This is a genomic window from Candidatus Caldatribacterium saccharofermentans (genome assembly GCF_050267035.1).
In the GTDB taxonomy this organism is placed as follows: Bacteria; Atribacterota; Atribacteria; order Atribacterales; family Caldatribacteriaceae; genus Caldatribacterium; species Caldatribacterium saccharofermentans.
In genome coordinates this window covers 1,748,035-1,803,343 of record NZ_CP187957.1, presented here as the reverse complement: position 1 = coordinate 1,803,343, position 55,309 = coordinate 1,748,035, and the positions used below count along the sequence as shown (strand labels likewise).

Annotated in this window: 55 protein-coding genes and 8 tRNA genes (2 of these 63 running past the window's edge); 9 read left to right on the top strand and 54 right to left on the bottom strand. The window is 57.3% G+C overall.

What is annotated here, in order from left to right; translation table 11 throughout:
• The 9 genes from ACPT9Q_RS09220 to ACPT9Q_RS09180 form a co-directional block, all read right to left on the bottom strand.
• A protein-coding gene (locus ACPT9Q_RS09220) for an FAD-dependent oxidoreductase (RefSeq protein ID WP_427365643.1) crosses the window boundary here: on the bottom strand, positions 1-2,733 show its 5' portion. 1,725 nt of this gene lie to the left of the window's left edge; the window shows 2,733 of its 4,458 coding nt (coding positions 1-2,733); the start codon lies at positions 2,731-2,733; its stop codon lies off the left edge, out of view.
• Positions 2,717-3,187, bottom strand: coding sequence for a 4Fe-4S dicluster domain-containing protein (locus tag ACPT9Q_RS09215; RefSeq protein WP_427365642.1), 471 nt, complete (start codon positions 3,185-3,187; stop codon positions 2,717-2,719). The genes ACPT9Q_RS09220 and ACPT9Q_RS09215 overlap by 17 nt, the downstream gene beginning before the upstream one ends.
• On the bottom strand, positions 3,171-4,097 hold the full coding sequence (locus ACPT9Q_RS09210) for a methylenetetrahydrofolate reductase (RefSeq protein WP_017873388.1): 927 nt from the start codon (positions 4,095-4,097) through the stop codon (positions 3,171-3,173). The genes ACPT9Q_RS09215 and ACPT9Q_RS09210 overlap by 17 nt, the downstream gene beginning before the upstream one ends.
• Complete coding sequence (locus ACPT9Q_RS09205; RefSeq protein WP_427365641.1) at positions 4,094-4,744, bottom strand: methylenetetrahydrofolate reductase C-terminal domain-containing protein; 651 nt, start codon at positions 4,742-4,744, stop codon at positions 4,094-4,096. Before ACPT9Q_RS09205 ends, ACPT9Q_RS09210 begins: the two co-directional genes overlap by 4 nt.
• Positions 4,741-5,088 carry a hydrogenase iron-sulfur subunit gene (locus tag ACPT9Q_RS09200; protein WP_427365640.1) on the bottom strand — a complete coding sequence of 116 codons (348 nt, stop codon included), beginning with the start codon at positions 5,086-5,088 and terminating at the stop codon, positions 4,741-4,743. Before ACPT9Q_RS09200 ends, ACPT9Q_RS09205 begins: the two co-directional genes overlap by 4 nt.
• Positions 5,063-6,400 (bottom strand): 4Fe-4S binding protein, encoded by a 1,338-nt coding sequence (locus tag ACPT9Q_RS09195; protein WP_427365639.1) that lies wholly within the window; start codon positions 6,398-6,400, stop codon positions 5,063-5,065. Before ACPT9Q_RS09195 ends, ACPT9Q_RS09200 begins: the two co-directional genes overlap by 26 nt.
• 5 nt (positions 6,401-6,405) lie before the next feature.
• A complete protein-coding gene (locus ACPT9Q_RS09190) occupies positions 6,406-7,374 on the bottom strand; it encodes an FAD-dependent oxidoreductase (RefSeq protein WP_427365638.1) in 969 nt (322 codons plus the stop codon).
• Positions 7,374-9,068 (bottom strand): formate--tetrahydrofolate ligase, encoded by a 1,695-nt coding sequence (locus ACPT9Q_RS09185; RefSeq protein WP_427365637.1) that lies wholly within the window; start codon positions 9,066-9,068, stop codon positions 7,374-7,376. The genes ACPT9Q_RS09190 and ACPT9Q_RS09185 overlap by 1 nt, the downstream gene beginning before the upstream one ends.
• Positions 9,069-9,169: 101 nt before the next feature.
• Positions 9,170-9,811, bottom strand: coding sequence for a corrinoid protein (locus ACPT9Q_RS09180; RefSeq protein ID WP_427365636.1), 642 nt, complete (start codon positions 9,809-9,811; stop codon positions 9,170-9,172).
• A gap of 140 nt (positions 9,812-9,951) precedes the next feature.
• Here ACPT9Q_RS09180 and ACPT9Q_RS09175 point away from each other — a divergent pair, with 140 nt between their 5' ends.
• Positions 9,952-10,686, top strand: a complete 735-nt coding sequence (locus ACPT9Q_RS09175) for a formate/nitrite transporter family protein (protein WP_017873381.1) — start codon at positions 9,952-9,954, stop codon at positions 10,684-10,686.
• On the opposite strand, the gene ACPT9Q_RS09170 is transcribed toward ACPT9Q_RS09175, so the two are convergent.
• The 4 genes from ACPT9Q_RS09170 to ACPT9Q_RS09155 are packed head-to-tail and all read right to left on the bottom strand — an operon-like array spanning position 10,683 to position 13,976.
• Complete coding sequence (locus ACPT9Q_RS09170) at positions 10,683-10,904, bottom strand: NifU family protein (RefSeq protein ID WP_427365635.1); 222 nt, start codon at positions 10,902-10,904, stop codon at positions 10,683-10,685. The genes ACPT9Q_RS09175 and ACPT9Q_RS09170 overlap by 4 nt on opposite strands.
• A 50-nt stretch (positions 10,905-10,954) precedes the next feature.
• A complete protein-coding gene (gene glyA, locus ACPT9Q_RS09165; RefSeq protein WP_427365634.1) occupies positions 10,955-12,205 on the bottom strand; it encodes a serine hydroxymethyltransferase in 1,251 nt (416 codons plus the stop codon).
• A gap of 8 nt (positions 12,206-12,213) precedes the next feature.
• The gene (locus tag ACPT9Q_RS09160) at positions 12,214-12,714 is read right to left on the bottom strand and encodes a 3-isopropylmalate dehydratase (protein WP_026137313.1); all 501 of its coding nucleotides are present in this window, start codon (positions 12,712-12,714) and stop codon (positions 12,214-12,216) included.
• 5 nt (positions 12,715-12,719) lie between these two features.
• On the bottom strand, positions 12,720-13,976 hold the full coding sequence (locus ACPT9Q_RS09155) for a 3-isopropylmalate dehydratase large subunit (protein ID WP_427365633.1): 1,257 nt from the start codon (positions 13,974-13,976) through the stop codon (positions 12,720-12,722).
• An 84-nt stretch (positions 13,977-14,060) separates the two neighbouring features.
• On the opposite strand from ACPT9Q_RS09155, the gene nadE reads away from it, so the two are divergent.
• Positions 14,061-14,813 (top strand): NAD(+) synthase, encoded by a 753-nt coding sequence (gene nadE / locus ACPT9Q_RS09150; protein ID WP_427365632.1) that lies wholly within the window; start codon positions 14,061-14,063, stop codon positions 14,811-14,813.
• Here the strand turns inward: nadE and polX are convergent.
• Complete coding sequence (gene polX, locus ACPT9Q_RS09145) at positions 14,763-16,508, bottom strand: DNA polymerase/3'-5' exonuclease PolX (protein WP_427365631.1); 1,746 nt, start codon at positions 16,506-16,508, stop codon at positions 14,763-14,765. The two genes, nadE and polX, sit on opposite strands and share 51 nt — an antisense overlap.
• A 51-nt stretch (positions 16,509-16,559) precedes the next feature.
• On the opposite strand from polX, the gene ACPT9Q_RS09140 reads away from it, so the two are divergent.
• Positions 16,560-18,557 carry a transglycosylase SLT domain-containing protein gene (locus tag ACPT9Q_RS09140; protein ID WP_427365630.1) on the top strand — a complete coding sequence of 666 codons (1,998 nt, stop codon included), beginning with the start codon at positions 16,560-16,562 and terminating at the stop codon, positions 18,555-18,557.
• Here ACPT9Q_RS09140 and ACPT9Q_RS09135 read toward each other — a convergent pair.
• From ACPT9Q_RS09135 to ACPT9Q_RS09125, 3 genes are read right to left on the bottom strand one after another with little or no spacing between them, the layout of a single operon-like run.
• The gene (locus ACPT9Q_RS09135; RefSeq protein ID WP_427365629.1) at positions 18,532-19,626 is read right to left on the bottom strand and encodes an aldose 1-epimerase family protein; all 1,095 of its coding nucleotides are present in this window, start codon (positions 19,624-19,626) and stop codon (positions 18,532-18,534) included. The two genes, ACPT9Q_RS09140 and ACPT9Q_RS09135, sit on opposite strands and share 26 nt — an antisense overlap.
• Positions 19,627-19,629: 3 nt before the next feature.
• The gene (gene ftsZ / locus ACPT9Q_RS09130) at positions 19,630-20,934 is read right to left on the bottom strand and encodes a cell division protein FtsZ (protein WP_017873148.1); all 1,305 of its coding nucleotides are present in this window, start codon (positions 20,932-20,934) and stop codon (positions 19,630-19,632) included.
• Positions 20,891-21,697, bottom strand: coding sequence for an AAA family ATPase (locus tag ACPT9Q_RS09125; RefSeq protein WP_017873147.1), 807 nt, complete (start codon positions 21,695-21,697; stop codon positions 20,891-20,893). The genes ftsZ and ACPT9Q_RS09125 overlap by 44 nt, the downstream gene beginning before the upstream one ends.
• A gap of 144 nt (positions 21,698-21,841) precedes the next feature.
• Between ACPT9Q_RS09125 and ACPT9Q_RS09120 the strand changes: the two genes are divergently transcribed.
• Complete coding sequence (locus tag ACPT9Q_RS09120) at positions 21,842-22,834, top strand: TGS domain-containing protein (protein ID WP_017873146.1); 993 nt, start codon at positions 21,842-21,844, stop codon at positions 22,832-22,834.
• Here ACPT9Q_RS09120 and ACPT9Q_RS09115 read toward each other — a convergent pair.
• From ACPT9Q_RS09115 to ACPT9Q_RS09105, 3 genes are read right to left on the bottom strand one after another with little or no spacing between them, the layout of a single operon-like run.
• Entirely contained in the window at positions 22,798-23,820 is a 1,023-nt protein-coding gene (locus ACPT9Q_RS09115) for a radical SAM protein (RefSeq protein ID WP_427365628.1), read from the bottom strand. The two genes, ACPT9Q_RS09120 and ACPT9Q_RS09115, sit on opposite strands and share 37 nt — an antisense overlap.
• Before the next feature lie 6 nt (positions 23,821-23,826).
• Positions 23,827-24,846 carry an alcohol dehydrogenase catalytic domain-containing protein gene (locus ACPT9Q_RS09110; RefSeq protein ID WP_017873144.1) on the bottom strand — a complete coding sequence of 340 codons (1,020 nt, stop codon included), beginning with the start codon at positions 24,844-24,846 and terminating at the stop codon, positions 23,827-23,829.
• Entirely contained in the window at positions 24,827-26,260 is a 1,434-nt protein-coding gene (locus ACPT9Q_RS09105; RefSeq protein ID WP_017873143.1) for a sodium:solute symporter family transporter, read from the bottom strand. The genes ACPT9Q_RS09110 and ACPT9Q_RS09105 overlap by 20 nt, the downstream gene beginning before the upstream one ends.
• Before the next feature lie 35 nt (positions 26,261-26,295).
• On the opposite strand from ACPT9Q_RS09105, the gene ACPT9Q_RS09100 reads away from it, so the two are divergent.
• Positions 26,296-26,943 (top strand): endonuclease III domain-containing protein, encoded by a 648-nt coding sequence (locus ACPT9Q_RS09100; RefSeq protein ID WP_427365627.1) that lies wholly within the window; start codon positions 26,296-26,298, stop codon positions 26,941-26,943.
• Here the strand turns inward: ACPT9Q_RS09100 and ACPT9Q_RS09095 are convergent.
• Positions 26,927-27,262 (bottom strand): hypothetical protein, encoded by a 336-nt coding sequence (locus ACPT9Q_RS09095; protein WP_017873141.1) that lies wholly within the window; start codon positions 27,260-27,262, stop codon positions 26,927-26,929. The genes ACPT9Q_RS09100 and ACPT9Q_RS09095 overlap by 17 nt on opposite strands.
• Positions 27,262-27,564, bottom strand: coding sequence for a hypothetical protein (locus tag ACPT9Q_RS09090; RefSeq protein WP_017873140.1), 303 nt, complete (start codon positions 27,562-27,564; stop codon positions 27,262-27,264). The genes ACPT9Q_RS09095 and ACPT9Q_RS09090 overlap by 1 nt, the downstream gene beginning before the upstream one ends.
• A gap of 123 nt (positions 27,565-27,687) precedes the next feature.
• Here ACPT9Q_RS09090 and ACPT9Q_RS09085 point away from each other — a divergent pair.
• A tRNA-Val gene (locus ACPT9Q_RS09085) sits at positions 27,688-27,762 on the top strand.
• A gap of 3 nt (positions 27,763-27,765) precedes the next feature.
• On the opposite strand, the gene ACPT9Q_RS09080 is transcribed toward ACPT9Q_RS09085, so the two are convergent.
• From ACPT9Q_RS09080 to ACPT9Q_RS09005, 16 genes are all read right to left on the bottom strand, one after another.
• Positions 27,766-27,972: a hypothetical protein gene (locus tag ACPT9Q_RS09080; RefSeq protein WP_017873139.1), complete on the bottom strand. Its 207-nt coding sequence runs from the start codon at positions 27,970-27,972 to the stop codon at positions 27,766-27,768.
• Positions 27,969-28,394, bottom strand: coding sequence for a hypothetical protein (locus ACPT9Q_RS09075; protein WP_017873138.1), 426 nt, complete (start codon positions 28,392-28,394; stop codon positions 27,969-27,971). The genes ACPT9Q_RS09080 and ACPT9Q_RS09075 overlap by 4 nt, the downstream gene beginning before the upstream one ends.
• Before the next feature lie 15 nt (positions 28,395-28,409).
• Positions 28,410-29,213, bottom strand: a complete 804-nt coding sequence (locus tag ACPT9Q_RS09070; protein ID WP_427365626.1) for a 50S ribosomal protein L11 methyltransferase — start codon at positions 29,211-29,213, stop codon at positions 28,410-28,412.
• A complete protein-coding gene (locus ACPT9Q_RS09065; protein WP_427365625.1) occupies positions 29,197-30,084 on the bottom strand; it encodes a class I SAM-dependent methyltransferase in 888 nt (295 codons plus the stop codon). Before ACPT9Q_RS09065 ends, ACPT9Q_RS09070 begins: the two co-directional genes overlap by 17 nt.
• A gap of 7 nt (positions 30,085-30,091) precedes the next feature.
• Positions 30,092-31,921 carry a threonine--tRNA ligase gene (gene thrS, locus ACPT9Q_RS09060; protein WP_427365624.1) on the bottom strand — a complete coding sequence of 610 codons (1,830 nt, stop codon included), beginning with the start codon at positions 31,919-31,921 and terminating at the stop codon, positions 30,092-30,094.
• A gap of 63 nt (positions 31,922-31,984) precedes the next feature.
• Positions 31,985-32,059, bottom strand: a tRNA-Val gene (locus ACPT9Q_RS09055).
• A 14-nt stretch (positions 32,060-32,073) separates the two neighbouring features.
• Positions 32,074-32,149: transfer RNA gene (locus ACPT9Q_RS09050), tRNA-Cys, on the bottom strand.
• A gap of 10 nt (positions 32,150-32,159) precedes the next feature.
• A tRNA-Gly gene (locus tag ACPT9Q_RS09045) sits at positions 32,160-32,234 on the bottom strand.
• 12 nt (positions 32,235-32,246) lie between these two features.
• Positions 32,247-32,322 (bottom strand) — tRNA-Phe (locus ACPT9Q_RS09040).
• A 6-nt stretch (positions 32,323-32,328) separates the two neighbouring features.
• A tRNA-Asp gene (locus tag ACPT9Q_RS09035) sits at positions 32,329-32,407 on the bottom strand.
• 17 nt (positions 32,408-32,424) lie between these two features.
• Positions 32,425-33,249: a lipoate--protein ligase family protein gene (locus ACPT9Q_RS09030; RefSeq protein ID WP_427365622.1), complete on the bottom strand. Its 825-nt coding sequence runs from the start codon at positions 33,247-33,249 to the stop codon at positions 32,425-32,427.
• Positions 33,250-33,252: 3 nt separating this feature from the next.
• Entirely contained in the window at positions 33,253-33,627 is a 375-nt protein-coding gene (gene gcvH / locus ACPT9Q_RS09025; RefSeq protein ID WP_427365621.1) for a glycine cleavage system protein GcvH, read from the bottom strand.
• Entirely contained in the window at positions 33,627-35,033 is a 1,407-nt protein-coding gene (gene lpdA, locus ACPT9Q_RS09020) for a dihydrolipoyl dehydrogenase (RefSeq protein ID WP_427365620.1), read from the bottom strand. The genes gcvH and lpdA overlap by 1 nt, the downstream gene beginning before the upstream one ends.
• Before the next feature lie 4 nt (positions 35,034-35,037).
• Positions 35,038-36,453, bottom strand: coding sequence for an NADPH-dependent glutamate synthase (gltA, locus tag ACPT9Q_RS09015; RefSeq protein ID WP_427365619.1), 1,416 nt, complete (start codon positions 36,451-36,453; stop codon positions 35,038-35,040).
• Positions 36,443-37,294, bottom strand: coding sequence for a sulfide/dihydroorotate dehydrogenase-like FAD/NAD-binding protein (locus ACPT9Q_RS09010; protein WP_026137422.1), 852 nt, complete (start codon positions 37,292-37,294; stop codon positions 36,443-36,445). The genes gltA and ACPT9Q_RS09010 overlap by 11 nt, the downstream gene beginning before the upstream one ends.
• Positions 37,236-38,009 carry a TenA family protein gene (locus ACPT9Q_RS09005; protein ID WP_427365618.1) on the bottom strand — a complete coding sequence of 258 codons (774 nt, stop codon included), beginning with the start codon at positions 38,007-38,009 and terminating at the stop codon, positions 37,236-37,238. The genes ACPT9Q_RS09010 and ACPT9Q_RS09005 overlap by 59 nt, the downstream gene beginning before the upstream one ends.
• 14 nt (positions 38,010-38,023) lie before the next feature.
• On the opposite strand from ACPT9Q_RS09005, the gene ACPT9Q_RS09000 reads away from it, so the two are divergent.
• Positions 38,024-38,161, top strand: a complete 138-nt coding sequence (locus ACPT9Q_RS09000; RefSeq protein WP_017873833.1) for a hypothetical protein — start codon at positions 38,024-38,026, stop codon at positions 38,159-38,161.
• Positions 38,162-38,661: 500 nt separating this feature from the next.
• On the opposite strand, the gene ACPT9Q_RS08995 is transcribed toward ACPT9Q_RS09000, so the two are convergent.
• The 6 genes from ACPT9Q_RS08995 to ACPT9Q_RS08970 form a co-directional block, all read right to left on the bottom strand.
• The gene (locus tag ACPT9Q_RS08995) at positions 38,662-39,483 is read right to left on the bottom strand and encodes an ABC transporter ATP-binding protein (protein WP_427365617.1); all 822 of its coding nucleotides are present in this window, start codon (positions 39,481-39,483) and stop codon (positions 38,662-38,664) included.
• Positions 39,476-40,699, bottom strand: coding sequence for an ABC transporter permease (locus ACPT9Q_RS08990; protein ID WP_427365616.1), 1,224 nt, complete (start codon positions 40,697-40,699; stop codon positions 39,476-39,478). Before ACPT9Q_RS08990 ends, ACPT9Q_RS08995 begins: the two co-directional genes overlap by 8 nt.
• Position 40,700: 1 nt before the next feature.
• Entirely contained in the window at positions 40,701-41,885 is a 1,185-nt protein-coding gene (locus ACPT9Q_RS08985; RefSeq protein ID WP_427365615.1) for an efflux RND transporter periplasmic adaptor subunit, read from the bottom strand.
• 193 nt (positions 41,886-42,078) lie between these two features.
• Positions 42,079-42,354 carry a 4Fe-4S dicluster domain-containing protein gene (locus ACPT9Q_RS08980; RefSeq protein ID WP_427366756.1) on the bottom strand — a complete coding sequence of 92 codons (276 nt, stop codon included), beginning with the start codon at positions 42,352-42,354 and terminating at the stop codon, positions 42,079-42,081.
• 216 nt (positions 42,355-42,570) lie between these two features.
• A tRNA-Leu gene (locus tag ACPT9Q_RS08975) sits at positions 42,571-42,656 on the bottom strand.
• Between the two features lie 51 nt (positions 42,657-42,707).
• Positions 42,708-43,124 (bottom strand): hypothetical protein, encoded by a 417-nt coding sequence (locus tag ACPT9Q_RS08970; RefSeq protein ID WP_427365614.1) that lies wholly within the window; start codon positions 43,122-43,124, stop codon positions 42,708-42,710.
• A gap of 141 nt (positions 43,125-43,265) precedes the next feature.
• On the opposite strand from ACPT9Q_RS08970, the gene ACPT9Q_RS08965 reads away from it, so the two are divergent.
• Positions 43,266-43,341: transfer RNA gene (locus ACPT9Q_RS08965), tRNA-Lys, on the top strand.
• Between the two features lie 291 nt (positions 43,342-43,632).
• Here ACPT9Q_RS08965 and ACPT9Q_RS08960 read toward each other — a convergent pair.
• Positions 43,633-45,837 (bottom strand): methyl-accepting chemotaxis protein, encoded by a 2,205-nt coding sequence (locus tag ACPT9Q_RS08960; protein WP_427365613.1) that lies wholly within the window; start codon positions 45,835-45,837, stop codon positions 43,633-43,635.
• Positions 45,838-45,928: 91 nt separating this feature from the next.
• On the opposite strand from ACPT9Q_RS08960, the gene ACPT9Q_RS08955 reads away from it, so the two are divergent.
• Positions 45,929-46,846 (top strand): DMT family transporter, encoded by a 918-nt coding sequence (locus ACPT9Q_RS08955; protein ID WP_427365612.1) that lies wholly within the window; start codon positions 45,929-45,931, stop codon positions 46,844-46,846.
• Between the two features lie 75 nt (positions 46,847-46,921).
• Here the strand turns inward: ACPT9Q_RS08955 and ACPT9Q_RS08950 are convergent, their stop codons facing one another.
• The 9 genes from ACPT9Q_RS08950 to ACPT9Q_RS08910 form a co-directional block, all read right to left on the bottom strand.
• Positions 46,922-48,148, bottom strand: a complete 1,227-nt coding sequence (locus ACPT9Q_RS08950) for a pyridoxal phosphate-dependent aminotransferase (RefSeq protein ID WP_427365611.1) — start codon at positions 48,146-48,148, stop codon at positions 46,922-46,924.
• Between the two features lie 74 nt (positions 48,149-48,222).
• Positions 48,223-49,602, bottom strand: coding sequence for a 23S rRNA (uracil(1939)-C(5))-methyltransferase RlmD (gene rlmD / locus ACPT9Q_RS08945; RefSeq protein WP_427365610.1), 1,380 nt, complete (start codon positions 49,600-49,602; stop codon positions 48,223-48,225).
• 50 nt (positions 49,603-49,652) lie between these two features.
• Entirely contained in the window at positions 49,653-50,405 is a 753-nt protein-coding gene (gene rlmB, locus ACPT9Q_RS08940) for a 23S rRNA (guanosine(2251)-2'-O)-methyltransferase RlmB (protein ID WP_427365609.1), read from the bottom strand.
• Entirely contained in the window at positions 50,402-51,835 is a 1,434-nt protein-coding gene (cysS, locus tag ACPT9Q_RS08935) for a cysteine--tRNA ligase (protein WP_017872886.1), read from the bottom strand. Before cysS ends, rlmB begins: the two co-directional genes overlap by 4 nt.
• Positions 51,801-53,264 carry a glutamate--tRNA ligase gene (gene gltX / locus ACPT9Q_RS08930; RefSeq protein ID WP_427365608.1) on the bottom strand — a complete coding sequence of 488 codons (1,464 nt, stop codon included), beginning with the start codon at positions 53,262-53,264 and terminating at the stop codon, positions 51,801-51,803. The genes cysS and gltX overlap by 35 nt, the downstream gene beginning before the upstream one ends.
• Positions 53,261-54,019 carry a septal ring lytic transglycosylase RlpA family protein gene (locus ACPT9Q_RS08925; protein WP_017872888.1) on the bottom strand — a complete coding sequence of 253 codons (759 nt, stop codon included), beginning with the start codon at positions 54,017-54,019 and terminating at the stop codon, positions 53,261-53,263. Before ACPT9Q_RS08925 ends, gltX begins: the two co-directional genes overlap by 4 nt.
• On the bottom strand, positions 53,977-54,465 hold the full coding sequence (gene ispF, locus ACPT9Q_RS08920) for a 2-C-methyl-D-erythritol 2,4-cyclodiphosphate synthase (protein ID WP_427365607.1): 489 nt from the start codon (positions 54,463-54,465) through the stop codon (positions 53,977-53,979). Before ispF ends, ACPT9Q_RS08925 begins: the two co-directional genes overlap by 43 nt.
• The gene (gene ispD / locus ACPT9Q_RS08915) at positions 54,447-55,172 is read right to left on the bottom strand and encodes a 2-C-methyl-D-erythritol 4-phosphate cytidylyltransferase (RefSeq protein ID WP_026137258.1); all 726 of its coding nucleotides are present in this window, start codon (positions 55,170-55,172) and stop codon (positions 54,447-54,449) included. Before ispD ends, ispF begins: the two co-directional genes overlap by 19 nt.
• Positions 55,169-55,309: the 3' end of a PIN domain-containing protein gene (locus tag ACPT9Q_RS08910; protein ID WP_017872891.1), read on the bottom strand. It continues 894 nt past the right edge of the window; the window shows 141 of its 1,035 coding nt (coding positions 895-1,035); its start codon lies off the right edge, out of view; the stop codon is at positions 55,169-55,171. Before ACPT9Q_RS08910 ends, ispD begins: the two co-directional genes overlap by 4 nt.

Below are 55,309 nucleotides of genomic sequence, written 5' to 3'. Positions count from 1 at the left end.
GCGAAAGCGAGACGGGGTAAGGAACGACCCGACCTCAGACGCCACGGCACTTGCCTCGACCACCGTTCCCGGAATGTCTTTGGGACCGGCAAGGCTCCCGCACACGAAGATTCCCGGCCGGACCTCCCGCGTCCCAAAGTCGGCAAAGTACGGGAAACCTTCGCCGTCAAGGGTCACACCACAGCGGGCAAGGCGCTCTTTCTCCTCGTCCGGGACACAGAGTCCCACAGAGAGCACCACAAGGTCAAAGGTTTCGCTTTGTTTTTTCCCGCCTTCGTCAACGTAGAAGACCACCGGGTCGCCGTCGCCAGAAGCAGTAATGTGGCTCACCCGTCCCCGGACAAAGTGGATCCCTGAGGCCTTTGCCCGCTCGTAGTACCTCTCGAAATCCTTCCCGAAGGCCCGCATGTCGATGAGGAAAACGGTGACCTCGAGGGGAACATCCCCTCCCGCAGGGGCAGGCGCACAGCAGGACATTTCCCCTTCCACCCGGAGGTGTTCCATGGCAACAAGCGCCTCTTTGATGGCGTACATGCAGCACACCGAGGAACAGTAGGAACCGCCCCGCTCCCGATCCCGGGAGCCCACACACTGCACGAAGGCGATTTTCCGTGGAACCTTTCCGTCAGAGGGCCGGACGACTTTCCCCTTTGTGGGACCGGAAGCGCTGAGGATTCGCTCAAAGTCAAGGCTTGTGATGACGTTGGGGTACTTCCGGTACCCGAGTTCTCGAAGGCGCTTCGCCGGATCGAACACCTCAGTCCCGGTGGCGTAGACGATGGCTCCCACCCTGAGCTCTCGCAAGCGCACCTCATCCTCGTGGCGTATGGCGTTCCTCTTGCACGCTTCAATACACCTCAGGCACTCCGCACACCCACCACAGGAGAGACACCTCTGTGCCTCATCCCGGGCTTCTTGCTCAGTGTATCCGGAAACCACCTCAGCAAATCCTGTGATCCGCTTGGACACCTCAAGCTTCCTTGGGGGTTCCCCAGGGTTTTTCCGTTCCCCCCAGGGGATGGCAAGCGGAGCAGGCGAAAGGCGCTGCTCTTCAAAGGGCACTCCCCGAAGGTACGCATCGATGGCGTACGCAGCCCGCTTTCCGTGGGCAATGGCCTCAACAAGGGTCGCCGGCCCAAGGACGAGATCCCCTCCGGCGAACACCCCAGGAAGGGAGGTCGCAAGATTCCTCCCCACCTTCACCGTCCCCCATGGGGTGAGCTCGAGACCTTCCTTTTCGGGAACGACCACCTTCTGGCCTGTCGCCACAATGTAGAGGTCCGCAGAGACGGTGAACTCGCTCCCCGGGACGATTTCGGGCCGCCGCCTCCCCGACTCGTCCGGAGCACAGAGCCTGACCCCGGCCATCTCGAGGAGGAGTTTCCCGTTGACCTCAACGAAACGCTTCGGTGCGGCACAGAAGACGAACTCCACGCCCTCTTCCTTTGCCTCCTCGACCTCTTCCGGGCGAGCAGGCATCTCGTCGAAGGAACGGCGGTAGTACACGGTGACTTCTTTTGCCCCCTGACGGAGGGCAGTCCGGGCACAGTCAATGGCCACGTTCCCTCCACCAATCACGGCAATACGCTCGGCCCTGGGAACGTCTTCGCAACGGTGGCAGCGAAGGAGGTACGCCAGGCCGTCGAGGACCTGGGAATGGTCCTCCCCTTCAATCCCGAGCCTTGCGCCCTTCCAGGCCCCACAGGCAAGGTACACCGCAGAAAACCCCCGGGCAAAGAGGTCCTGGAGGAGGAAATCCCTTCCCCAGGCGGTGTTGCAGCGAATATCCACCCCAAGCTCCTGCAACGCCCGGATGTCCCATTCCACCACATCCCGGGGAAGGCGATACGGAGGAATGCCGAAACGCATCATGCCTCCAGGGTGACTTTGCGCTTCAAAGACCACCACCTGGTACCCAAGAAGACGCAAAAAATACGCGCAGCTCAGGCCACTCGGTCCTGCACCGACAACCGCAATCTTCTCAGAACGTTCTCTCCGGGCTTCCGGAAGGAGCGCTTTGCCAAGACCGCGCTCGAAATCGGCAAGAAACCGCTTGAGGTACGGGATACGGAGCGGCGCATCGAGCATGCCCCGCTGGCAGTGTTCCATGCAGGGGTGGTGGCAGGCCCGGCCACAGATTCCCGGGAAGGGGTTGTCCATCCGGACGACCCGGAGGGCTTCTTCAAAGCGCCCCTCCCGGATAAGGGCGATGTACCCCTGCGCTTTTTGCTCAAGAGGACAGGCTGCCTGGCAATTGGGAGTTCCCCGCTTCTCAATCTGAAAAGCCCCGGGGAACGCCTGAGGAAAGAGGCGGAAGATGGCCTTTCTTGTGCTCAACCCCCCCTCAAAGTCGTTGGGGAGGTTGACCGGGCAGGCATTCGCACAGTCACCACAGCCGGTACAGGAAGCCACGTCCACGTACCGGGGATTTTCCCGAACGGTTACGGTGAAGTTCCCCGCCTCTCCCGAGACGTTCACCACTTCCGCAAGGGTGAGCACCTCAATGTTGAGGTGGCGACCGCATTCGACGAGTTTGGGAGAGAGAATGCACATGGCACAGTCGTTCGTGGGGAATGTTTTATCAAGACGCGCCATGAGTCCCCCGATGCTTGCGGACTTCTCAACGAGGTACACGAAGAACCCCGCCTCCGCAAGGTCAAGGGCAACTTCAATGCCTCCAATGCCCCCTCCCACGACCAGGACTGCCCCGAAAGGCTCAGGTGTTCTCCCCATGCCTTCCTCCCTCCAGGCGCTCTTTCCAGAGGTCCTCGTACTCCGGGAAGGTGAAGGCTCTTTTCTCCCACAGGGAAGCGATGACATCCCGGCGAAGCCTCTGCGTCCGGGAATCGAGGTCCTCGATGATGCGCTTCCATGTCAAAGGCACATGACCCTCTTCAACCGCCATTTCCCGGAGAACCTGAAGGACGTTGGCGAACTCCACCCCCTGCGGGCAGTGAGCCACACAGCGGAAGCAGGCCGCACACATCCAGATGGTCCGGGACGCAAGAACGCTCCGGTCCCCAAGGAGCACCTGGTGGATGATCCGGCGAGGGTTGAATTCCTCCTCGACTTCCGCTACTGGGCACGTCGCCGTGCACACCCCGCAGGAAAAACAGAGGAAAAGCCCCTCCCCTCCCGGGCGGTGGGCAACCTCGTACCGGAAGGACATATCATACACCTTCGCCACCTCCCTGACCTGGACGGGGGAAAAGACCCGAGGCCCGAACAATCTCGGGAACAATACTCTCCCAGGCTACCGCCATAATGTGGACACCCCGCACTCCCTCAATCCCTCGAAGGGCAGCAATGGTTTCAACGGCAATGCGCACCCCCTCTTCTTTCGGATCCCGGGCGTTTCGCATCCGCTCCTCAACCCAGGCCGGGATGACCATTCCCGGGACCTCGTCCTTCATGTAGCGGAGGGCCTGGAGTGACTTGAGGGGAATAATCCCGGCAAGAATGTGGACCTTCTCGTGGAGCCTCAGGCGGCGGACCTCCTCCATCCACCGGGAAAAAAGCTCAAGGTCGAACACCGCCTGGGTCTGAATGAACTGGGCTCCAGCCTCCACCTTTTTGGCAAGACGAAACACCCGAAACTCCAGGGGATCTGCAAAGGGATTCTCACCGGCCCCCAGGAAGGCCCGGACTTCCCCTTTCACCTTTTCACCGTTTGCAAACACGCCCTCATCCCGAATCTTTCGAAAGATACCAAGAAGCTGCACCGAGTCGATGTCAAAAACGCTCCGTGCCTCGGGATGGTTGCCGAGACTCTGATGGTCTCCGGTGAGGCAGAGGAAGTTCTCAATGCCAAGAGCGCAGGCTCCGAGGAAATCGCTCTGGAGGGCGATACGGTTCCTGTCCCGGCAGGTGAGTTGCATCACCGGCTCAAGACCTGCCTCACGCACGATGAGGCAACTCGCAAAACTCGAAAGGCGGACGATGGCCGTCTGATTGTCGGTGATGTTCACCGCATCCACAAAACCTCGAATCTGGGCACACTTCTTCACTATGCTTTCCCGATCAACCCCCTTGGGGGGACCGACCTCGGCCGTCACCACAAAGACTCCCCGTTCCAGGAGTTCCCGGAGCACACTCACCGCCTGACGTCCTCCCGAACAATCTTCCTCTGGGCCCCAAAGCGTGAGGGCCCCCAGTTCTTGGGGGGCTGGACTACGAGAAGCTCCTCAAGCCTCCCAAGGGCTTTCATCCGGTCGTAGATGAGTTGCCACGCACAGTCCCGATCCGGCCGGACCTCGCACCGGCCATCCTTCGATCCTCCACAGGGGCCATTCAAGAGATTTTTGGCGCAGCGAGCCACAGGACAAATACCCCCAAAGCGGTGCACGATGCACTCTCCGCAGCCGATACACCGCTCCTCCCACACCCCCTGCGCAAGCGGTGCCCCCATGAAGCTGGTATTGAGACCGGGGAGAACGGGAATACCCGGGAAAACCTCACTCAGCGTCTGCACCCCCACCCCGCAGGCAAGAGAGAGCACCGCCTGGAACGCCGGGACTTTCTCCCGGAGTGGCATAAGGAATTCCCGCTCGCACTGCCGCTCAACCGAAGCGGCCTCTGCCGCAAAACCTTTGAGCCGAAGCAGTGCCACCATTTCCCGGGCCTCCTTTTCCCCTCCGGCAAGGCACACCGTAACGCAGGCCCCACACCCGAGCACCAGAACCTCCCGGTAGGGGGAGAGGCTTTCCAGGATTTCCCTGAGGGGTTTCCGCTCACCGACGATCACACAACCACCCTCACTTTGAGCTCTCCAAGACGATTGGGGTTTGCGAAGACACAGAGAACCCTTTTGGGGATTTCGGCTTCCTCAAGGAGCCGGGAAACCCTCGCCACCCGCTTTTCCGCAAGGACGCTCCCCCACTCATTCCGGCAACTCGCGGGGGGACAGCCCACAAGAAGGAGCGTATCACACCGAAGGAGGATCCCGAGGATGGTCTCCTCATCCACACCCCCAAGGCAGGGCACAGGAAACACCGCCACGATGCGGTCCCAGATTTCCGGTGCCTCCTTCCCCAGAGCACAGAGTGCCGGGAATCCGCTCCGTTCACAACCTATGATTCCCAAGGACACGATGCACCACCTCAAACGTGATGGCTCTCGCCGGACAGAGCCCTGCACATATGCCGCAGCGGGCACACAGCGCTTCATTCACCGCAATGCACCGCTTGAGGTTACCTGAAAGCTCAATGGCTCCGGTGGGACAGCTCCGGAGACACGTCAGGCACAGGGCACAGCGCTCTGCATCAACACGTACCCGCCCCTCTTCCTGAATGCTCCCCTCTTCAAGGTACCGGGAAACGGTCGCTACGAGGTCCTCCACATCCCCCCACGCTACGAAAACCCCGGGAATGTTCGTGGCAAAAGGAAGGAGGTTGGGATTTTCAGGAAGCTCAAGAACGACCTCCCGGTCGCTCAGAAAAACCTTTTCAAAAGGCGGGAGCACACAGGTTTTCCGGTTCACCAGAACGAGCCAGTGGGCTTCACAACGCACAGGGAAGAGGTCTTTTTCCGGAGTGTACGTGACGACCACCCGACGCATATCCAGGCTTGGCGAAAGGGAAACCCGAGAGAGGGGGAGCTTCTCAAAGAGCACTCCCGCTTCCCGGGCTCTCCGGAATGCCTCCTCAAACCCCTCATGGGCCACAAACACCTCCTCGGCGAGCACCAAAACCTGCGCACCCTGAGGAGGCAAAGAAGCCAGGGTAAAAATCCTCTCCCAGTCCTCCGGATACGGGTGCGGGGAAGGGACAAGGAGGACCACACACATTTTCCGGAGGGACGAAAGCCCAAGGACCTGGGGCAAACGTTCAAGAGCAACGACTCTCCCGGTATCCAGAACCTCCCGGGGGAGCACAACGGGTGGTTCTTCTTGCAGCGAGGGAATGAGGACACACGCTCCCACAGGGATATCGTGCGGCATAACGTGGAAATCCACGCCTTTGCGGGAGAGCGCAAAAGACGGAAAAGAAACGACCGGAACCCGTGCTCTGGCGAATGCCTCACAGAGCCTCCCGTCACCTTCCGGGTAGAGAAGCACCCTCCGGGTTGGGGTCACCCGCCGGGCGGCGACTTCTACCTTCGGAGGCACAAGGGACCGGAGGAAACCCCGCCAGAGCATCCGGCATTTCTCTTCAGGAAGGGCACACACCTCTTCATACGGAAAAACCGCAACCCTCAGGGGATTGACCCCAAGGCGAAGCGCAAGCTCTGCCACCTCGTCCTCTGTGAGGAGGGCATTTCCGAGGACCACGACAAAGGATGAAGGCAAGAGGGCCTTCGTCCTTTCCGGGGTCACAACTTCGTACGAAAAAGCAATCCTCTCGAGTTCTTCAGTCACCCACAGGGGCAAACTCCTGTCACTCCCAAAAAGCGCAACCTGCACCCACCTTACCTCCCAAGAAGCGCTCCGAGCTCCTCTGAAAGCCTCTCCGCTTCACAGATGGTGCTTGTGATGTCCTTTGGTCCTGTAGCCGTCCCGCAGGCAAAGACCCCGTCTTGAGGGTGGGGGACGATGAACCCGCCTTCCCTTTGCGGAAGACGGAAGAGCTCTGCCATCCGCTGTGTCCCGGGTGAGGCCACAAGACCAACCGAAAGCACCACCGCATCGTAGCGCCGCTTCGTGGCTTTCCCGTCCACCTCCACAAAGACCGTCACCCCATCCCCATCCTCTTGAAGGGCAAAGGGCAGGGAACGATACCGGAAGACCGAGTGGGCCGCATCACGGAGGGCTTCCTGTCCGTCCCCAAGGACCTGGAGATCCATGGAGTAAAAATCGATACGCACCTCAGGGAACCGGAACCGGAGGTTTGCCACAAGGCGGAGGGCGTAACGGCAGCAAACCTGTGAGCAGTACCCCAGCCGCTTCCGGGCATTCCGGGACCCCACACACTGCACGAACGCAAGGGAACGGAAAGCAGCAAACTCCTCGAGGTTGCCGCTTTTGAGCCTGCGCTCGAGCTCAAAGCCAGTAAAGATTCGTTCCTTCCTCCCCCAGAGGTACTGGGGGAACTCCTCTACCGGGAAAGGCATCGCACCTGTTGCAAGGACGACCAGGCGGGCGGCAAGTTCTCTACGGTCTGTGGTGATACGGAAGCCTCCTTTTTCCCGAACCACCGCACGTGGGGACTCCCCGGTGATGTTCTCTACTCCAAACCACCCCTTTCGTACAACCTCCGCGGCCCGGCACACACCGCAGCGGAGGCACCGGTCGGTAGCTTTGCAGGAGAGTTCCACTGCAAGGCCCCCCAGAGATGCCTTCTCCTCAAGGAGGAGGACGTCACCCTTCTCCTGAAGGGCAGAGGCCACCGCAAGCCCGGCAATACCTCCGCCGACCACAAGGACGTCAACACGTTCCATCAGAAAAGCCCCACAATCCGCCCTTCCGCATCGATATCTACTTTATTCCCCGCAGGCTCCGAAGGCAAGCCGGGCATGGTCCGAATTTCTCCACAGAGAGGATAAAGGAACCCTGCACCGATGGCTGGACGAATGTCCTTGATCGGGAGCCTGAATCCCCGGGGGCGTCCTTTGAGTCTTGGGTCGTGAGAGAGGGAAAGATGGGTCTTGGCCATGCAGATGGGGAGCCCGTCCCAGCCGAATTCGGTGAAGCGCCTGATTTTCTCCTCCACACCCTCCTCGTACACGACACCGTCGGCCCCGTAAATCTTCGTGGCGATGATTTCGATTTTCTCCTTGATCGGGATATCCAGGGGGTAGAGGAATCGGAAGTTCTTGGGTTCGTCACAGGCCCGAACCACCGCCTCGGCAAGCTCCCTTCCCCCGGCACCGCCTTTCGCCCAGACCTCAGACACCGCACAGGCATAGGCGCCGTTCTCAAGGGCAATCTTCTCAATGGCCCGTATTTCCCGGTCAGTGTCTGTTGCAAAAAGGTTGATGGCCACAACGACCGGAACCCCAAAGAGGCGGGCATTCTCAATCTGCTTCACCAGGTTCTCTGCACCCTGCTCCACCGCAGCGACGTCCTCTTCTGCAAGCGCAGGGTCAAGGGGCTTCCCGGGCACCACTCTGTACTTGCCGCTGTGCATTTTGAGCGCCCGGACCGAGCACACCATGACCACACAGTCGGGAGCAAGGCCACTGTAGCGGCACTTGATGTTCATGAACTTTTCCATGCCGCAGTCCGCACCGAAACCGCTCTCCGTGACCACGTACTCGCTCAGGCGAAGAGCAATCTGGTCAGCGAGAATGGAACTATTCCCGTGGGCAATGTTGGCGAAGGGTCCAGCATGGACAAAACAGGGTGTGTTCTCCAGAGTCTGGAGAAGGTTCGGCTTGATGGCGTCTTTGAGGAGCACCGCCATGGCCCCGGCACACCGTAAATCCTCCGCCGTCACCGGTTTCTTCTCCACGTTGTACCCGATGACAATCCGGCCAAGGCGTTCCCGCAAATCCCGAAGGCCCGTTGTGAGGGCGAGAATGGCCATGACCTCTGAAGCCACGGCGATATCGAAACCCGATTCCCGGGGGATACCGTTCTCTTTGCCTCCAAGGCCAATGACGACTTTCCGCAGTGCCCGGTCGCTCACGTCCACGACCCTCGGCCAGCTTATGGTGAAAGGATCGATGCGCAGGGCGTTCCCGTGGTAGATGTGATTGTCAATGAAGGCAGCCAGGAGGTTGTGGGCGAGGGCCACTGCATGGGTATCACCGGTTAAGTGCAGGTTGAAATCTTCCATGGGGACAACCTGGGAGTAGCCACCACCTGCAGCACCCCCTTTGATACCGAAAACCGGACCCAGGGACGGCTGGCGGATGCAGACAATGCTCTTTTTCCCGATTTTGTTGAGGGCCATGGAGAGACCGATGGTGGTGACGGTTTTCCCCTCCCCAAGGGGTGTGGGGGTGATGGCAGTCACATCGATGTACTTCCCCAGGGGGCGGTCCTTGAGCTTCTCAAGAACCTGAAGGGATACCTTCGCCTTGTACTTCCCGTAGAGCTCAATGTCGTCTTCCTCAAGGCCGAGGTCCCTGGCAATTTCCACGATGGGCTTTAAGTGGGCACTCTGGGCGATTTCAAGGTCTGTCAGCATATTTCCCCCTCCAGTTTTTTTCCAATTTGAATTATAACATAAATAAAGCTGTTAAGTAAAAGGAAGCAGCAAAAAGGGAGGGTATTTCCCTCCCCTTTTCCTCAGTTCAACCCCAGAAGCTCCTTGGCCTTGTCCACCGCTGAGGCCGCATCGGGAGCATAGCCATCGGCACCAACCTCATCGGCGAATTTTTGGGTCACCGGAGCACCACCAACCATGATTTTCACGCTATCCCTGATACCAGCCTCTTTAAAGGCCTTGATGTTCTCCCGAATCTGGATCATGGTGGTGGTCAGGAGGGCCGACATCCCCACAAGCTGGGGTTTGTGCTCGCGCACCGCCTGGATGAACTTCTCAGCCGGGACATCAATCCCAAGGTCGATAATCTCAAATCCTGCCCCTTCCATCATCATGGCTACGAGGTTCTTTCCGATGTCGTGGAGGTCTCCCTTGACCGTTCCGATGACCATCCTGGCGACCGGTTCCACCCCGGTCTCCACGAGCTTGGGTCGCAGAATCTCCATTCCTGCCTTCATGGCCCGGGCAGCAATGAGAACCTCGGGGACGTAGATTTCGTTGGCCTTGAACTTTGCCCCGACTTCGTTCATTCCCTTGATGAGGCCGTCGTTGAGGATTTCCTGGGGAGAAAGGCCTTCGTTCAGAGCCTTCTCCACGAGTTCCGCCACCGCTTTCGCATTCCCCGCAAAGAGCTCCCGGGCAATTTGATCCAGAATCTCCGCCATTCTGAACCCTCCCTCTCCGCCGATTTCTGCGCATATTGTACCAGAGGTACCAGGAGAAATCCATAATCCTCTTTATAAAACTTTGCAAAGAAAACAAAATGCTCTATTATTTGTTTGAGTGAAGAAAGGAGGGAAAAACAATGGACCTTTCCAGCTGGTGTACAGGGAAGCTCGAGAAAACCCCGGGGAAACTCCTCCTTGGGGGATTTCTCGCCGGAGCCTACATCGGTTTTGCCGGACAGATTTTCACGCTTGTCACGCTTTCCCAGGGACTCCCCTGGAGCCTCCGTCAGCTCCTTGGGGGTCTCGTGTTTTCGGTGGGGCTCATCATGGTTGTCCTCGGCAAGGCGGATCTTTTCACCGGAAATTGTCTCCTTGTTACGCACTGCCTCAAGAAGAAAGCCCCTCTTCGAAGGGTGCTTCTGAACTGGACCTTGGTGTACGGGGGGAATCTCCTCGGCGCGGTTTTCCTGGCACTCCTCTACACCGCTTCAGGGCTTCCGGAAGCTCAGGGAGGGATAATCGCCGAAAGAATCATCGCCATTGCCCAGGGGAAAGTGGCCATCACCTTCTCTCAGGGGTTTTTCCGGGGGATACTCTGTAACTGGCTCGTGGACCTCGCGGTACTCTTTGCCATCGCCGCAGGAAACGAGATCGGCGCAATCCTTGCCATTCCAGGACCTATCATGACCTTTGTAGCCCTGGGGTACGAGCACAGCGTGGCCAACATGTACTTTCTCGCTGCAGGGATTTTCCAGGGAGGTTCTGGAATCACCTGGGGAAGGGCTCTCCTCCAGAACCTCCTTCCAGTAACCCTTGGCAATATCGTGGGAGGAAGCGTCCTTGTCGGGGTTCTCTACAGCCTCTTCCTTTAGAAGACCTGCTCGACGGACTTGACTTCAGGGACTTCCTCTTTGAGGATGCGCTCGATGCCGTCTTTGAGGGTAATCATCGCCATGGGGCAGGCACTGCACATACCCTTCAGGCGAACCTTCACCACCCCATCCTCAATATCCACGAGTTCCACATCGCCGCCTTCGTACTGAAGGTATCCCCGGATTTTCTCGAGAGCCTGTTCGACTTTCTCGCGCATGGTTCTCCCTCCACCAGAGTTTTCCCACTACTAACCCCAAACCACTCCACTTATTCCCCGAGCTCTGGATACAGGGGGAAACGTGCACAGAGATCGAGCACCGCTTCGCGGACCCAGGAAAGCACCTCGGGCTTCCCCCGTCCCCTCAGAGTAGCGTCAATGAGCTCGGCAATGTACGCCATTTCCCCTTCTTTCATCCCCCGGGTGGTGCAGGCTGGAGTCCCAAGACGAATGCCGCTTGTCACTGCAGGTTTTTGAGGATCAAAAGGGATAACGTTTTTGTTCACCGTGATGCCTACCCGGTCAAGGAGTGTCTCGGCTTCTTTCCCGGTCAAACCGAAGTTTCGGAGGTCCACAAGGAGGAGGTGAGTATCGGTACCCCCTGAGACCAGACGATACCCCCGTTCCTGCAGGGCTTTCGCCAGTGCCTGGGCATTCGCTACCACCTGCCTCTGGTAGGCGGCAAACTCAGGAGCCTGTGCCTCCTTCAGTGCCACGGCTTTCGCTGCAATGACATGCATGAGGGGGCCACCCTGAATCCCAGGAAAGAGAGCCTTGTCGATAGCCTGGGCAAACTCCTTTGTACACAGGACAATCCCTCCCCGGGGACCCCGGAGGGTCTTGTGGGTCGTCGTGGTCACAAAGTGGGCATAGGGCACAGGATTCGGGTGGATCCCAGCGGCCACAAGCCCGGCAAAATGCGCCATATCCACCATGAGGTACGCCCCAACTCTGTCACAAATCGCCCGCATCCGCGCAAAATCGATGACCCGGGGATAGGCACTCCCTCCGGCCACGATGAGTTTTGGGCGAACCTCAAGGGCTTGCCGTTCCAGGGCGTCGTAATCAATGGTCTCCGTTTCCGGGCTTACCCCGTAAGGGACAAAGCGGTACAGCATTCCCGAGAAATTCACCCGGCTCCCATGGGTGAGGTGCCCCCCGTGGGCGAGGTCCATCCCCATGACCACATCCCCGGGTTGAAGCACCGCAAAGTACACGGCCATGTTCGCCTGGGACCCAGAATGGGGCTGGACATTGGCGTGTTCCGCACCGAAGAGGGCCTTCGCTCGCTCAATGGCCAAGGTCTCCGCCTCATCCACACACTCACATCCCCCGTAGTATCGCCGCCCCGGGTACCCCTCAGCGTACTTGTTCGTGAGCGGCGAGCCCTGAGCCTCCATGACGGCAAGGCTTGTGAAGTTCTCGGAGGCAATGAGCTCCAGCGTATTCCGTTCCCGCTCAAGCTCTGCCACGATACAGCGGTAGACCTCAGGGTCTTTGTCTCTGAGATACTCCCACATACCTCATCTCACGCCTTTTCGAAGGATCCGTATTTTTTGAAGTAATTCACAAGCCCTCCTTCCCGGAGGATGTCAATCATGACCTGGGGGAGAGGAGGAACGGAGAGAGTAATGCCTTTCGTGAGATTCACAACTTCACCTTTCTCGAGGTCCACCGTAACCTCGTCACCGTTTTCGATCTTGTCGGTATCGCACTCCACCACAAAGAGCCCGCAGTTGATAGCGTTGCGGAAGAAAATCCGGGCAAAGGACTTCGCCAGTACCCCTCTGATACCACAGGCAAGAAGGGCTCTCGGAGCCTGTTCCCGGGAAGAACCACAGCCAAAGTTCTTCCCCGCAGCGATGAAATCCCCAGGCCGGACTTTTTGGGCAAACTCTGGGTCAAGGTCTTCCATAACGTGTCTGGCCAGTTCCTGCATATCGAGGGTTTTGAATTTGTACTTCCCGGAAATGATGTAGTCCGTGTTGATGTCATCACCGAACTTGTGCACCCGTCCAGTCAAGCGCATAGCTCTCACCCCAGGTATTTTCTCGGATCCGCAATCTCCCCCTCAACGGCCGAGGCCGCCACCGTCGCAGGAGAGGCAAGGTAAATCGATGCCTCCCGGTTCCCCATCCGCCCCCGGAAGTTCCGGTTGGCCGTAGAGATAACGTTCCAGCCGTCTCCGGGAATCCCCTGGTGCGTCCCCACGCAAGGGCCGCATCCCGGGGGAACAAAAACGCCTCCTGCCTCCACGATATCCCGCACCCATCCCCTCTCAAGGGCAACGAGGAAGGCTTCCTTCGAAGCCGGTGCAACAATGAGCCGCACCTCAGGATGCACCTTTCGACCCCGGAGAATCTTCGCCACCACTTCAAGGTCGGTAATTCTCCCATTGGTGCAGGTCCCTACAAAGGCCTCACGAATAGGAATGCCCAGGGCCTCGGTAATGGGTCTAACGTTGTCGACCCGGTGCGGAAAGGCAACCTGCGGTACAAGACCAGAGCAATCAATGTCCAGGGTCCTTGCGTACACCGCGTCAGGGTCAGGAAGCACCACCTCGAAGGGGCGGTTGGTACGTTCCTTCACCCACTTTATAGTCTTCTCATCAGGGGGAACCATCCCCGCCTTGGCACCCACCTCCACCGCCATGTTGGTGAGGGTCGCCCGTTCCTCCACACTCAAACGCTCCACCACCGGCCCATGAAACTCAATTGCCTGGTACGTTGCCCCATCAGCTCCAAGGAGCGCTGCAATACGCAGGATAACGTCCTTGGCAAACACTCCCAGGGGGAGTTCCCCAGAAAGTCTGATACAGAGGCTTTCTGGAACCTTAAACCAGAGTTTTCCGGTCATCATCACCACGGCAAGCTCTGTGCTTCCAATCCCCGTGGAAAACGCCCCAATGGCCCCGTAGGTGCAGGTGTGGGAATCGGCCCCCACGACAAGATCCCCCGGGACCACAAGGCCCCGGCTCATCATGAGTTCATGACAGACTCCTTCCCCCACCTCAAACACCCGGATGCCGAATTTCCGGGCAAAGGAACGCATGAGGTCGTGCAGGCGGGAGACCGACTCTAAGGGGCTTGGGGCATTGTGGTCAATGACGAAGACGATCCTGTCCGGGCGGAACACCGACTTTCCGTTCATCTCCTCAAAAGACTGGATAGCCAGAGGGGTGGTGCCATCCTGACCCATGGCCCAGTCCACCGGCACAACCACGATGTCTCCAGGGCGAACAGGCCTGCCTGCTTTCTTTTCGAAGATTTTTTCGGCCATTGTCTTCCCCATGCTACTTCCCCGCTTCCCTTGACGTAGTGTTGGCAACATAATACATTACGGGAAAAAGGAAAGTCAACGAGAGGAGGAAGCCCCTTGACACCCCAGGAAGAAGTTGCGCGGATTGTGCAGTGGATGCGGGAGAAAGTTCTTGAAGCCCGTGCCAGGGGCCTTGTTTTCGGTATGAGCGGAGGTATTGACTCCTCTGTGGTGGCGGTTCTTGCAAAAAAAGCCCTTGGAGAAAACGTCCTGGGTCTTGTCATGCCCTGTTACAGCGACCCAGCAGACCTCGAGGACGCCCGGGAGGTCGCTGAGCAGTTCTCCATCCCCTACCGGATTATCCCTCTTGAAAAACCCTTTGATACACTCCTTGAGGTCCTGGGAGAAGAAAAAGCAGCGAAGTCCCTTCCTCAAGCCAACCTCAAACCGAGACTGCGGATGTGCGTGCTGTACTTTTTCGCCAACACTCTGAACTACCTCGTCTGTGGCTCCAGTAACCGCAGCGAGCTCACCGTGGGGTACTTCACCAAATACGGGGATGGCGGCGTGGATATTGCTCCCCTGGCTCACCTCACAAAACGCAAGGTCCGGGAAATCGCCGCATTCCTGGGAATCCCAGAGCACATCATCGCGAAACCCCCCTCTGCGGGTCTCTGGCCCGGTCAGACCGACGAGGGAGAAATGGGCCTGACGTATGAGATTCTTGACCGCTTCATTGAAGAGGGAGAGGTCGAAGAACCCTACCGCTCAAAGATTCTCTCCATGGTTCGGCAGAGCACCCACAAAAGGCGACTTCCCTCAATGCTCCTCTCGAAAGAGGAGTTTCCGTTTTCTGGCCAGGAACTCTAAGAGTTCCTCCCGGCCAAAAGTGTTGAGGACATCCTCCTTCCGAAGCCAGGCCCGTCTTGCCTGGGCTACACCATAGCGCATGTACTCTAAGGATCCCGGATCGTGGGCATCAGTGGAAATCACAATCTTTATGCCTTCCTGGGCGGCTTTCCGGGCATCCACATCGCGGAGATCCAAGCGCTCAGGCTGGGCATTGAGCTCCAAAGAGGTGTGGGTGGCCTTTGCCATGGCAAAGAGAACATCGCAGTTGACCTCGTACGCCTCGCGCTTGCCGATGATTCGCCCCGTGGGGTGGCTTATAATCTGAACGTAGGGGTTCTTCATGGCGAGCTCCAGACGCTTCAGAATCTTTTCTTCCTTCTGGGTGAGCCCGGAGTGGAGGCCAGCCACCACCACCTCAAGGAGGGCAAGCTCCTTATCAGGGAAATCTAAAGACCCGTCGCTCAGGATGTTGGCCTCAACACCATTGAGGACCAGAAGCTCCGGGTGACGTTCATTCCAGCGCCGGATTTCCTTTTCCCGCTCGTGGATTTCCTCTGGGGTGAGCCCTGAGGCAACGGCCAGAGACTGGGTGTGGTCGCAGATGGCAAGGTACTGATACCCCCGCGCCAAGGCTGCCTGGGCCATCTCCTCGATGGAGGCCACACCGTCACTCCAGTGGGAGTGAACGTGGAGATCCCCCCGAATATCCTTCATATCCACAAGCACGGGGAGCTTTTTCTCCAGAGCACACTCAATTTCTCCCTGGTCCTCCCGAAGTTCTGGAGGAATCCACTCCATCCCCAGGATCTCGTAGATATCTTCCTCCCGTTCCCCTCCCACCCGCTCATTGGTGTCCAGACGGAAAATCCCGTACTCGTTCACCTTGAAGCCCTTTTTCAGAGCAATTTCCCGGAGTTTAATGTTGTGGGCCTTGGAACCGGTAAAGTACTGCAGGGCCGCTCCGAAACACTCTTCCTCCACCACACGCACATCCACCTGGATGCCCTCATGGGTCACAATACTCGACTTCGTATCGCCTTTTGCCAGGACTTCCCGAACCTGGGGCAGGGCAACAAAAACGTCCATGATGCGTTGAGGACGGGAAGACGCCACCAGGATGTCAATGTCCCCTATGGTTTCTTTCATGCGACGGATGCTCCCCGCAGGGCTGATTTTCTCCACCCCCGTTCTCTCCCGAAGAAGCGCCACAATACTCTCCACAAGGGGCAGGGCTTGTCCAAGGAGCATGCGACCGGTTTTGCGCCGGAACATCTCAAGACCCCGGGCAATCTTCTCCTCGCTCTTTGCGCCAAGGCGAGGGAGGTTGCGGAGTTTTTTCTCCTGGATTGCCCTCTCAAGGTCCTCAGGAGTTTTTATCCCCAGTTGCTCATAGAGAAGCCTGGCGATTTTGGGTCCCACCCCGGGAATCTCCGTGAGCTCGATGAGTTCGGGAGGGATTTCCCTTGTCAGCTCCTCGTAATAGGTCATTTTTCCTGTGGCAAGGTACTCAGCGATTTTGCTGGCAATGCTCTGACCGATACCCGGGATGTCCCCAAGTCTCCCGCTCTTCCAGACTTCTTCAATGGGCTCCGGCCAGTTCTCTATCCGCCGGGCAGCCTCCTCATACGCCACCACCCGGAAGCGACTCTCTCCCTTGATATCAAGAAGCACCGAGATATCATGGAGAATTTTGGCCACTTCCTGATTCCGCATCTCTTCTTCCCCCTTCCCTCTTCCACGGTACTATGCTATCATGGACCCCAAATGAAAGCAAAGGTGCTCATCCTTCCCCTGTTACTTCTGGGGTTACTCTTTGGTGGTGGAAGAGGGAAGAGCGAACCCGGACTCAGTGTTCCTGAGCGACTCCACTTTCTCTTCATCGAGACCCTCCTTCGTTCACCCATTCGCCTCAGCGTTCGGGAGAACATTGTGCAGAGCCTTAAGAGGGGCTGTCCCCTCTCAGACCATCTGGTACTCCTCTTCCTGGAACGCCTTGAGGGAAACCCCCGGGAACGGTGGTTCTTCCTTCGCCTCCTTGAAGAGTTTGCACCCACATCGCCAGTCCGGTTCCCTGCTGCCCTGGTCTGCGCACAAAAATCCCGAAAAGAAGGGAAAATCGGTGAGGCATTCGCCTTTGCCCTTGAGGCTCTGCGCCTTGCCGAAGCGGAAGAGGAGAAGCTCACCGCCTTTCAAGAGCTTTTCACTCTCCTTGAGGAAGAGCATCACCACCTTGAGGCGGCCTTCCTCTTGCAAAAGATGTACCGGGATTTCCGCGATCAGACTTTCCTTGAAACCCGAAGGGCTCTTGAGCCTCTTCTTTCGGGGCTTTCTCCTGACCCCCTCACAGTTTCTGCCCGTCTCCTCTTTGCCGAGTTTTTCCTGAGCCTGGGATTCCTGCAAGACGCCGAGCGCTTCCTGAACACCCTTAAGGAAAAGACTCTCCCCCCACCTTTAGACGACACGTTCTGGCTTCTCCAGGCCCGTCTCTTCCTGCGAAAAGGGGACCTCAAGGCTTTGGAAAAACTCCTTGAGGGGAGGAAAGACACTGAGGACGTGCTCTTTTTCCGGGGTGTCCTCGCCCAGCGAAAGGGTATGCACCGTGAGGCCATCCGCTTCTTCGACCGGCTCCTTGGTGAATACCCAAAGAGCAAGTACCTCCTGACCGCCCTTCAGAACCTGGCCACTTCTTACAGTGCTCTGAAGGATGACGAACAACGCATCGCCACCCTGAGGAGGGCAACAATGCTTTTCCCGCAAAACGGGGCACTCCTCTTTAACCTTTTCTGGGCCCTGTACCAGAAAAAGGACAAAGACGGTGCTTTAGAAGTCCTTGGGCGGCTTGCCGCTCTCTCTGAGTGGCGAAACCAGGCGCTCTTCTGGAAATTCAAGGTCACCGGAGATACCGCTCCTCTTGCCGCGATTCTTGCAGAATCCCGCCTTGACTACTACTATGTCCGGGCAACCGAGATTCTGGGGTTCTCCTCACCTTTTGTGGAGCAAAGCCCGCCTCCTCTAGGCCTTTCCCGGGACCTTGAAATGCACTGGGCAAAATACCGGTTTTTCTCTTCTCTCAGGCTTTTCAACCATGCTGAGATTGAACTCCTGTTCCTTCTCCGGAAAAACCCCCAGGATACCCTGCTCCTCCTTGAGTGTGCCGGGCTTTTCGCCCAAAGGGGGATGTACCGGAAGAGCCTGCGGTTTGCTTTCCGCCTTCTCCCGGAAAGGGGACACATTCCGGACTTTGCCGGGAAAAGCTACTACCCGCGTTTCTTTTTCAAAGATATCGAGGAGCTCGCCCAGCAACAAAACCCTCCCCTTGACCCCTACCTCGTCCTTGCCCTGGTTCACGCAGAGAGCGCTTTTGACCCCCAGGCAGTTTCTCTGGCCGGGGCCTTAGGACTCACTCAGGTTCTCCCCTCAACCGGAGCATGGGTTGTTGAAAAGGGATGGGTGAACCCAAGAAAAGATGGCGATATCACCGCTCTCCTTCTTGAGCCCCGGGAAAACCTCGCTATCGGTATGGCCTACCTCGCCTACCTCCTGCGGAAGTTTGAAGGGGACCTTCTCCTTGCCCTTTGCGGGTACAATGCCGGTCCGGGGAGAGCCGAACGCTGGAAGGAGGAACTCCCCCAGGACCGGGATGCATTCATTGAATCTATTCCCTTTGCTGAAACTCGAAACTACGTGAAAAAGGTTCTCACGAACTACTTTGCGTACTCCGTACTGTATCGGGGCGTCAGTCCATTCCCAGGTACTTCTTAAACTCCCTGATTTCCTCCTCCCCATCCACAATACCGATTTCCAGGGTGATCCTCCGGGTTTCTCCAGGCTTCAGGAAAACGAGTCTTCCTTCTTCCCGCTCCTTCTTCCTCCCCAGAGGGAAGCAGTTGCCGGGTTCCATCCCCACGACGTACTCACCCTCACCCATCATCTTCCATTCCGTGAAGTAGGGGAGTTCTTTTGTATCGAACTTCACATAGACACCGAGCTTCAACCGTTCATTGAGAAGCAGCGAGGCCCCAAAACCATCGTCTAAGGTCTTGGGGTAGTGGAGGTACACCTTTTCAAAGTACCCTTTCTGAGGCGCGTGGAAACGGAACCATTCCTCTTTCCCCTCTTCGGCCCAGTGGTCTCGAGGGATGGTTCTTGCCGCCGGAAGCAGGAGAACACTTCCCTCGTCAAGAAGAGGATACCCGATGTTGATATGGTAGAGCATCATGAAGGGGCTCTCGATGAACCCCTCATTGGTCACCTGATCCTCAATGTGGATGGTCTTTTCCCCCAGACGACTCCAGATTTTCCTCGCAAGCACCAGCTTTTCGCCAAAGACGATGGCCTCCCGAATCTTCCCCTGAACCCACATGAAGTACTCATCTCCCTGCCAGGCACCGTCGGCGTACACGTTTCCTGCCGGAAGGTACGAGGCCCGGCCGTGGAGTCCCAGCTCCTCCTCTTCAAGGCGGTGAACCAAGGTTGAAGTGTCCCGGCACGGTGCTCCGGCGTACGACAGCCCACAGGTATTCATGAGCCCTCCGTGGAACCCCCGGAGCCACCCAAATCCCTCTGGCTCAAAGAGGAAGGGTGAGAGGTTTTGTGTTGCTGACCTCCAGCCGATGTTCACGCCCTTGTACGTCGTCCAGGCGATGTCCATCCCCCGGTCAAGGAGAACCGTATAGAAAAGGCCACCCCCTGTGTTCACCTCAGCGACCCGCACACCCCGTTCAAGGCCATCAAGGAGCTCGGCAACCCGTACCCCTCCAAGCTGTGAGATGTTTCCGACTCTCCGGAGAATCTCCTCTCGTGTCATCTGCCTCCCCAGAATCACTGCCATGACCTATTCCCCCTTCATCCTTCGAAAGAATGGAAAAACGTCATTCGTTTTCCGCTCCTGAAAAGTCGCCCGTTTCTGGGACTCTCGGAGAAATGCGGGAATATCAATATCGTCATCAATGATGATGCGGCTTTCAATTCCCTCCTCGTCCTTTCCTCCCGCCAGGGAAAGAAGCTCTTCCTCATGCCCTTCCGCTTCAAAACGGGTGGCAATAACGGTCACCACGATTTCGTTCGAGAGCGTCTCATCCACCTTGCATCCCCAGAGGATGTCGGTTTCTGTCCCCGTCTCCGCGGTGACGAAGTTCACAATCTCGGTGACCTCGTTGAGAGTCATATCAGGACCACCGGTAACGTTGAGGATGATCGAGCGGGCACCCTTTACTGAAATCTCAAGGAGAGGGCTGTTAATAGCCTCTTCCACCGCTTGTCTCGCCTTCTCCCGTCCCCGACCGTTGCCGATACCAATGAGCACCATTCCGGCACCACTCAGGACCGTCCGCAAATCCGCAAGGTCAAGGTTGATGTCCTGAGGCGAGGTAATGAGGTCCGTGATACCCCGCACTGCCTGGTAGAGAACGTGGTCCGCTACCTTAAAGGCCTCTTGAAGCGAGGTGTCTTTTTTGGCCACCTGGAGGAGGCGCTCGTTAGGGATAACAATGAGTGCATCAACCACTTCCTGGAGCTTCTTGATACCTTCCTCCGCCTGGCTCCTCCGGCGGGACCCTTCGAAATTGAAGGGCTTGGTCACCACGCCAAGGGTCAACGCTCCGGCCTCCTTTGCCAGTGAAGCAATCACCGGAGCCGCACCCGTTCCAGTCCCCCCGCCCATGCAGGCGGCAATGAATACCAAATCCGCATCTTCAACCACCTGGAGGAGCTTGTCCCGGTCCTGCTTGGCCGCTTCTTCCCCAATGCGTGGGTCTCCCCCGGTTCCCAGGCCCCTTGTGAGGTTGAAGCCAATCTGCACCTTCTCCGGAGCCAGGGACCGCTTGAGGGACTGCACATCGGTGTTGACCGCCACAAGGTCTACCCCGTCGAGGCCTTCCTCAATCATATGGTTGATGGCGTTGTTGCCTCCCCCGCCAACACCGATGACTTTAATTGTTGCCACCCGGTCTTCGACCTTTCGTTCTCTGGGTTTTTCTGCAGGCTTTTTTGTGGACTTTCCACCTGTGGGGGACTTGGGAGGAGAGAGGGCAACATCGACATCTTCAGAGTCCTCAATGCCCTTCGTCGTGTCCCGGATGAGCTCTCTCTTGAAATCAAGTCTTTCGGAAAAGCCTCTTTTTAGGCTTTTCTTTTTCAAGACGAATCACCTCTTTCGCCAGAGCAAGGTAATTCTGTGCCCCTGTGGACGTGGGCTCGTACTCAATCACCGGCACACCATGGCTTGTCGCCTCAGCGAGCGCAATATTGCGATGAATAATGGTCTCAAACATCCGGTCCCCAAAGTACTCCCGAACCTCCTCGATGACCTCCCGGTAGAGATTGGTCCTCGTGTCAGCAATGGTGATGAGCACGTATACTTCAGGATCGTGTTTCAGGTTCTCCCGCATGAGCTCCAGGGTCTCCATGAACTCTTCAATTCCCCGCAGGGCGAAATAGTGGGGCTGGATGGTGATAATCACCTCACGGCAGGCCTTGAGGGCATTGATGGTGAGGATACCGAGGGACGGAGGACAGTCAATAAGGATATAGTCAAAGGGGAGATTGGCCCGCTGAATGCTGTTATTCAAAAAATCTTCTCGCCCGAGTTTGTCAATGAGGCGGTACTCTGCCCCCGCCAGGTCGATGTTCGCCGGGGCCAGGTAGAGATTGGGAGTCCGCGTGGGCACAATAACGTCTTTGAGTTCAAGACGGTAAGGGCTCCGCGGAGGCTCGAGGACGTTCAGAATGGTTTTGTCGAACTCGTTGGGCTCAAACCCAAGACCCAGCGTCGAATGCGCTTGAGGGTCCATATCGATAATGAGCACCTGTCGAGCATGATACGCCAGTGACGCTCCCAGATTAATGCACGTTGTGGTCTTCGCCACCCCTCCTTTTTGGTTAGCAATGGCAATAATTCTCATAAGTCCTCCCCAAACACTGAAAAACCGTACCCCGCCTCGAATCCTTTTGAGCTTCTTAAGGTTTTCTTTTTAATGATAGCACATCCTCAGGGGATTGGAAGACCCCCTCCTTTCCGGTACAATAAAAAGTGGAGGGCAAAAGCAGTGCCGGCAAACCTTCCTCCCCAGTACTTTGAGGTAGAGGCGAAATACCGAGCAGCGAAAACCGTTGCAGAAAAACTCGAAGCCCTGGAGGAGATGCTTGCGGTCATTCCCAAACACAAGGGAACCGAAAAACTCCAGGCTGAGATCAAGCAGAAAATTGCCAAACTCCGGAAATCCCAGGCCCAGGAGAAGAAAAAGGGAGGCACGCATGACCCTTTCCTCATCGAAAAAAGCGGTGCAGCACAAATCATTGTCTGCGGGCCTCCAAACAGCGGGAAGTCCACCCTCGTTTCACTCCTCACCAATGCCCGTCCAGAAATCGCGGAATACCCCTTCACCACGTTCTCCCCTACCCCCGGCATGATGGACTATGAGGACATCCAGATTCAGCTTGTTGACTTTCCCCCTTTCAGTGGAGAGGAACTCGAGGGCAACATGGCCAGTGCCCTCCGGCGAAGTAGCGGCGCGGTGCTGCTCTTCGATGCCCAGGCTGAGAGTCTTCTTGAAGACGTTGAACACACGCTCAAGCTCTTGGAAAAGGGGAAAATCCTTGCCGGAACCCGGCCTCTACCCCTTCCTTCTCCTTCCTGGCACCACCTTCCGGCTTTTCTCCTCCTCACCAGGGTTGAAAATCCCGAAGCAGCAGAAAAGGTTGCGATTCTCCAGGAGTTTTACGAGGACCGCTTCGAGGTTCTCGGCGTTTCCTTAAAGGAGCTTGGTCCCTACGAGCAATCCGTGAAGGAAGCCATATTCCGCATAAGCGGCATCATCCGGGTATACAGCAAACCCCCTGGGAAACCTCCCGACCTCTCCCGGCCCTTCGTCCTCGGACAAGGGAGCACCGTCAGAGACCTTGCTGAAGCCATCCACAAAGACCTTGCGAAGCACCTCCGGGGAGCCCGGGTATGGGGGTCGACGAAGTTTCCGGGCCAGCTTGTTCCCCCTGACTACGTACTTCAGGACAGAGATGTCGTGGAAATCCGTGCCTCCTGAAGGAAACAGTGAGGGTCTTCCCCAAAGGGGTCTCCCAAAACCGCGTACGCCAGAGCCCGGCACCCCAGGCACCCCGCTACCGGGCACTGCTGGCATTTCCCCCGGAGGGATTCCCGGTTCCTTAGCTTCCCAAGGAAAGGATGCGTGGTAATCGCCGTAAGGTCCTCCTCAAGAAGGTTCCCAAGGGGGATAGGCAAGCGTCGGCAGGGGAAAACCGTGCCGTCGGGCATGAGGCAAAAGGATTCCCCGAGGCTACAGGGAGCTCCAAGGAGGCTCACACCTTCTGTAAACTCCACCCAGAAAGCCCGATATGGGAGAAGCGAAAAAGCGGCAATGTCAAAACCGCACAAAGCGCAGAGTTCTTCAAGAAACCACTGCCACTCTTCTTTCTGCAAAACGGCCGAAGCCATCTCCTTCCCCCTTCCCTCAGGGACGAACCGCTCAAAGATGATGCCAGAAAGCCCCAGATTCTGGGCAAGGCGCCATATTTTCGGAACTTCCCCGAGATTCCCCCGGTGCAGCGTCACCATGAGGACCACCCGGAAGGGACCTTCCACAAGGTGGGCCAGGGCCTGAAGCACTCGATGGAACACCCCCTTCCCCCGGATGGCATCGTTGACCCCTTCCGTTCCTTCAAGGGAGACCTTGATGGTGGTGAGCTTGGCAAAAGAAGAGAGCTTCGCAACCATTCTCCGGTCGATGAGGAGGGCATTGGTGATGAGCATGACCTCCAAAACCCTGGGATGGCGGTCAAGAAGGGCAAGAAGACGAAAGAGCTCCTCACCAAGAAGGAGAGGCTCTCCACCGGTGAGGTTGAGAACGGTCTGGCGGTCGAGCTCCTCAAGCCCCTGAAGGAGCCGCCCCACAAGGAGGGGGAGCTCTGGAAGGTTTTTGTCCTCAAAAGCCTCCTGGTAGCAGTGGCGGCACCGGAGATTGCAACGGTTCGTGAGGTGCCACTGGAAATCGAGGGAAACCCGACCCTCCACAGGGCTTCACGCTCCGTCACAGAGTACCTGAATCTTCAGGTGGTCTCTCACGGTGAGCATCTCTTCCAAAGCATCACCGAAACGCTCAAGAGGATACTGTGAGGAGATGAGGTCCTTGACTGAAACCGCTCCGCTTTCCAGAAGATTCAGGGCATACTGCATGGTCTTCTTCACCGCAAAGGACCCCACGATGCGCAGGTCTTTTTGGAATATCCGGTACGGCTCAACCCTCATTGTTGCTCCTTGTGGGGCAACCCCAAAAAGGAGAAAGGTTCCATCAGGCTCAACAAGTGTCAGAGCTTTTTCCATGACCTCTGGAACCCCCGTGGCATCGACCACCACCGGGAATCCCAGGGGGGCGATTTCCCGAAGGCGCTTTTCTTCTTTCCCATCGGCAAGAAGAGCTTCTCGGGCTCCCCGCTTCAGCGCAAGCGAAAGCTTAAACTCGCTCACGTCTACCACCACCACTTCCGCAGCCCCCGAAACCTGGAAAAGAGAAAGGAGAAGGAGTCCTATGGGGCCTGCCCCAAAAATGAGGACCTTCTCTCCAGGACGGATGCGGCTCCGCGATACCCCGTATACCGCACAGGCCAGAGGCTCTGCCAGAGCTCCTTCGGCAAAACTCACTCTCTCGGGGAGAGGAAAAACACACTTTTTGGGGACGACCACGTACTCGGCAAAGGCTCCGTTCCTTGTCACTCCCACGGCCTCGAAATTCAGGCAGTGGTTGTTCTTGTTGATTTTGCAGAAGTAGCAGTGGTCGCAAAAGATATTGGGGTCGGCAGTCACCCGCTCCCCTGGGGAGAACTCGGTCACTCCCTCCCCTACCGCGGCCACCTCTCCCGAGAACTCATGCCCTGCAATGATGGGGAAACGCTGGAAGTACTCCCCCCGGAAAATGTGGACGTCCGTTCCACAGATTCCCGCCACTTTCACCCGGATGAGAACTTCCTGTGGGCCAGGACGGGGGTCATCAATTTCAACGATTCGCCACCTCTCCTTCCCCTCAAAGACGCACGCACGCATCTTCCCCACCTCCTGTAACAAGCGATACTACCGGGAAAACTCCAAGAGGAATGAGCATGGCGAAAGACCCCAAAAGAGGTAGCACCGATGAGCGGAAGCCAAAAAAGACAGCTCCTAAAAATCCCACAGAAAGCCCTGAGAGCATGCTCGCCAGAGCTCCCCAGCGGTTCCCTCTCCTCCAGTACAGCCCGTAGAGGTATGGAGCAAGAAAACTCCCGGCCACGGTTCCCCAGGAAATCGACATGAGATTCACGATGAAGGAAATCTTGGAAAGGGCGAGAAAGAGAGAAAGGGCAACGAAAACGGCACAGAGCATCCGCATGAAAAGCAGGGATCTCGACCGGGTGGCCGGGGGGAGAAGGTCAATGACCACAGCTGAAGAGGAGACAAGGACAAGAGAGGAAAGGGTGGACATGGAGGCCGAGAAAACAAGGAGGAGGAAAATCAGGGCAAATGATGGGGGCATGACGGTAGCGATGAGGTGGGGCATAAGGAGATCCGGTTCAGCTTTTCCGTTCACCAGGGGTGGTTCTTGGAAGAAAAGATGGGTGAGGGAACCGGAGAAATAGGCAGCAAAAGTACAGATGAGAGCGAAAACAGTCACCACCACAGTGGCAGTGGTGACCATTTTCTCGCTCCGGATGGCATAGAACTTCTGCACCATCTGGGGCAAACCCCAGGGACCAAGACTCGTCAACACCACAAGGCCAAAAAGCGGCCAGAACCCCGGGGGTCCAACAGGACTCACAAGACGGGGATCCACCTGGGCGAGCCTTGTAACCACCTGTGACAGACCCCCGACCTCGGGTCGGGCAAGAAGATACCCCACAAGGAAGAGTGACCCAAAGAGCATGATCATCCCCTGGACGGCATCAGTGAGACTCACCGCGAGATACCCACCCATGAGGAGGTACACCCCCGTGAGTACAGCCATAAAAAGGAGGGCGTACTGGTAAGGAATACCCAGGACGGCATCGAAGAGATAGCTCAACCCCATGTACACCGAAGCCGAGTAGGGGACAAGGAAAAAAAAGATGATAAGAGCTGCCAGAACCTTCAGCAACTCACTCCCGTACCTTGCCTTCAAAAACTCCGGCATGGTCATAGCGTTGAGGTGTTCGGTGAGACGACGGGTCCTTCGGGCAAGGACGAGCCAGGCAAGGAGCGACCCCACAATGGTGTTCCCCACCACAATCCAGAGGCTTGAGAGGCCAAACCCCCAGCCAATGCGCCCGGCATACCCGATGAAAAGGACGGCGCTGAAGTACGTCGTCCCGTAGGCGAAGGCGGAAATCCAGGGACCGAGGTTCCGACCAGCCAGGAAGAAATCCCCAAGACTTTTGGTTCGCCGCGAAGCAAAGTACCCAAGACCAAGCATTCCCACCACATAGAGCACAAGGATAACGGTTTTCACTTGTCTTCTCCCCTTCCACCGGGTATCATGAATTCGTGGACCAGAGAGACATCCGCCACGTTTTTGCCATTCTACAGAAAGAGGCTGGGAACTGGCAAGATGCCACGGTGGGAAACATCACTAAAGACCCCTTTTTTGTTCTCGTTGGAGCCCTCCTGAGCCACCGGACTCAGGACAGAACAACCCACAGGGTCCTGCAGCGCCTTGCAACCTCCTTCACAAAACCCGAGGATTTCCTGCGCGTTCCCGAGGAGGACCTCGCCCGCCTCCTCTACCCTGTAGGATTTTACCGGGAAAAGGCGAAAAGGCTCCAGCAAATCGCCCGAATCCTCCTTGAGGAATACAGAGGCAAGGTCCCGGAAAGCGAAGAAGAACTCCTGCGGCTCCCTGGAGTGGGAAGGAAAACGGCCAACCTGGTCTTAAGCGTTGCCTTCGGAAAACCAGCAATCTGCGTTGATACCCATGTCCACCGCATCACGAACCGCTGGGGCCTTGTGGCCACGAAAACCCCCGAGGAAACAGAGAGAGAGCTCCAGAAGAGGCTTCCTCAGGACCTCTGGGGGAGAATCAACAAGCTCCTTGTCCTCTTCGGACAGAACGTCTGCCTCCCGAGAAGGCCCCGCTGCAGCAGGTGTCCCGTTGCGTCTTTCTGCAAGCGGCGGGGAGTCACGGACGCCCGGTGAGACTCAGAGGAATGACCTCCCCGGGCTGAAAGGGCGGAGGGAAAACGAAAACGCAAACTCCCCCGGGGCACGAAGCCGAAACCACCCGGACCTCATGGGGGAAATCCAGGGTAACAAGACACCGAATCGCTCCAAGCGGAGGAAGGTCCCCCATCCTCTTCCCATCCAGGAAGAAGGGCCCGCTGATTCGTTCATCCACAGACTGAAAGGTCACGTACCCCAGGCGGACCTCAACTCCAATCCCAACCCCGATGCGGCACCCTGAAAGAAGAAGGGCAAGAAGCATCAGGGCTATAAAAACGGCAACGGTTCTTCTCATCAGTCAATGGTCACAATCTTCCCTGAGTACTCGAGGTAGAAATCCCGGCTGTACACCCCACCCCAGGGATGGTACAGACGGGCAGTGTGCCACCTCCCCAGAGCAAGGCCCGAAACCGTACGACATTCATTGGGTCCGAGGTACCCAGCATAGTCCCCATCAACGTAGAGCTCACCGTAGATACCAGGATGCCCGGAACAGATGATTGCCGAGCCATAAGTGATGGGGACGACAATCTCCGCCGTGCAGCCGGCGACAAGCACCGCAAGAACAAGCATTCCGAAAACCCAGAGCTTTCGCATCTTTTCCCTCCTTTAGAGAGTTCCCCCTGAGAGTACCAGAAGCCTCCTTCTCTGTCAACGGCTCCGTTTTCCAACCTCTCCTGTTGACCTTTTCCAGAAACTCAGGTATAATTGAAGCAGCGTGCGCGGTTAACTCAGCGGAAGAGTGCCATCCTCACACGGTGGAAGTCGCTGGTTCGAATCCAGCACCGCGCACCATTTTTATTCCTGCCTCTTCCCTCTCTCAAGCCGCTCAATTTCCGCATCGATAAAGGCCCGGGCAGCCCGTAAAAGCTCAAGTCGCGCCCGGGAGAGGTGCTGCCGTGCTTCCTCGCTCAGGAAGGGGTCAAGGAACCTCCCCAGGGGACCGAAAAAGAACTCCTCAAAGATATCGCGGATGTTCTCCTTTCCGCGGTCCACAGGAATCATCCCCTCTTCACATGCCGCTCGATGAGGTTCTGGGCTTCCCTTTCTCCCCGCACCGCCTCGAAATCCACCACGAAAGCCCCAAGCCTCTCCATGTGGGCCATGAGGCGCTTCAGAGCCTTATCGGTTCCGAAAAGGGAGGGAAGGATGTAGGCAACGGACCGTTTCCCCTCCATGCCTGTGGCGCTATTCAGGAAGTTCACGACCTCCTGAGAGATGCGCCCCCCAAAGGCACTCACCACCTGGGCACCCACAAGGATGAGGTCAAAGGGACGAAAGTTGACCGGAGAGGTCATGTTCTCGACCTCAACAGATTTCACCGAACACCCTGCCCGCTCACAGAGTTCCATCATGTACCTCGTTAGGGCCACAAGCTTTTTATCCTTCACCGAATACACAAAGGCGATCCGCAAGAGGTTCCTCACCTCACTTCCCCTCTATCATACCACAGGAAAGCGACGCAGGACCACGACCACCCATGAGGAATCCTCAGCAATTTCCACATCCCGAAGATGTTGGCTGTGGGCTCCCTCAAGGAGAGGTATGAGGTCTTTCTCCGTAAAGCCTGAAAGGATAAGGTGCCCCCCTTCCCGGAGGCGCCCTGAAAGGTCCCTGAAATGGCGATGACAGAAAGACGCGCTGATATTCACCACAACGCAATCGAAGGTTCCCCGCACCAGGGCAAAGTCATCCACAAGGGTAACGTCCTCCCGGGGAATGCCGTTCAAAGCGGCGTTGCGCTCAAACTCGGCACAGGCCAGAGGGTCGCAGTCCACTGCAACGATGGGCCGGGCCCGCATCTTCCAGGCAAGAAAAGCAAGGACGCCGGACCCCGTCCCAACATCAAGGAAGGCCATACCCTCTCTGAGGTATTTCCGAATCATCCGAAGGCACAGCACGGTGGTGGGATGGTGCCCTGTGCCGAAGGCAAAGGCAGGGTAAATAACAAGGTCAAAGGGTGCTCCTGTTGCTTTCTCCCAGGGAGGCCGAACAGTGACATCCCCCGCAGCCCACACCGTGGTGAACCCTTCCCGCCATTTCCTCTCCCAGTCTTCTCCGGCTTCCTCCTCCTGGGTAAAGCTCTCCACAAGCGATTCCGGGGGAGGAGGAAAAGGGGAAAGCGCGTAGGCCACCAGGGTTCTATCGTCCACTTCCCACACACCCCGCGTACCGCTTTCGGCAAGCCAGAGCAGGAAGGCCTCCTTCTCCCGTACCCGGGCGGTGAGCTTAAACCACCCCGGCATGGTGTTCTCCCTCCCTCCGGGCAACCACAAGGAGTCCCGAGGCCACTCTTGAACCCACACCCAGCACTTCAAAATGGGCATCGTACCAGTGAGAGAGCTTCAGGAATTCCTCGTAGAGCTTCGGATTCCGGACGATGCGCCGAAGGGTTCTGGGAGAGACAAGCCGTGAAAGGGTCCCCGTCGCCACCACGCGCTGCACTCGAAAACCGGAGGATTCCACCTCATTCACGAGTTCCATGGGGAGAAAGGCGTGGAGGGGAGGGAAGAGCAAGCGGGAGAGCAGCGGAATCTTCTCCTCCATAGCCTGGAAAAAGGGAGGGTGGTCCCAATTTCCCTCCTCAAGGAACTTCCGGGAAAGAGCGAAGTCCTTCCGCCAGCGAGCCTCCACCTCGAGAGCCACGGGGAGCTGGCCAAGCCGATTCACCACGGAAACGATGAGCGTTCCCCTCGTCACCCGACAGAGCTCCCGTAAAGCCTGCTTCTCGGAAGGGTAGGCGTAGGAAACCGGGGCGTCGAGGGAGATGACAAGATCAAAGGCCTGATCTGTAAAAGCCGAAAGATCCTGAACTTTTCCCAAAACGAAGGTCATCCGCTGCTCAACCCCCTCGCGACGGGCAATCTTCCGCGCCTCTTCGAGCATGCGAGGGGAGAGGTCAAGATGCACCACCTGGCACCCTTCCCGGGCCAGGGCCACGGAGTACCGGCCGTAGCCTCCACCGGCATCAAGAACCCGAAGACCCGGTTCCACAAAAGGGGCAATCTCAAGCCACACGAGGTCTGTGTGAACCCTTTTGAACGGGTTTTTCTCTCGCCTCCGCTCTTTCCCCACATGGGCGTCCCAGAAAACGCGGTGGAGGTGTTCCCGTTCCATGCCCCTTCTAATCCACAGTTTTCTCCTCGATTTCCCGCTGCAGGCGTCCCAGGAAACTCTCAAGCTCCATGCTCCCGAGGTTACCTACTCGTCGCCGTCGCACGCTCACCGTACGGTGTTCCACCTCTCTATCACCCACAACGAGAATATAGGGGATTTTCCCAAGCTCAGCCTTCCGGATTTTCGCCCCCAGGGTGGCGTTCTCTTCATCACACTCGACCCGGATATCCCGCTGGGCGAGAAGATCGGCAATCTCCCGGGCATAGGGAACGTGCCGCTCCGCCACTGGAAGCACCGCAACCTGCACCGGAGAAAGCCACACCGGGAAAGCTCCAGCGAAGTGCTCAATGAGAATCCCCAGGAAGCGCTCAATGCTCCCAAGGATTGTGCGATGCAGCATCACCGGGCGGTGCCGCTCGCCATCCGCACCGATGTACACAAGGTCGAACTTCTCGGGCATGGCAAAATCAAGCTGGATCGTCCCGCACTGCCAGCGCCGCCCCAGGCAATCCCGAAGGTGAAAGTCAATCTTTGGCCCGTAGAACGCTCCCTCGCCCTCGTTCACCGTGTAGGGAATGCGAACCTCCTCAAGGGCCTCCCGCAAAGCACTCGTTGCCATCTCCCACATCTCGTCAGAGCCGATGGACTTTTCAGGACGGGTGCTCAACTCCACCTCGTACTCGAAACGGAAAAGACGGTAGAAGTACAGAGCAAGGTCGATGACGCCGATGATTTCCTGCTTCACCTGGTGGGGCTCCATGTAGATGTGGGCATCGTCCTGGGTGAACGCTCGAACCCGCATGAGGCCATGGAGCACTCCGGAGAGCTCGTGACGGTGAACGATGCCGAGTTCCGCCATCCGCAGAGGGAGCTCACGGTAGCTCCGCAGGCGACTCTGGAAAACAAGAATCCCCCCAGGGCAATTCATGGGCTTTATGGCAAACTCCCGGTCGTCAATTTTGGTGAAATACATGTTCTCCCGGTAGTGGTCCCAGTGTCCTGAGCGTTCCCAGAGGCTCCGCTCAAGGATAATGGGCGTGCGAATCTCCTGGTATCCGCGCTTTTGGTGTTCTTTCCGCCAGAGGTCTAAAAGGGTGTTGATAACCACCATCCCCCGGGGATGGAAGAAGGGGAATCCTGGACCCTCCTCGTGGAGGCTGAAAAGGTCAAGGTCTCGCCCGAGACGGCGGTGGTCCCGGCGTTTTGCTTCTTCCAGGCGCTCAAGGTACGCCTTGAGCTTTTCTTCGCTATCAAAGGAAATCCCGTAAATCCGCTGGAGCATGGGATTCCCCTCTTTCCCCCGCCAGTGGGCTCCTGAAACGCTCAAGAGCTTAAAAGCCTTGATGTAAGATGTTGTCGGCACATGGGGCCCCCGACAGAGATCGATGAACTCTCCCTGCTCGTAAATGCTCACCGTATCGTCCGCAATCTCTTCAAGAATCTCCAGCTTGTACTTCTCTCCCCGGGCGGCAAAAATCTCCCGGGCTTCGTCTTTGGGAACCTCGCGCCGGCGAAAGGGGATATCCTCCTCAATAATCCGCCGCATCTCTTCCTCAATCCGGGGGAGGTCCTCCTCAGAAAGGGTTCGGGGAAGGTCAAAGTCGTAGTAGAAACCCTCCTCGATGGCCGGACCAACCCCAAGCTTTGCCTCGGGAAAGAGCCTCTTCACCGCCTGGGCCATGATGTGGGAGGTACTGTGCCAGTAGATGGCTTTTCCCTCCCGATCCTCAAAGGAAACGTAGCGGGCGATTTTCTCCTTCCGGACTCCATCCCCAAGGTCCACAAGCCGACCATCCTCAGTCACTGCTGCCAGGGCGTTATGGGGTTTTTCCTCCATGGTTTTTGCCTCCTCAATAAAAGAAAAAGCGCCAATCCCCCAGGGTGGCGCTTTGGAGATTCCTGGTGGGCGACACTGGACTCGAACCAGTGGCCTCTTCCGCGTCAAGGAAGCGTTCTCCCTCTGAACTAGCCGCCCACACCATCTGCCTTTGGAGGCGGCACCCGGACTCGAACCGGGGAATGAAGGATTTGCAATCCTCTGCCTTAGCCGCTTGGCTATGCCGCCATTTGTATTCTGGAGCGGAAGACGGGATTTGAACCCGCGGCCTCCACCTTGGCAAGGTGATGCTCTACCCCTGAGCTACTTCCGCTCGCTTCTCGTATGGTGCCGAGACCCAGAGTCGAACTGGGGACGCAAGGATTTTCAGTCCTTCGCTCTACCACCTGAGCTATCTCGGCACCTTCTGGCGGGGTCGACGGGATTTGAACCCGCGATCTTCAACGTGACAGGCTGACGTGTTAGGCCAGGCTACACCACGACCCCGCACTGCACCATCAATTTTACCCACTTCCCCTGCTTTTGGCAAGTCCCCCCTCCTGGAGAGTACCAATTTTCTCTTCCCCGGCAATCGGGGAGAAAGCGTACTCCCCGAGGAGTTCCCCTGCCTTTTCCAGCTCCCGCTCCTCCCAGCCTCCCCAGGACACCCCCTCGAAGAGTTCTCCGAATCTCTCCACCATCCGTGCAATGAGAAACTCCCTGGAGAGGTCCCCGCGGATCTCGCAAAGCCCCAGGGCCCCTTCAAGGAGTTCCGTGTATACCTTTTCCTTCTCTCTGAAACACCGGGCAAAGTGCCAGCGGTCAAGGGTAAGGGGAATGGACCCCTCAAAGAGATTGCCCCGCCATCCTCGAGCCTGGGCAACCCCGGCAATTTTTCTCCCTGAGACCGTGATCTCGTGGGGAAGGGAGAGAGCAAAACACACCGGAGAGGCTAGAAAGGGTCGGGAGGAGACCACCTCATCTGGACGTATGCCAGCATCCTCAAACGAGGCGATGAGCACCCTCCGGACAAGTTCGTACAGAAAACGGTGAGAATAGTCCTTTTCGCCCCTGGGGAGGAAGAAACTGAAGGTAACCTCGTCCCCGTGGAGAATAGCCCGACCTCCTGTGGGCCGTCGCACTACGGTAAAACCCATTGCCTCAATGCAAGAAGCATCGAGATCCGCAACCCTCTGATGCCGCCCAAGGGAAAGCGTTGGCTGTGCCCAGAGAAAAAAACGAAGGGTCGGGACTTCCGCCACCTCAAGCAGCGCAGCATCCCTTGCCATGTTCTCAGGCCCCGAAAGGGGCGGGTCCTGAAGAACCCGCAGAATTCCCTGAAACCTCATCCTTCAGAGGAGCTTCCGGTACGCCGAGGCATCAAGGAGGGCACTCCACTCGCCTTCGTCCTCGTACTGGACGCGGCAAATCCACCCCTTCCCGTAGGGGTCCTGATTCAAAAGTTCCGGGTGCTCTCTGAGCGCGTCGTTCACCGCCACGATTTCCCCAGAAAGCGGGGCGTAGAGATTGGACACGGTTTTGATCGACTCCACGTCCCCGATGCGCTCGCCTTTTCTCACTTTCGCTCCCACTTTCGGGAGCTCCACGAACACCACATCGCCAAGCTCTCCCTGGGCGTAATCGGTGATGCCGCAGAGTGCCGTCCCGTTTTCCTTTCGCACCCAGAAGTGCTCGGGGGTGTAGAGAAGGTCCTCAGGAATGTGCATCAGCGAATCCCTCCCTCGACAAAATGGAGCGGGGCACCGAAAACAGCCTCCGCGGCTTCCATCACCGCTTCGGAGAGGGTCGGATGGGGATGGATGGCCGAAGCAACTTCATGAGGCGTTGCCTCAAGGCCCATGGCAAGAATTCCCTCCCCGATGAGGTTTGAGGCCGAGGGGCCGATGATGTGGACACCCAGGATTTCCCCACTCTTCTCGTCACTCACGATTTTCACAAAGCCCTCCACCTCACCTTCAATCAGGGCTTTGCCGTTGGCCCGGAAGGGAAAACGGCCACAGCGGACCCTGTACCCCTGGGCCTTCGCTTCATCTTCGGTGAGACCGACAGAGGCGATTTCAGGGAAACTGAAGATGCAATTTGGCACCACCCGGTAGTCGATGGTGGCATGTTCTCCGCAGATATTCTGCACCGCGACTTCTGCCTCTTTGTAGGCGACATGGGCAAGGAGGTGTTTCCCGTTGACGTCTCCTGGAGCGTACACCCAGGGAAGGGAGGTCCGGAGGGTCGCATCGGTCACCACCGCTTTCTGGTTCATTGCAATACCTATTGCTTCAAGCCCCAGGCCTTCTGTGGCCGGAACCCGGCCCACAGCAACGAGCACGTACTCTCCAGAGGCGGTTCGGGGTGTACCGTCCTCAAGGTAAACCACTTCGAGTTTCTCACCGGCTTTCCGGATTTCCTGAACCTTCGCGTTCACATGAACCTTCATCCCCTGCCGCTCCACAATCCGGGTGAGAAGATCCGTCACCTCCCGGTCCACCGGGGGGAGAATCTTGGGCATCATCTCAATCACTTCCACAAAAACCCCAAATCCCTGGAAGATGCACGCCATCTCCATCCCGATAACCCCACCGCCGACGACCACCATGCTCTTTGGGAGTTCCGGAAGGTCCAAGGCCTTCTCGCTGTCGATGACCCCGGGGAGGTCACTCCCTGGAACGGGAAGCTGTGCTGAGCGGGAACCCGGAGCAAGGAGGACGAAACGGGGCTGGAATTCCCGGATGACCTTCCCGTCCTGGTGCACCTGAACCGTCCGGTGACCGGCAAAAACGGCAAATCCCTGGACAACCTCGACCTTTGCTCTTTCAAGAAGCAACCGGACACCCCCCGTGAGCTGGCGCACAACCCGCTTTTTCCGTTCAAGGACCTTCGCCCAGTCAAGCCCCCGGTATTCCCCCAAAACCCCGAACTCCTGGGCCCGCCGCACGAGGTGGGCAACCTCCTGCGCCTTGAAGAGCGCCTTCGTCGGGATGCATCCCCGGTTGAGGCATGTCCCCCCAAGATCCCGGGCTTCCACAAGGACGGTTGTCAGTCCTTTTCGGGCACCACGAAGGGCACCGGCGTATCCTGCCGGTCCACCGCCGATAACAAGGAGGTCCACCGTTTCCATCCTGTCACCTCCACTGGGGGAAACTGTCCGGGTCCTGGAAGAAACGGTCGATGGCCCGGGCCGCCCTCTTCCCCGCCCCCATGGCGGAGATCACCGTCGCTGCTCCAGTGACGATATCCCCACCGGCGAAAACACCCCGCAGGTTCGTCGCCCCGGTCTCGGGATCCGCCACGATGTAGCCGCGCCTGTTGAGGGCAAGGCCCCTGATGGTTTCAAGGAGCAGAGGATTCGGTCCCTGACCAATGGCCACAACAACCGTATCCGCAGGGATGACGAACTCTGATCCTGGGATGGGCACCGGACGGCGCCTCCCCGATTCATCCGGTTCCCCGAGCTCCATCTGGATGCACTCCATCCCTGTCACCCAGCCGTTCTCGTTCCCGACGAAGCGAACGGGAGTCGTGAGGATGACGCAGTTCACGCCTTCCTCTTCCGCCCGCTCAATTTCCTCAATCCTTGCCGGCATCTCCTTTTTCGTCCGCCGGTACACCAGGCAGACCTCTTCTGCTCCGAGTCGCAACGCCGTACGGGCAGCATCCATGGCCACATTCCCTCCACCGATGACCGCAACCCTTCTTCCAACCTTGATGGGCGTATCGTACCTGGGGAAAAGGTAGGCCTTCATGAGGTTTGAGCGGGTGAGGAACTCGTTGGCCGAGTAGATGCCGTTTAAGTTCTCTCCGGGAATATTGAGGAAGTACGGGAGCCCGGCACCTGTTCCAATGAAGAACGCCTCGTACCCTGCATCACGGAGGTCCTCAAGGGTGAAGGTCTTTCCGACCACCATGTTCACCTGAATCTCCACCCCCAGGGACTTCACGTACTCCACTTCCTGGCGCACGATGGCCTTCGGAAGACGAAACTCAGGAATCCCGTACACCAGGACTCCCCCGGGGGCATGGAGGGCCTCGAAAATCGTCACCTGGTATCCCATTTTCGCCAGCTCTCCAGCACAGGTGAGCCCCGCAGGACCAGAACCAATCACCGCAACTTTTTTCGGAATAGGGCGAGGAAGCGGTGGCGTTGTGACACCCTTTTCCCGCTCGTAATCGGCCAGGAACCGCTCAAGGTATCCAATAGCGATGGGTTGCCCCTTCTTCCCCAGAACGCACTCTTTCTCACACTGGTCTTCCTGAGGACACACCCGCCCGCAGATGGCAGGGAGGCTATTCTTCTCTTTGATTTTGGCGATGGCCTCGTCAAAACGCCCCTCCCCCAGGAGCTTGATGAATCCCGGGATGTCAATCTCCACTGGACACCCTTTGACGCAGGACGGCTTCTTGCACTGGAGGCATCGCCGCGCCTCTTCTACGGCAACGTCTTCGGGAAGTCCGAGGGGCACCTCGAAGAAGTCCCGAATCCGTTCCTTCACCGGACGCTGCGGCATCTTCGGTCGGCCAAAGAGGCGATCAGAAGCCATGGGAAACTTCCTCCTTTGCTTTCTCCACAAGCCAGAGGTCGAGGGCCCGTCGCTCCTCTTCAAGGTACGTCCTCTGGCGGGCCAGAAGCTCGTCGAAGTCCACCTTCCAGCCATCGAAGACCGGTCCGTCCACGCAGGTGAAGCGGCACTTCCCGTCCACCGTCACCCGGCAACACCCGCACATCCCCGTGCCATCGACCATGATGGGGTTGAGGCTCACAAGGGTCGGCACCCCATATTCTTTTGTGAGCAGGCTCACCATCTTCATCATCATGACCGGTCCCACTGCCACCACAAGGTCCACTTTTTCTGACTTCAAGACCCGCTCAAGCACATGGGTGACAAAGCCCTTTTCCCCGTAGGTTCCATCATCGGTCGTCACGTAGAGCACATCGCTCACCGAGCGCATCTTGTCTTCCCAGAAAAGGAGGCTCGCCGTCCGGGCGCCAATGATTGAGGTGACTCTATTCCCACAGGCCTTCAGGGCCTTCGCCTTGGGGTAGGTCGGAGCAATACCCACCCCTCCACCCACACACACCACGTGGCCGAAATATCTCTCCTCAATCTCCCGCCCCAGGGGTCCCACAAAGTCCAGGATGTCGTCACCCTCCTCGAGCTCTCCAAGCATCATGGTCGTCTTCCCCACTTCCTGGAAGATGATGGTCACCGTTCCGAGAGCAGGATCGTAATCGGCAATGGTGAGGGGGATGCGCTCTCCCTCTTCGTTGACCCGGAGAATCACGAACTGCCCGGGCTTTGCTTTTTTTGCCACCCAGGGCGCCTCAACCACCATGAGTTTGATCTGTGGGGTCAGCACTTCCTTCTTGAGAATCCTCGCCACGTCCATCCTCCTCCGAAAACTGATAGCTCTTTTCCCAAAAGAGCCACTCGTAGTGTGTCGCTCGGGAAAAAACCGCAAAGACTTCCTCCTTCTGCCAGGACGCCGCCCGGGAGGCTTCCTCTTCAAGGAAAGCGAGGAAACCCTCCACGAGACTCCCGTACGCCTCCCCGGCATAGCTCTCAATGAAGGCCCGGTAAATAAAGGGCGTGTGGTCAGAGAGCTTTCCAGCATACCGGAGCCCGATATCCCGGTAGCTCACAAAGCAGGGGGCAAGGGCCACAAGGATCGCAAAAGGGCCAGAGGTGAGCGCCGTACGGAGGAGAAAATCACCGTACTGCAGGGTCACATCGCCCGGAGGAAAGGGGGTGAACCCTTCTTCTTTTTCGAGAAGCTCGTGGAGGGCGATTTCCCCCTGGACCGTTTCGTGAAGGAGCCGCACGGCAAAACGGCGAAGGTCCCGGGTGCTGGCTTTCGCCACAAGGATTCCAAGAGTCGCCAGCATGTCCTCGAGATAGTGGTCATCCTGGCTCAGGTAGTGGAAGAACTTCTCCCGGGGCAGGGTGCCACAGGCAAGCTCCACAAGGAACGGATGCTCAAGAATCTCCTGCCACTTTCGCTCCACGCTTTTTCGAAGTTCCTCGAAAAACCCCTGCACGGTCCTGGCTCCTTCCTGGGGGATTATACCATAATACCGGAATTTGCCAACTCCTGGCAATGGACACCACCTCGTTGTCGAAGGATGAGAAAACGAAGCTCAGGTTCCTCATTGAGCAGGGCTGCGAGGAAATCCAGGGGTACTACTACTACCGGCCCATGCCCCCTGAAGAACTCGAGGCCATCCTTCTTGCTCGTTCCAGGAAAGCATGAGGAAAACGTTGCAAGGAACGCCCGATCACCCAGCCAGCTACCACGAACTGGCCGCAACCTGTGAGCAGGACCCGTACCGTTTTTTGTCGCGGTGGAGCTTCAAAACACCGGTAGGAAAGAAGCGACCGGCAACGGGCACTGCACCTCAAAAGACGTGCACATTGATGACCCCAAGAACGACAGAAATACTCTGTGCTGAGGAACGCTCCTGGCGCCTTTCTGGCCAGGACCTTCCCAGACTTCAAGAGCGGTAGCTCAGCACCCTGAAGGTGGGTGCTCAAGAGCCCCTCCCCACGACCCTCCAGGCCCCTTCCGATTCGGTCACGAACGTGGCCTTGCGTCCCTTTCCTCCTGCCCTCCCCATGGTGTTTCTGGAAGGCACAGGTGGCGCCGACTTGAGGTGGCATCAAGTTCTCGGGAGTAAGAAGCATTCCAATGGCTTCGTTCCTGTCGAATCCACACTGCACTCCCAGGACGCCCTGCAAGATTTGCGGCTTTTCTTACGGATTCCCAAAGGGCAGGGATTTCACAGAACCTGGTTGCGTTACCTTTGCGGACTTCTCGTCCACGTCGTCGAGATTGCAGGCATGAGATTCCAGGATTTCCATGGCCTCCTTGAGGCCAATTTCCCGGGGATAGACCTCCTTACAGAGTTTGCCGTCGATGAGCTCGATAATCCGGTCGGCCTTCAGCGCCACATCCCGGTTGTGGGTCACCATAATCATCGTGGTGTTCGATTGTCGCCGAATTTCATCCAGAAGTTCCAGCACCTGCTCCCCGGTTTTCGTATCAAGGGCCCCGGTGGGCTCATCGGCGAGGATGAGCTGGGGGTCGTTGAGGAGGGCCCGGGCAATGGCCACACGTTGCTGCTGACCTCCAGAAAGCAGGGTGATGCGCTTCCTTGCGGCGTCTTTCAGGCCCACCCGCTCCAGAAGGTACATGGCTTTCTCTGTGACCTCTTTGCCGGGTTTTCCGGAACCAATCCAGTAGGGGATGAGGACGTTTTCTAAGGCGTTGAACTCTGGAAGAAGGTAGTGGAACTGGAAGATGAACCCCAGGAACCTGTTCCGAAAGCTTGCCAGCGCCTCGTCAGAGAGCTTTCCAAGGTCCTGCCCTTCGATGAGCACGTGACCGCTTGTTGGGCGGTCGAGGGCTCCAATGATATTGAGGAGTGTCGTTTTTCCTGACCCCGATGGCCCGATGAGCGCCAGAAACTGCCCCCGGGGAACGGTCATGGTGATGTCAAAAAGGACCTGGTACTTCACCGCTACTCCATAGACCTTATTGACCTTCTGCAGCGCAACGAGCACCGGCTCATCCATTGCGAATCACCTCGATAGGAACGAGTTTCCTGGCCTGCCGGGCCGGAGAGACAGCCGCAAGGAGACTTGCCACGGTGGAAATCACGACAATGGCCAGAAGTGTCGCAGGTTGCACGGTAATGGAGAAGGAAATGGCACCACCGCTGGATCTTGCTGCCTGCTGGAAAAGGCGAATGAGGAAAAACCCAACAAGAGCTCCCGAGAGCGAACCAAAAGACCCCAGGATAGCTCCCTGGGCGAAGAACACGAGGCTCACCCCGGTATCGGTCGTGCCCATGGCTTTGAGGATACCGATTTCCCGGATACGCTGGGTGACCGAGACCACAAGGACACTGGCAATCCCCAGGGTCACCGCAAGGAGCACGAAGAACTGAATGAGGTAAGAAGAAAAGCTCTGGCTTCGTAGAGCACTGAGGAGCTGCTGGTTTCGGGTTTGCCAGGTTTCAATGGGGTATTCGGGGAAAACCTTTCTGAGCTCTTCGGCGATGCGCTCGGACTGGAACACCTGGTCAATCTGGATTTCTATGGCCGATATGGCGCCTTCCAGGTCAAGGAGCGTCTGGGCCGGGGTGAGGTCCAGGAAGATCCAGGAGGCGTTGATGGCTTTACTCCTCAGGTCAAAAACGCCGTTTACGGTGAACGTTCCGGTTCTCCCCGAAGGAGTGGTGATCGTGATGCTGTCCCCTACCTCAAGCTGCAAATCTTCAGCAAGGACCTTCCCTACAAGAACCCCGCTACCGCCGGTCTGGGGGATTCCCCGAATCGTGCGTTCCCGAAGCTCATAAATGCGGTCTGCTCTTTCGAGGACAATTCCTTTAAGGAGCACGCTTTTTGTCAGCTCGCCTCTACGGACCACCCCGGGACCTTCAACAAGAGGAGAAACAGCCCGAAGGTCAGGGCGAGCAAGGAGTCGCCTTTCAATACGCTGCCAGGAGAGAATCTTCGCCTCCTCTTTCACCGGGCCGGCCAGACGGTCAGCAACCAGATTCCCCGAAGAACGGAGAAACGAAGTCGGTGTCCGATTTTCCGGGACGATGAGGATGTGGGGAGCATCGCCGACGGTCTGGTCAATGAGATTGGCCTGAAGCCCGGCTATCAGGGAAGAGAGGAAAAGCTGGATGGCCACCCCCACGGTGATGCCGAGGATGATGAGAAAGGTCTGAGAACGGGAGGTTACCAAAAAACGCCAGGCCATAAGGAGGGCAAAGCGCAACATATCACTCGGTGCTCCTTTCGCCAGGAACCACACGCTTCCCCTCTCGAAGACCCTTCGGGGAAAGGAGAACGGTTCCGGAGGGAAGATCGGTGGTCTGTATCCACTCTTCAAAAGGCGTGAAATGCAAGAGGCGCACAGGATACGCCTTTCCCTCTTTTTCAACCCACACGGTGTCCTTATCTGCAAGGTACCGCTTCGGGAAGGCCAGGACTCCTTCTTCTTCCCGGAGGATGATTTCCACGTTGACCGCCGCGTTCGGTTTTACGCCGGTGAGGGGTGCGTCAAAGAGCAGAGTGACTTCCACCGTACCCTGGGCGGTATCGATGGCCGGGGCAATCCCGGTAATGGAAGCGACGAGAACTTCTCCCTGAGGGTCAGCCTGTTCCCGCACCAGGGCTTTCATACCCGGTCGGATTTTCCTGTACTGCCGCTCATCGACGCGGATCACCACCTGGAAGGGGTTCTCCCCCAGCACCACGACGGTCTCTCCCGCCTGAACGAATTCCCCGGGGTTTTTCGGAAAGTCAACGATAACTCCATTGGCGGGGGCATAGAGCAGGCGCCTCCGGGCATCGATTTCAGCCTGAAGAAGCTCAAGCCGGGCCCTCTCGACCTGTGCCTTAGCCTCGAGAAAAACGGGGCCGTCTTCCTGAACACCCATGAGGTTCAGCCGGGTGGTACGCTCCAAAGACAGGGCGGTCTCCCAGTCCCTTTCGGCCTTTTTCAGTTCCTCTTCCGGGATACTCCCCTGGCGAAAGAGGAACTGGGCCTTCCGGTACTGCTCAAGCGCCGCCTGGAGGTTGATGGTTGCCCGGCGGTGTTCTTCTTCGGCCAGTTTCCGCTGGTACGCCTCGATCCGTCTAAGGTTGATCTCCGAGAGGGCCAGTTCCGTTCGGGCGAGCTCCAGACGGTTCTGCTCCAGGGAATCCTCAAGGGCGGCAAGGAGTTCTCCTCTCTGGACCCTTTCTCCTTCCTGGATAGGTGCTTGCTGCAGGATTCCCGACACCGGGAAGGACAGGACGAGTTCCCGGGAGAACTCGATACGACCGGCAGCCACCAGGGTTTCAAAGAGGTTCCGGGGTTCAAGCACAAAGTACTCCGTTTTCTGCGGGGCGAAATTGCGGTACAGGAGGAAAGCACCGAAAAGGACAACGGGGACAAAAAATTGCCAGAGTCTTCTTTTCATTACTCAACCTCTCCGTGTGTTCTGGAAACGGTAGTTTTGGTCTTGTAACAGCAATACAGGCGCCTTCATTTCCCGGTATAAAGGAACACCGCTACAGTGGGGATTGTGAAGACTTGAAGAGGTCGAGGTGTCCGGAAAGAAACGGTGGAGTACCCTGCAGAAGGGTGGTACAACCACCCTTCTGCAGAGAGGATCACACAGCCTGTGGCGGGTTGGCAGGATCGTAACGGCTCATAAGGAAGATGGCTTTGGTGGGGCAGGCCATCATACAAGCCCCGTCACCGATGCAGTTCTCAGGACGGACGACTTTCGCCACTCCGCCCTGAATCTCCAGCACGTTGGGTCCCAGTTTCTTGCAAAGCGAAACACAGTGAGCGCAACCCATGCAACGAATAGGATGGATTTCGGGGATGTTCCCTTTGACGAAGGTCCGTCCGAAAGCGTGGGCCAGCTCGGCCTCAATTTTCATGTTTTCCACCGTTCCACCTCCAGGGAATCCATTTTAAGCATTGTAGTTCAAAATTCCTTCTTTGTCAACACACGATACTCCCGGTGTGGCTAAACTCAAAACACTCTGCTTTGTGATGTCACTTGCGGAGGTTCAGGTGGGGCGATACGCTGCGCTCAAGAAGGAGTTTCGCCCAGAGACAAGAAACCCTCCGGCACAAGAGGCAAAAACCACATCTGGTGCGAGAGGCGGGAGTTGAACCCGCACGGGCTTTCACCCACTGGATCCTAAGTCCAGCGCGTCTTCCGTTCCGCCACTCTCGCAGAGGCAGAAAAATTATAGGGTCTCTTCCCGCTGAGCGTCAACTGCAACCTCTACCCCTCAACCTTTGCGCGAAGAATCCCCCAGAGGGCAAGAAGAGTAGCCAGGATGACAAGAACGTCTCCTGCGGCCATCACCGGAGGAAAGCCGATCCAGCCGAAAATGCTCGCAAGAGCCGTACCAACAATGAGGAACACCCCAAGAATAACCCTTACTCTCCCCGAAAGGGCCATATGGGGCATAAGGAGAGCGAGAAAGAGCGTAAGAAAAGAAAGGCAAAGGGCATGGGCATGGGCTGAGGTTTTCTGTTTCCAGGCGGCCTGGATTTCGAGGAATCGAGAGAATTCCTGAGCTTCAAGGGCAGCCCGGGCTTCTCCAAGGTAAGCGGCAAGACCAACTCCAAGGTACACTCCAAGAAGGCAAAAGAGTACAATCCAGGAAAGCGCAAAGACAAAAAGCACCTTTCGCATTCCCTATCCCCTCCTCAAACGAAGCTTTTGACTCCGCCTGAATTATACCCCAAGCCCAGGGTACAGGAAATGGTTCTCAAGCGGAGAATCCGGCAACCCTTGACATCCTCTGCTCCTCATAGTATATTTACCCTGTCCGGTGGGCCGTTAGCTCAGCAGGTAGAGCACCGGACTTTTAATCCGGGTGTCGCAGGTTCGATTCCTGCACGGCTCACCAGATTTTTCAAGGCTTCCAGCCACCTGCCCATTCCGCAAAATCCCACTTTGACAGCAACACCACTCAGTTTTCATGGCGGCTCAAGGAGAGAAACCTACGAAGCCTCTCCACTGCCCGCTCTTTGAGGCCCGCAGGATCTTGTAGGTGTCAGGGGTCAAAGAAATCGAGGCATGCCCCAGGAGTTCCTGAACCACCCTGAGATTTTCGCCAGAGGCAAGTTTCTGAGCCATCAGATAAGGGGCAGAATGAAAAAGCCCCGGGGGACCCCCCGGGGCTTTCTGGTCCCTTCCTTCACACCCGGAATACGGCCACCACCTCCTGGAGTTCCTGGGCGATTTTGCTCAGGGTCTCGACGGAAGAAGCGATCTCCTCAAGGGAAGCGCTCTGCTCCTCGGTGGATGCGGAGACCTCTTCGCTTGAAGCAGCGTTCTCCTCAGCAATGGCAGCAAGAGCGGCCACCTGCTCGGCAATGGCGGCGATGTTCTCGGTGATCGATGCCACAGCCCTGGCAATGTCCCCGGAGAAGCGGATGGCCTCGTGCTGCACCCCCTCCATGTCCCTCCGGGTCTCCTCAAGGACATCCCGAGAGGCGCTGATCCGGGCAATGGCCTCCCGGACCTTTCCGATGGCGTCGATGATGTTCTGGAGCCCCCGGACCACGTTCTGGGCCTGGGAGACACCCTCTGCCACCTCAGCGCTTGTCCGGTCCATGCGGTGCACGGCATCCTGGGTGTCCTTCTGGATTTCGGCGATGAGCTGGGCAATCTGCTGGGCAGCCTGAGCCGAGCTTTCGGCGAGTTTCCGCACCTCTTCGGCCACCACCGCAAAGCCTCTTCCTGCCTCTCCGGCTCTTGCAGCCTCAATGGCGGCATTGAGGGCGAGGAGGTTCGTCTGTTCCGCAATCCCGGTGATGACGTCCACAATCCGTCCAATCTCCTGAGAGCGGCCCTCGAGCTTGGCGATGCTCTGGCCCACCTCCTGGGAGATCCGGGCAATGCGTTCGATGTTCTCCACAAGGAGGTTCAAGGCCCCCCGGCCCTTCTCTGCCTCATCGGCAACGCTTCCACCCTCACGCACCGCCTCCTCGATGTTCTTCGTCACCTCATCAAGGGCTTCGGCGTTTCTCCCAATCCTTTCTCTGAGCGTCACCTCAAGGAGGTTGAGGTTCTTCTTCGAGAGTTCCTCGATGTTCTTCGCCTCATCACTCACCTCATGGACCCGTTCGTTGAGCTTCTGGAGCTCCTCTCCCTGGCGGTTTGCTCCATCAGCAACCTGGGCAATGGTTTTCGTAATCTCCTGGGTTGCCCGGGAGACCTCACTCACTGAGGAAGTGAGTTCTTCGCTTGAGGCGGCAAGGGTTGTGGCATGGTTCACCACGGTGCCGACGACACTCCGCCACCGCTTGACCATCCCGGCAAGCGCCCGGGCCATCACCCCAAACTCGTCTCTGCGGCGCAGGTGCGCTTCCTCGACTGAAGCGGTGAGGTCTCCCTGGGCAAGGCGCTCAAGGTGCACCACCATGCGCTTCACGGGGGCCACAAAGCCTCCGCTCAAAAAGAAAGAGAAGAGCGCCACGGCAACACCCACAACGGCAAGAAGGAGGAGGGCAAACCGTATCTGTGCCCGGACGGGGGCAAGGATTTCCTGAACGGGGAACACGCCCACAACCCGCCAGTCCTTCCAGTTGTCCCCCGAAAAGTACCGGTAGGGCTCGACTTTGGCGAAGACCCCAAATTGCTCCACATCCCGGAAGATGTATCGTACGGTCCCTCTTTCTTCCTGCAGGGGCTCGTTGAGGAACCCAAGGCCGAGTTCCTCAAGGGTCTTCCCGATAAGGGACTTATCGGGGTGGGCAACGATGTCTTTGTGCTTCGCACAGTACACATACGGGTACCCGGTCCGGGCAAGGCGAACACCATGGGAGATCTCTTCGCTGATTTTCGCGGCATCAAGGCGCAGGGTGACGACACCAATGAACGCCCCGTTCTCATCGTACACGGGAGCGGCCACGTTCACGACGTACACCCCAAGATCCCGGGAGATGTAGATATCGCTCAGGTACGGTTTCCCCGTTGCTTTGGGGACCTGGAACCACTCAAGGTCGCTTTTGTCCTCACCCACCGCTTTACCGGAGTCGGCAATCTGGATGCCCGAAGCGTCTGTCAAAGATGCAGAAAGCGTAAGGGGGTGATCCTTCACGAATGCAGCAAGGACCCGGGACTTCTCCTCAGGGGGAACCTCCGGGGAAGTGAGCGTGCGGTCTTCTGCAAGGAAAAGGGCGTACTCGATATTCCTCGAGAGGGTTGAGGCGAGCTCCTCGGCGACCCTCCCGGCGATGACTTCGGCACTCTCAAGCTCCCGCTCCATGAGGGTGTCTTCAAAACGTGTGGTGCTGAGCCATGTGAGGACAGCAAGGGGGGCAAGGGACACAAGGAGGAAGAACGCAAGGAGCCTTCCCCGCACACCAAAGGCAAGACGTGCTTTCCCTTCCGGCATAAGCAATCTCCCCTTTCTGCATACTTTTTCCCTTATCTACTATCGTCACTTCCCCCGAAACCTTTAGCCTTCCCTGTGCTACAATACCGCCATGATTGAGCGAAAAACCCTTCTTGCCGATTTCGCCCTCCTTGGGGTAACCGTCATCTGGGGAGGAACGTTTGTGACCGTGAAGCACCTCCTTGCGAGTACCCCTCCCCTGGCCATACTTTTGTGGAGGTTCCTTGTGGCTTTTGGGGTGCTTCTTGTCTTTTCCCGACCGCGGACTTTCAGGGTGCTTTTTGCGGGGACGCTCCTTGGGGGAGCGCTCTTTCTGGGGTACCTTTTCCAGACCCTGGGGCTTCTCTACGTCACCCCGGCGCGCTCGGCGTTCATCACCGGGTTCTGCACGCTCATCGTGCCGATTTTTGCCCTCGTGATCCTCCGGACACGGCCGGAGAAGACGCTTCCTGTAAGCATTGCCCTTGCGCTTTTTGGGCTTTTCCTTTTGACCAGTGGGAACGGAGAGGAGACATCACTTTCTGTGGGAGACTTCCTGACTTTCCTCGGAGCAGTAGCCTATGCGCTGCAGATTGTCCTCGTTGAGCGGTTCGCAAAAGGTAACGACGCCTTTGCCCTGGCGACCGTCGAAATGGGGGCGGTGGCGCTCTTCAGCGCGCTTTCCGGGGTTCTCTCCGGGGAAGAACACATGCTCCCCCAGGGGCTTTTCGCCTGGGGGAGCATCGTGTTCCTCGGCGTTGTGGCAACGGGAATCGCCTTCACCGTGCAGAAGGTCGCCCAGCGCTATACTTCTGCAACCCACGCAGGGATCGTGTTCGTTGCCGAGCCGGTCTTCGCCGCACTCTTCTCGTACCTTCTTTTTGGGGAACGCCTCACAGGGCGGGGTATTATCGGATGCAGCCTTATCCTTCTTGGCATCCTCACCACGCAGCTGCGCCTCAGTCCTGGTGTTCCATCTCCTCGACTTTTAGCTCAAACTCAAGACCCTCAAGACAGAGAAGGTCGATGATTTTCTGCAAAAGCGCTTGCTCCTCCGCCCGACTCAGAGGGCTTCCTTTTCGCTTGAATTCCGAAAGCACGATCTTCATGCCCTTTTTCCTCCCCGTCTGAGCTTTTTCAGAGCCTCCTCAATCCGGTCCATGGCTTTCGCAAGGTTCTCAAGGGAATTGGAGAACGAAATCCGAATATACCCTTCCCCGTAATCTCCAAAAGCCGTCCCTGGCACTGTAGCAACCCCGGCCTCCTCGAGGAGATAGCGCATCATCTCCTGGGAGGAAAGCCCAAAGGAGGTGATGTTCGGGAAAATGTAAAAGGCACCCCGGGGTTTCACAAAGGTCAAACCCTCGATTTCTTGCATGCGCTCCACAAGGAAATCTCTGCGGCGGCGGAACTCGGCAACCATCTTCCGGACGGCGTCTTCGCCGTTGAGGAGTGCTTCCACCCCCGCCATCTGGGTGAAGGTGCAGGTACAGGAGTTCGAGTTCGTCACAAGGAGCGCAAGAAGAGGAGCGAGTTCTCTGGGAAGAACGGCGTACCCCAGGCGCCATCCGGTCATGGCAAAGGTCTTCGAGAAGGCGTCAAGGAGAATAGTGCGCTCTTTCATTCCGGGAAACTGGAGGATGCTCACATGGGGCTCATCATAGATGATTTCGCTGTAAACCTCGTCGGTGAAAATGAGAAGGTCTTCCTCCTCAGCGATACGGGCGATTTCCGCCATGTCCTCACGGGTCAGAACCGACCCCGTAGGATTCCCGGGAGAGTTCAGAACGATCATTTTCGTCCTGGGAGTGACCAGGCGCCGGAGCTCCTCAACATCCACCCGGAAGTCGTTCTCCTCCCGGAGACGAAGCGGAACGGCCTTTGCGCCCACGAAATCAATGATCGAACGGTAGGCAGGGAAACCCGGGTCCGGATAGATGACCTCGTCACCCTCTTCAAGGAGCAAAAGGAAGCTCAGGAAAATCACCGGTTTTGCCCCGGGGGTGATGATAACTTCTTCCGGGGAAACATCAATACCCCGGCTCCTTTTCATGTACACACAGACCGCTTCCCTGAGCTCGTCTATCCCGGCAGAAGGGACGTAGTACGTGTGTCCCTCGCGGATGGCCTGAATCGCCCGTTCTTTCACGTTCTCCGGGGTGTCGAAGTCCGGTTCCCCGATTTCAAGATGAATGATGTCCTTCCCCTGTTTCTCAAGCCGCTTCACGAGCGCCAGAACCTCGAAAGCTCCCTCCCCCCGGAGTCGGCAAACCCGATCCGCCACGCAAGCTTTGAGATTGGCGACTTTCTTCATACCCTCTGCGATTCTCATACCCCTTCACCTGCCCTGTTGGCAATACTTTACTGGGCCTTAAGGGCTTTTGCAAGACCTTGCGGCGATTTTTCTCACCTCTGGACAAGAAGCGCAACCGTCTCAAAATACGGCGTCTGGGGGAAGAGGTCAAAGAACGCCAGCTTCATAAGGTCATACCCCCGGTCTCTGAAAAGAGCCACGTCCCGGGCAAAGGTTCCGATGTTGCAGGACACATAGACCACCTTTTTTGGAGCAAGGGAAGATACCCGCTGAACGACTTTCTTGTCAAGACCCGCCCGGGGAGGATCCACAATGACCACATCCACGCGGAAGCGTGAGGAAGCGAGGAGTTTTTCCACTCTCCCCAGGATACAGGTGAAGTTCGTCCGGCCGTTTCTTCTTGCATTCTCAAAGGCGTCTTCCACAGCTTTTGGGTTCTCTTCCACTCCCACGACCTTCTCCACTGCATCGGCCACAAAAAGGCCAATACCCCCTCCTCCACAGTAGAGGTCAAGGGCAGTCGCCACCGGACCATCGGCAAGGACGTATTCCCGAACCTTGGCGTACAGCGCTTCGCAAAGCAGAGAATTCACCTGGAAGAAACTCTCAATGGAGACCCGGAAGCTCAAGTGGCCAATGTTTTCAAAAAAGTAAGGTTCTCCCCAGAGGACGTGTTTCTCTTCAAAAATCAGCGCGCTGGCCGGGGAATTGTTGACGATATGCACAACCCCTCGCAGTTCCGGGAACATCTCCCGGAGCGTCTCCACGAGGAATGCCTTTTCCGGGAGGTCAAAGCTCCTTGTGGCAAGACCCACAAGGAGTTCACCGGTTGTGGGACTGTACCGCACAAGGAGGTTCCGCAAAACCCCCGTCTTCTGCACCGGGTCGTACCCGGGGATCCGGTGCTTCCTCCCGTATTCCCTGGTGAACTCAAGGAGTTTCTCCACAAGGTCCCGCCTCATAAGGAGACACGTCGTAAGATCCACAACGTCCCAGAAACGGTTGGCCGGACGAAGGCCGAGTACAAGCCTGCCATCTTTCTCCCCAAAAGTGAATTCCATTTTGTTTCGATACTCAAAAGCCCGGGGGGAGAGAACAAACTCCTCACAGTGAATTTTTCCCGGAGCAACTCCCCCAATGCGTTCGAGGATATTCAGGGCGTGCTTTCTTTTCAAGCGAACCTGCTCCTCGTACTGGACAAACTGCAGCTGGCATCCCCCACACCCTTCAAGGAAATGCGGACAAAGAGGAGCAACACGGGCAGGGGAAGCCCTGAGCACCTCAAGGGCCTTTCCCGTGGCGAAGTTTCGCCTGACCTTTTCGACTTCCACCCGGCAGAATTCGCCCTCAAGAACACGAGGGACAAAGACCACAAAGCCGTTTCTCTTCAGAACTCCCTGGCATTCCGGGAGTGCAAAATCAAGTACCTCACCCTCGAAAACATCGCCCTTCCGTACACTGAGCTCCTTCACCACACCGAAGCCTCCTCACTCAGCCAATCCTGTGTCTTTCCGGTATATTCTCAAGACGTCCCAGAGCGGTTTCTCCGCCGAATCACCTCGTAGAGCGCAATGCCTGTGGCTACAGAAACGTTGAGGGAAGAAACTGGTCCCTTTCCGGGAATCTGCACCGTGTAATCGCAGAGGGAACGAACAATCCTCCGGATACCCTCATGCTCCCCACCCACCACAAGGCCAACTGGAAAGGGGCCAGGGTCGATATCCCAGATGCACTGCTCCCCATCCATCTCAAGACCCACGATGATAAAGCCCTCTTCCCGAAAAGCACGCACAATTTCTGTGAAGTTGTTCACCTGGATGACTTCCGCAACCTCCAGGCCCCCTGCGGCAGCCTTCACCGCTTGAGCATCAAGCGGCGCTGAACGGGCTTTGCTCACCACAACCCCATCAACACCGAAAAAGGCAGCCGTCCGGATGATGGCTCCAAGGTTTCTCGGGTCCTCCACCCGGTCGACAAAAAGCACCAGGGCATCCCGCCGGTTCCGGGTGCTCCCAAGAAGGTCTTTCCAGGAAAGGCCTTTTTTCTCCCCACAGAGGAGAACAACTCCCTGATGGACGGCATTCCTCCCCACGAGGTCCTCCAGGACCTTGTGTTCCACCCGTTCCACAGGAACCCCAAGGCTTGCGGCAAGGCTTTCAATGCGCCGCACAAGATCCCCCTGGGTGTTCCTCGCAAGCAAAAGCTTCTCGAACACCCGGCGCCGGGCCCGAAGGGCCTCAAAGACCGGATGCCGTCCGTAAATGTACTCCGTCATGTTCCTTTTTCCTCCTGCCTGTACCAGCGGGCCCCAAGAGGAGTATCTTCAACCACATACCCCAAAGCCTTAATGCGCTCCCGCAGGGCATCGGCCTGGGCCCAGTTTCTCGCTCTCCGGGCCCTCTCGCGCTCCTCCACAAGTTCCTGGACCTCCCGATCCTCAGCCCCCACCTCCTCCCAGGGAACAATGCCGAGAATGTCCTCCACAGCATCAAGAAAAGCAGCCATTGCTCCGAGGACTTTCTCGCTCCATCGCCCCCGTGCCGGGAGAAGGTACTGGTTGCCAAAGCGCATGAAATCTCCTAAAATCCCCAGAGCCTGGGGCGTATTGAAGTCATCAGCCAGCGCCCTGAAAAAAAGCGAGGAGAATCTCTCAACTTCCCCAACGATGTCAGCTTCTCTTTCGGCCTGCCACCGCGGGTTCTCCTGAATCTTACGCCGGATGAAGGCGAAATTCCTCAGGAAGTTCTTCATCCGCTCCAGAAACTGTGCAGACGACTCAAGAAGCGCTTCGTCGATATTGATGGGGTTGCGATAGTGGGTGCCAAAGAGCGCAAGGCGCAGAGCTTTGGGGTTGTACCTTTTTGTGAGCTCCCGTACCGTGATGATGTTCCCCAGGGATTTGGACATTTTTTCGGCGTTAATGTTGACGTACCCGTTGTGGAGGAAATACCGGACGAAGGGCTTTCCTGTGGCCGCTTCGCTCTGGGCAATCTCGTTCTCATGGTGCGGGAAGATAAGGTCCACTCCTCCGGCGTGAATGTCCAGCGTCTCCCCGAGGTACTTCATGGCCATTGCCGAACACTCAATGTGCCAGCCAGGGCGACCCTTTCCCCAGGGGCTTTCCCAGAAGGGCTCACCGGGTTTTGCGCTCTTCCAGAGCACGAAGTCTGCCGGGTTCCGCTTGGCGTACCGGGCCTCCACCCGGGCACCTTCCTGGAGTTCCTCAATGCGTTTCCGGGAGAGCTTCCCGTAGTGGGGAAAGCGAGAAACGTCAAAGAGGACATCCCCGTCGACCACATAGGTGAAGCCCTTTTCTTCAAGTTTCCTGATAAGGGCAATGATTTCGGGAATGTGGTCCGTGGCCCTGGGGTGCACCGTTGCCCGCCGTACTCCCAGTGTTTCGGCGTCACGCCAGTACTCTGCGATGTACTGCTCGGCCACCTCTTTTGGGTCTTTCCCAAGTTCCTGAGCTTTCCGGATAATCTTGTCATCAATGTCGGTGAAGTTCTGCACAAAAAGCACCTCATAGCCCACCTGTTCCAGGAACCTCCGGAGGGCGTCAAAGAGCACGAAAACCCGGGCGTTCCCGATGTGGATGAGGTCGTACACTGTCGGACCACACACGTAGAAACGGACTTTCCTCTGCTCAACCGGAACGAAGACGTCTTTCTCAAGGGTCAGGGTATTGAATAGTCGAATCTCCATGGCCACTCCCTGCTCTTTGGGTGAATTTCTCAAGGCTCTCCAGCACCCTCCTTTTCCCCAGAGCCCAGAGGAGGCGGTGGAGCTCTGGCCCTTCCTCCCGCCCTATAAGGAGAACCCGCAAAGTACGGTAAAACATCCGGGGAGGAATGCCGCTTGCTTTCTGCGCCCTACGGAGTTCCTCCTGAAGGCGTGTCTCGTCCTCAAAGGTGTCCTCAGGAATCCTGGAAAGTGCCAGAGAAAGCGCGGGAAGGAGGGTTTCGTTTTCTCCTGCCAGGGTCTTCGTCTCCCCAAGGGCAAGGGAAAGAGAGGACACAAGGTCTTTCAGGGTCGAGGATTCCTCCTGAAAAAGCGCAAGGAGTCTGAGGAGGCGTTCCTCTCCAAGGATTTTCTCCCACACCTCCCACGTTGCCCCTGCAAAGGCCTGTACCCGTTCCCTCAGAACTTCCAGGGGGAGTTCCCGCAGATACATCCGGTTCATCCAGGTAAGCCTTGCGATGTCAAAAACCGCATTGCTTTTGCTTATTCTTTTAAGGTCAAAAAGCGAAACGAGTTCTTCCTGAGGGAGAATCTCTTTACCCCCGGGGAAGGAGTGTCCAAGGGTCAGGAGGTAATTGAGGAGCGCTTCTTTGAGGAAACCCTCTTCCCGGAAAAAGCGAAGGCTTGTATCTCCGTGTCTCTTGCTCAGCTTTGTCCCATTCGGGGAGAGAATGACGGGAACATGGGCGAAAAGGGGAGGGGGAAAGCCCAAAGCCTCGTACAGGAGCACCTGGTAGGGCGTATTGGGAAGGTGCTCTTCCCCCCGAAGAACATGGGTGATACGCATGAGTGCATCGTCCACCACACAGGCGAAGTTGTACGTGGGAAGACCGTCTGATCTCACGAGAACGAAGTCGGTGAGCGTATCGGTGGTGAAGCTGACCTGTCCTCGCACCAGGTCCTCGACGGTGACTGTTCTCCCCGGAGGAACGCGAAAACGCCATGAAGGCTTCCGCCCCTCCTTCTCGAGAACCCTCCGTTCCTCTGGGGTGAGGAAGAGGCAACGGCGGGAATACCGGGGTGGTCGACCTTCCTCAAGGGCCTCTTCTCGTTCCCTCTCCAGTTCTTCAGCGGTGCAGTAACAGGGGTAGACATACCCTTCTCTCTGGAGCCTCCTCAGGAACTCTTCATAAATTGCCCCTCGCTCCGATTGACGGTAAGGTCCAAAGGGCCCTCCCCTGTCGGGACCCTCGTCCCAATCCACCCCAAGCCAGGCCAGATCCCCACATATGGCCTGAACGAATTCTTCCCGCGAGCGAAGGGGGTCAGTGTCCTCAATCCGGAGCACAAACGTTCCCTTCGCTTTCCGGGCAAAGGCCCAGTTGAAGAGCGCTGTGCGTGCTCCCCCAAGGTGTAAAAATCCCGTGGGGCTTGGCGCGAAGCGGGTCCTCACCTTTTCTTCCACCGAATCACCTCGATACGGACATTGTCCACCCCTGTCTCTTCAATCCCCAAGGCTTTTGCCGCAACAAGGGAGAGATCCACCACCCGGTTCTTCCGCCAGGGACCACGATCGTTGACCTTCACTACCACACGCTTCCCGTTTCTGGGATTGGTCACAAGGAGCACACTCCCCAGGGGAAGGGTGCGGTGCGCTGCGGTGAAGGCGTATGAGCTGTAGGTCTCACCTGAGGAGGTCTTTCGCCTATCGAATTTCGAATGATAAAAAGAGGCAAGACCGGTGAACACCTTCTCTACCTCGCACGTTCCCTCGGATACCCCGTAAAAGGCCATCTGGACTTCGTTCAACCACAGGATGGCAAGGTCCAGCAGGTTGGAAGAGTTAGCGCGAGCATCTTCTCGAAAAACAGAAAAGAGCCTTTTCCCACCGCAGAACGCACTGAAAGCCCCGCTTTTCTCCCGCACAATACGAAAAGTGGGAGGACTTTTCCATGAAGCGGCGAACACCTCCTGGAGCCGCTTGAGGATGGCCTTTGCCCGCTCTTCACAGGAAGCATAAGACCCGCGAAAGCGAACACGCAAAAGCACCCGTCCATCAGCGAGGATGACGAAAACGCCCCGTTCCTCCACAAGAGAGAGCTTCGGTTGCGCCTGCACAGTCGGTGCTGCCACAAAAACCCCAAACACCACAAGAAGCAGAATTCCTACGGTTTCCCTTGCACCAGGAGACTGACGGCAAAACAGCACATTCCTTCACCCCTTCCAATGCTCCCGAGGCCCTCGTTGGTCGTGACCTTGAAACCAATCCGCTCTTTAGGCACACCCAGAATCCGGGCAAGGTTTTCCCGGATGCGGGCCACAAAGGGAGCAATTCTGGGTTTTTCGGCAACAAGCATGACATCCACGTTCCCGATGTCCCACCCTTTTTCCCGAACCCGTGCCACCACATCCTCAAGGAGCCTGATGCTCTCCGCATTCAGCCATTTCGGATCCTGAGGCGGGAAAAACTCCCCTATGTCCCCAAGACCACAGGCCCCAAGGAGACTGTCCATAAGCGCATGACACACCACATCTCCATCGGAATGGCCCAGAAGTCCCCGCTCAAAGGGGATGAGTACACCCCCAAGAACGAGCCTGCGCCCCTCAACCAGAGGATGGATATCGTATCCCAGGCCTACCCGGTATGGGACCATCGCACTCTGAAGCGGAGCATCTCCTCAGCCAGGAGAAAGTCCTGGGGAGTGGTGATTTTCAGGTTCTCCTCCGACCCCAGGACAAGGTATACCGGAACCCCAAGACGTTCCACAAGCGAGGCGTCATCGGTCCCCTGAAAACCCTCTTTCCTGGCCTGCTCAAAGGCCTGAAGGATAAGGCCCACACGAAACGCCTGAGGCGTCTGGGCTCGCCATACAGTCCTGCGGTCCAGGGTTTTCTGTACTGTCTGTCCATCGAGGGAGAGCTTCAGGGTATCCACAGAAGGAATGGCCACGCACACAGCCTCGTGTTTCCTCAACCCCTCCACACACCGCCACAGAACCTCTTCCCCCACCAGCGGCCGTACTCCATCGTGGATGAGGACGAAATCTTCAGGATGGTCCCGGTATACCTTCACTCCCTCGTACACTGAGTCCTGACGTGTGGTACCACCGAACACGTACTGCCTGACCTTGCGAAAATGGTATCTCTCGAGGATCTCCCGCTTAAAGAGTCTCTCATGCAGGGGATGAATGACCACAGTAACCTCGGCAACGGGCTCAAACCGCTCAAAAGCCTCAAGGGTATGTGCCAGAACTGGCTTCCCAAGAAGCGGAAGATACTGCTTGGGCAAAGCAGCGTTCATTCGCTCTCCAACTCCTGCTGCCACTACCACGGCGAAAAATGACGAACCCAGAGGCCTCACCCTTTCGTTTTCAGGCGGGCGAAAATCATCCGTCCCGCAGGAGTCTGCAGGACACTGGTGACAACCGTATCCACGGTGGAATTGATGTACCTTTTCCCCTCCTCCACCACCACCATCGTCCCATCGTCAAGGTAGCC

What these genes read in the sequence shown, in the direction of transcription:
- ACPT9Q_RS09190 (WP_427365638.1), bottom strand. Translation starts at nt 7,374, where the DNA reads ATGGAACGTGTTGACGTCCTTGTGGTCGGCGGAGGTATTGCCGGGCTT.
- ACPT9Q_RS09185 (WP_427365637.1), bottom strand. Translation starts at nt 9,068, where the DNA reads ATGCTGACAGACCTTGAAATCGCCCAGAGTGCCCACTTAAAGCCCATC.
- ACPT9Q_RS09180 (WP_427365636.1), bottom strand. Translation starts at nt 9,811, where the DNA reads ATGGCGGAGATTCTGGATCAAATTGCCCGGGAGCTCTTTGCGGGGAAT.
- ACPT9Q_RS09175 (WP_017873381.1), top strand. Translation starts at nt 9,952, where the DNA reads ATGGACCTTTCCAGCTGGTGTACAGGGAAGCTCGAGAAAACCCCGGGG.
- ACPT9Q_RS09170 (WP_427365635.1), bottom strand. Translation starts at nt 10,904, where the DNA reads ATGCGCGAGAAAGTCGAACAGGCTCTCGAGAAAATCCGGGGATACCTT.
- glyA (WP_427365634.1), bottom strand. Translation starts at nt 12,205, where the DNA reads ATGTGGGAGTATCTCAGAGACAAAGACCCTGAGGTCTACCGCTGTATC.
- ACPT9Q_RS09160 (WP_026137313.1), bottom strand. Translation starts at nt 12,714, where the DNA reads ATGCGCTTGACTGGACGGGTGCACAAGTTCGGTGATGACATCAACACG.
- ACPT9Q_RS09155 (WP_427365633.1), bottom strand. Translation starts at nt 13,976, where the DNA reads ATGGGGAAGACAATGGCCGAAAAAATCTTCGAAAAGAAAGCAGGCAGG.
- polX (WP_427365631.1), bottom strand. Translation starts at nt 16,508, where the DNA reads ATGCGGAATCAGGAAGTGGCCAAAATTCTCCATGATATCTCGGTGCTT.
- ACPT9Q_RS09140 (WP_427365630.1), top strand. Translation starts at nt 16,560, where the DNA reads ATGAAAGCAAAGGTGCTCATCCTTCCCCTGTTACTTCTGGGGTTACTC.
- ACPT9Q_RS09135 (WP_427365629.1), bottom strand. Translation starts at nt 19,626, where the DNA reads ATGGCAGTGATTCTGGGGAGGCAGATGACACGAGAGGAGATTCTCCGG.
- ACPT9Q_RS09125 (WP_017873147.1), bottom strand. Translation starts at nt 21,697, where the DNA reads ATGAGAATTATTGCCATTGCTAACCAAAAAGGAGGGGTGGCGAAGACC.
- ACPT9Q_RS09110 (WP_017873144.1), bottom strand. Translation starts at nt 24,846, where the DNA reads ATGCGTGCGTGCGTCTTTGAGGGGAAGGAGAGGTGGCGAATCGTTGAA.
- ACPT9Q_RS09095 (WP_017873141.1), bottom strand. Translation starts at nt 27,262, where the DNA reads ATGAGAAGAACCGTTGCCGTTTTTATAGCCCTGATGCTTCTTGCCCTT.
- ACPT9Q_RS09090 (WP_017873140.1), bottom strand. Translation starts at nt 27,564, where the DNA reads ATGCGAAAGCTCTGGGTTTTCGGAATGCTTGTTCTTGCGGTGCTTGTC.
- ACPT9Q_RS09080 (WP_017873139.1), bottom strand. Translation starts at nt 27,972, where the DNA reads ATGATTCCTGTGGACCGCGGAAAGGAGAACATCCGCGATATCTTTGAG.
- ACPT9Q_RS09070 (WP_427365626.1), bottom strand. Translation starts at nt 29,213, where the DNA reads ATGCCGGGGTGGTTTAAGCTCACCGCCCGGGTACGGGAGAAGGAGGCC.
- ACPT9Q_RS09065 (WP_427365625.1), bottom strand. Translation starts at nt 30,084, where the DNA reads ATGGAACGGGAACACCTCCACCGCGTTTTCTGGGACGCCCATGTGGGG.
- thrS (WP_427365624.1), bottom strand. Translation starts at nt 31,921, where the DNA reads ATGGAGGAAAAACCCCATAACGCCCTGGCAGCAGTGACTGAGGATGGT.
- ACPT9Q_RS09030 (WP_427365622.1), bottom strand. Translation starts at nt 33,249, where the DNA reads ATGAGGTTTCAGGGAATTCTGCGGGTTCTTCAGGACCCGCCCCTTTCG.
- gcvH (WP_427365621.1), bottom strand. Translation starts at nt 33,627, where the DNA reads ATGCACATTCCTGAGGACCTTCTCTACACCCCCGAGCACTTCTGGGTG.
- lpdA (WP_427365620.1), bottom strand. Translation starts at nt 35,033, where the DNA reads ATGGAAACGGTGGACCTCCTTGTTATCGGCGGTGGACCGGCAGGATAC.
- gltA (WP_427365619.1), bottom strand. Translation starts at nt 36,453, where the DNA reads ATGGCTTCTGATCGCCTCTTTGGCCGACCGAAGATGCCGCAGCGTCCG.
- ACPT9Q_RS08995 (WP_427365617.1), bottom strand. Translation starts at nt 39,483, where the DNA reads ATGGATGAGCCGGTGCTCGTTGCGCTGCAGAAGGTCAATAAGGTCTAT.
- ACPT9Q_RS08990 (WP_427365616.1), bottom strand. Translation starts at nt 40,699, where the DNA reads ATGTTGCGCTTTGCCCTCCTTATGGCCTGGCGTTTTTTGGTAACCTCC.
- ACPT9Q_RS08985 (WP_427365615.1), bottom strand. Translation starts at nt 41,885, where the DNA reads ATGAAAAGAAGACTCTGGCAATTTTTTGTCCCCGTTGTCCTTTTCGGT.
- ACPT9Q_RS08980 (WP_427366756.1), bottom strand. Translation starts at nt 42,354, where the DNA reads ATGAAAATTGAGGCCGAGCTGGCCCACGCTTTCGGACGGACCTTCGTC.
- ACPT9Q_RS08970 (WP_427365614.1), bottom strand. Translation starts at nt 43,124, where the DNA reads ATGCGAAAGGTGCTTTTTGTCTTTGCGCTTTCCTGGATTGTACTCTTT.
- ACPT9Q_RS08960 (WP_427365613.1), bottom strand. Translation starts at nt 45,837, where the DNA reads ATGCCGGAAGGGAAAGCACGTCTTGCCTTTGGTGTGCGGGGAAGGCTC.
- ACPT9Q_RS08955 (WP_427365612.1), top strand. Translation starts at nt 45,929, where the DNA reads ATGATTGAGCGAAAAACCCTTCTTGCCGATTTCGCCCTCCTTGGGGTA.
- ACPT9Q_RS08950 (WP_427365611.1), bottom strand. Translation starts at nt 48,148, where the DNA reads ATGAGAATCGCAGAGGGTATGAAGAAAGTCGCCAATCTCAAAGCTTGC.
- rlmB (WP_427365609.1), bottom strand. Translation starts at nt 50,405, where the DNA reads ATGACGGAGTACATTTACGGACGGCATCCGGTCTTTGAGGCCCTTCGG.
- cysS (WP_017872886.1), bottom strand. Translation starts at nt 51,835, where the DNA reads ATGGAGATTCGACTATTCAATACCCTGACCCTTGAGAAAGACGTCTTC.
- ispF (WP_427365607.1), bottom strand. Translation starts at nt 54,465, where the DNA reads ATGGTCCCATACCGGGTAGGCCTGGGATACGATATCCATCCTCTGGTT.